At 34.3% G+C, this 57,671-nt stretch carries 55 protein-coding genes and 1 pseudogene (2 of these 56 cut by a window edge); 41 read left to right on the plus strand and 15 right to left on the minus strand.

Annotated features, from left to right (window positions below):
• The 3 genes in view from OS191_RS00560 to OS191_RS00570 are tightly spaced (at most 8 nt apart) and all read left to right on the plus strand, a layout consistent with a single transcriptional unit that may run on beyond the window.
• Nucleotides 1-676: the final stretch of a S8 family serine peptidase gene (locus OS191_RS00560; protein WP_267153759.1), read on the plus strand. Its footprint begins 926 nt before the window's first position; only the last 676 of its 1,602 coding nucleotides appear in the window; its start codon lies off the left edge, out of view; its stop codon occupies nucleotides 674-676.
• On the plus strand, nucleotides 676-1,617 hold the full coding sequence (locus OS191_RS00565) for an NAD(P)H-dependent flavin oxidoreductase (RefSeq protein ID WP_267153760.1): 942 nt from the start codon (nucleotides 676-678) through the stop codon (nucleotides 1,615-1,617). Before OS191_RS00560 ends, OS191_RS00565 begins: the two co-directional genes overlap by 1 nt.
• An 8-nt stretch (nucleotides 1,618-1,625) precedes the next feature.
• On the plus strand, nucleotides 1,626-2,387 hold the full coding sequence (locus OS191_RS00570) for a toxin-antitoxin system YwqK family antitoxin (RefSeq protein WP_267153761.1): 762 nt from the start codon (nucleotides 1,626-1,628) through the stop codon (nucleotides 2,385-2,387).
• Nucleotides 2,388-2,394: 7 nt separating this feature from the next.
• On the opposite strand, the gene OS191_RS00575 is transcribed toward OS191_RS00570, so the two are convergent.
• On the minus strand, nucleotides 2,395-3,336 hold the full coding sequence (locus tag OS191_RS00575; RefSeq protein ID WP_267153762.1) for a TolB-like translocation protein: 942 nt from the start codon (nucleotides 3,334-3,336) through the stop codon (nucleotides 2,395-2,397).
• 121 nt (nucleotides 3,337-3,457) lie between these two features.
• Between OS191_RS00575 and OS191_RS00580 the strand changes: the two genes are divergently transcribed.
• From OS191_RS00580 to OS191_RS00595, 4 genes and pseudogenes are all read left to right on the plus strand, one after another.
• Nucleotides 3,458-4,837, plus strand: a complete 1,380-nt coding sequence (locus OS191_RS00580; RefSeq protein ID WP_267153763.1) for an MATE family efflux transporter — start codon at nucleotides 3,458-3,460, stop codon at nucleotides 4,835-4,837.
• A 77-nt stretch (nucleotides 4,838-4,914) separates the two neighbouring features.
• Nucleotides 4,915-5,267, plus strand: a pseudogene (locus tag OS191_RS00585) (four helix bundle protein).
• A gap of 78 nt (nucleotides 5,268-5,345) precedes the next feature.
• Complete coding sequence (locus tag OS191_RS00590) at nucleotides 5,346-5,573, plus strand: DUF8828 family protein (protein WP_267153765.1); 228 nt, start codon at nucleotides 5,346-5,348, stop codon at nucleotides 5,571-5,573.
• 72 nt (nucleotides 5,574-5,645) lie between these two features.
• On the plus strand, nucleotides 5,646-6,218 hold the full coding sequence (locus OS191_RS00595; RefSeq protein ID WP_267153766.1) for a phosphatase PAP2 family protein: 573 nt from the start codon (nucleotides 5,646-5,648) through the stop codon (nucleotides 6,216-6,218).
• A 1-nt stretch (nucleotide 6,219) separates the two neighbouring features.
• On the opposite strand, the gene OS191_RS00600 is transcribed toward OS191_RS00595, so the two are convergent.
• From OS191_RS00600 to OS191_RS00610, 3 genes are read right to left on the minus strand one after another with little or no spacing between them, the layout of a single operon-like run.
• Nucleotides 6,220-7,857, minus strand: coding sequence for a glycosyltransferase family 39 protein (locus OS191_RS00600; protein ID WP_267153767.1), 1,638 nt, complete (start codon nucleotides 7,855-7,857; stop codon nucleotides 6,220-6,222).
• Entirely contained in the window at nucleotides 7,854-8,474 is a 621-nt protein-coding gene (locus tag OS191_RS00605; RefSeq protein ID WP_267153768.1) for a lipid-A-disaccharide synthase N-terminal domain-containing protein, read from the minus strand. Before OS191_RS00605 ends, OS191_RS00600 begins: the two co-directional genes overlap by 4 nt.
• Nucleotides 8,471-9,187 (minus strand): glycosyltransferase family 2 protein, encoded by a 717-nt coding sequence (locus OS191_RS00610; protein WP_267153769.1) that lies wholly within the window; start codon nucleotides 9,185-9,187, stop codon nucleotides 8,471-8,473. The genes OS191_RS00605 and OS191_RS00610 overlap by 4 nt, the downstream gene beginning before the upstream one ends.
• A gap of 155 nt (nucleotides 9,188-9,342) precedes the next feature.
• On the opposite strand from OS191_RS00610, the gene OS191_RS00615 reads away from it, so the two are divergent.
• A complete protein-coding gene (locus OS191_RS00615; RefSeq protein ID WP_267153770.1) occupies nucleotides 9,343-10,284 on the plus strand; it encodes an NAD-dependent epimerase/dehydratase family protein in 942 nt (313 codons plus the stop codon).
• A 141-nt stretch (nucleotides 10,285-10,425) separates the two neighbouring features.
• On the opposite strand, the gene meaB is transcribed toward OS191_RS00615, so the two are convergent.
• Both meaB and OS191_RS00625 read right to left on the minus strand, forming a co-directional pair.
• Entirely contained in the window at nucleotides 10,426-11,496 is a 1,071-nt protein-coding gene (gene meaB / locus OS191_RS00620) for a methylmalonyl Co-A mutase-associated GTPase MeaB (RefSeq protein ID WP_267153771.1), read from the minus strand.
• 193 nt (nucleotides 11,497-11,689) lie between these two features.
• Nucleotides 11,690-12,244, minus strand: coding sequence for a DUF2911 domain-containing protein (locus tag OS191_RS00625; protein ID WP_267153772.1), 555 nt, complete (start codon nucleotides 12,242-12,244; stop codon nucleotides 11,690-11,692).
• A gap of 267 nt (nucleotides 12,245-12,511) precedes the next feature.
• On the opposite strand from OS191_RS00625, the gene OS191_RS00630 reads away from it, so the two are divergent.
• Nucleotides 12,512-12,985 carry a hypothetical protein gene (locus tag OS191_RS00630; RefSeq protein WP_267153773.1) on the plus strand — a complete coding sequence of 158 codons (474 nt, stop codon included), beginning with the start codon at nucleotides 12,512-12,514 and terminating at the stop codon, nucleotides 12,983-12,985.
• Here OS191_RS00630 and secA read toward each other — a convergent pair.
• The 6 genes from secA to OS191_RS00660 form a co-directional block, all read right to left on the minus strand.
• Nucleotides 12,954-16,316 (minus strand): preprotein translocase subunit SecA, encoded by a 3,363-nt coding sequence (gene secA, locus OS191_RS00635; RefSeq protein WP_267153774.1) that lies wholly within the window; start codon nucleotides 16,314-16,316, stop codon nucleotides 12,954-12,956. The two genes, OS191_RS00630 and secA, sit on opposite strands and share 32 nt — an antisense overlap.
• 163 nt (nucleotides 16,317-16,479) lie before the next feature.
• Nucleotides 16,480-16,701: a DUF2795 domain-containing protein gene (locus tag OS191_RS00640; protein ID WP_007648604.1), complete on the minus strand. Its 222-nt coding sequence runs from the start codon at nucleotides 16,699-16,701 to the stop codon at nucleotides 16,480-16,482.
• A 269-nt stretch (nucleotides 16,702-16,970) separates the two neighbouring features.
• A complete protein-coding gene (locus OS191_RS00645; RefSeq protein WP_267153775.1) occupies nucleotides 16,971-17,543 on the minus strand; it encodes a cob(I)yrinic acid a,c-diamide adenosyltransferase in 573 nt (190 codons plus the stop codon).
• Between the two features lie 556 nt (nucleotides 17,544-18,099).
• Entirely contained in the window at nucleotides 18,100-18,858 is a 759-nt protein-coding gene (locus tag OS191_RS00650; protein WP_267153776.1) for an O-methyltransferase, read from the minus strand.
• Between the two features lie 293 nt (nucleotides 18,859-19,151).
• A complete protein-coding gene (locus tag OS191_RS00655; protein ID WP_267153777.1) occupies nucleotides 19,152-19,505 on the minus strand; it encodes a GIY-YIG nuclease family protein in 354 nt (117 codons plus the stop codon).
• Between the two features lie 423 nt (nucleotides 19,506-19,928).
• Entirely contained in the window at nucleotides 19,929-21,791 is a 1,863-nt protein-coding gene (locus tag OS191_RS00660; RefSeq protein ID WP_267153778.1) for an ABC-F family ATP-binding cassette domain-containing protein, read from the minus strand.
• A 155-nt stretch (nucleotides 21,792-21,946) separates the two neighbouring features.
• Between OS191_RS00660 and OS191_RS00665 the strand changes: the two genes are divergently transcribed.
• The 5 genes from OS191_RS00665 (at nucleotide 21,947) to OS191_RS00685 (ending at nucleotide 28,104) form a co-directional block, all read left to right on the plus strand.
• A complete protein-coding gene (locus OS191_RS00665) occupies nucleotides 21,947-22,693 on the plus strand; it encodes a polysaccharide biosynthesis/export family protein (protein ID WP_267153779.1) in 747 nt (248 codons plus the stop codon).
• Nucleotides 22,694-22,696: 3 nt separating this feature from the next.
• Nucleotides 22,697-25,168 (plus strand): GumC family protein, encoded by a 2,472-nt coding sequence (locus OS191_RS00670; protein ID WP_267153780.1) that lies wholly within the window; start codon nucleotides 22,697-22,699, stop codon nucleotides 25,166-25,168.
• 160 nt (nucleotides 25,169-25,328) lie between these two features.
• Entirely contained in the window at nucleotides 25,329-26,618 is a 1,290-nt protein-coding gene (locus OS191_RS00675) for a nucleotide sugar dehydrogenase (protein ID WP_267153781.1), read from the plus strand.
• Between the two features lie 76 nt (nucleotides 26,619-26,694).
• Entirely contained in the window at nucleotides 26,695-27,045 is a 351-nt protein-coding gene (locus OS191_RS00680) for a four helix bundle protein (RefSeq protein WP_267153782.1), read from the plus strand.
• Between the two features lie 96 nt (nucleotides 27,046-27,141).
• Nucleotides 27,142-28,104 (plus strand): SDR family oxidoreductase, encoded by a 963-nt coding sequence (locus OS191_RS00685; RefSeq protein WP_267153783.1) that lies wholly within the window; start codon nucleotides 27,142-27,144, stop codon nucleotides 28,102-28,104.
• 315 nt (nucleotides 28,105-28,419) lie between these two features.
• Here the strand turns inward: OS191_RS00685 and OS191_RS00690 are convergent, their stop codons facing one another.
• A complete protein-coding gene (locus tag OS191_RS00690; protein WP_267153784.1) occupies nucleotides 28,420-28,725 on the minus strand; it encodes a GIY-YIG nuclease family protein in 306 nt (101 codons plus the stop codon).
• A 274-nt stretch (nucleotides 28,726-28,999) separates the two neighbouring features.
• Nucleotides 29,000-29,749, minus strand: a complete 750-nt coding sequence (locus tag OS191_RS00695) for a hypothetical protein (protein ID WP_267153785.1) — start codon at nucleotides 29,747-29,749, stop codon at nucleotides 29,000-29,002.
• Nucleotides 29,750-30,348: 599 nt separating this feature from the next.
• Between OS191_RS00695 and OS191_RS00700 the strand changes: the two genes are divergently transcribed.
• The 22 genes from OS191_RS00700 to OS191_RS00805 all read left to right on the plus strand — a co-directional run bounded on the left by OS191_RS00700 (nucleotide 30,349) and on the right by OS191_RS00805 (nucleotide 51,891).
• Nucleotides 30,349-30,726, plus strand: coding sequence for a hypothetical protein (locus tag OS191_RS00700; RefSeq protein ID WP_267153786.1), 378 nt, complete (start codon nucleotides 30,349-30,351; stop codon nucleotides 30,724-30,726).
• A gap of 240 nt (nucleotides 30,727-30,966) precedes the next feature.
• Complete coding sequence (locus OS191_RS00705) at nucleotides 30,967-31,605, plus strand: hypothetical protein (protein WP_267153787.1); 639 nt, start codon at nucleotides 30,967-30,969, stop codon at nucleotides 31,603-31,605.
• Between the two features lie 247 nt (nucleotides 31,606-31,852).
• Nucleotides 31,853-32,698: an ABC transporter permease gene (locus OS191_RS00710; protein WP_267153788.1), complete on the plus strand. Its 846-nt coding sequence runs from the start codon at nucleotides 31,853-31,855 to the stop codon at nucleotides 32,696-32,698.
• Between the two features lie 58 nt (nucleotides 32,699-32,756).
• On the plus strand, nucleotides 32,757-33,104 hold the full coding sequence (locus OS191_RS00715; protein WP_267153789.1) for a four helix bundle protein: 348 nt from the start codon (nucleotides 32,757-32,759) through the stop codon (nucleotides 33,102-33,104).
• A gap of 93 nt (nucleotides 33,105-33,197) precedes the next feature.
• Nucleotides 33,198-34,430 carry an ABC transporter ATP-binding protein gene (locus OS191_RS00720; RefSeq protein WP_267153790.1) on the plus strand — a complete coding sequence of 411 codons (1,233 nt, stop codon included), beginning with the start codon at nucleotides 33,198-33,200 and terminating at the stop codon, nucleotides 34,428-34,430.
• A gap of 83 nt (nucleotides 34,431-34,513) precedes the next feature.
• A complete protein-coding gene (locus OS191_RS00725; RefSeq protein ID WP_267153791.1) occupies nucleotides 34,514-35,242 on the plus strand; it encodes an FkbM family methyltransferase in 729 nt (242 codons plus the stop codon).
• Entirely contained in the window at nucleotides 35,239-36,309 is a 1,071-nt protein-coding gene (locus OS191_RS00730; protein ID WP_267153792.1) for a DegT/DnrJ/EryC1/StrS family aminotransferase, read from the plus strand. Before OS191_RS00725 ends, OS191_RS00730 begins: the two co-directional genes overlap by 4 nt.
• Nucleotides 36,306-36,956, plus strand: coding sequence for a NeuD/PglB/VioB family sugar acetyltransferase (locus OS191_RS00735; RefSeq protein ID WP_267153793.1), 651 nt, complete (start codon nucleotides 36,306-36,308; stop codon nucleotides 36,954-36,956). Before OS191_RS00730 ends, OS191_RS00735 begins: the two co-directional genes overlap by 4 nt.
• Nucleotide 36,957: 1 nt before the next feature.
• Nucleotides 36,958-37,866, plus strand: coding sequence for a glycosyltransferase (locus tag OS191_RS00740; RefSeq protein WP_267153794.1), 909 nt, complete (start codon nucleotides 36,958-36,960; stop codon nucleotides 37,864-37,866).
• Nucleotides 37,863-39,005, plus strand: coding sequence for a glycosyltransferase family 4 protein (locus OS191_RS00745; RefSeq protein WP_267153795.1), 1,143 nt, complete (start codon nucleotides 37,863-37,865; stop codon nucleotides 39,003-39,005). Before OS191_RS00740 ends, OS191_RS00745 begins: the two co-directional genes overlap by 4 nt.
• Nucleotides 39,005-39,931 carry a glycosyltransferase family 2 protein gene (locus tag OS191_RS00750; RefSeq protein WP_267153796.1) on the plus strand — a complete coding sequence of 309 codons (927 nt, stop codon included), beginning with the start codon at nucleotides 39,005-39,007 and terminating at the stop codon, nucleotides 39,929-39,931. The genes OS191_RS00745 and OS191_RS00750 overlap by 1 nt, the downstream gene beginning before the upstream one ends.
• A gap of 8 nt (nucleotides 39,932-39,939) precedes the next feature.
• The gene (locus OS191_RS00755) at nucleotides 39,940-40,629 is read left to right on the plus strand and encodes an NAD-dependent epimerase/dehydratase family protein (protein ID WP_267153797.1); all 690 of its coding nucleotides are present in this window, start codon (nucleotides 39,940-39,942) and stop codon (nucleotides 40,627-40,629) included.
• A 2-nt stretch (nucleotides 40,630-40,631) separates the two neighbouring features.
• Entirely contained in the window at nucleotides 40,632-41,744 is a 1,113-nt protein-coding gene (locus OS191_RS00760) for a glycosyltransferase (protein WP_267153798.1), read from the plus strand.
• Between the two features lie 37 nt (nucleotides 41,745-41,781).
• Nucleotides 41,782-42,633, plus strand: a complete 852-nt coding sequence (locus OS191_RS00765; protein ID WP_267153799.1) for an FkbM family methyltransferase — start codon at nucleotides 41,782-41,784, stop codon at nucleotides 42,631-42,633.
• A 210-nt stretch (nucleotides 42,634-42,843) separates the two neighbouring features.
• Nucleotides 42,844-43,815 carry a glycosyltransferase family 2 protein gene (locus tag OS191_RS00770; RefSeq protein WP_267153800.1) on the plus strand — a complete coding sequence of 324 codons (972 nt, stop codon included), beginning with the start codon at nucleotides 42,844-42,846 and terminating at the stop codon, nucleotides 43,813-43,815.
• Nucleotides 43,816-43,879: 64 nt separating this feature from the next.
• Nucleotides 43,880-44,872, plus strand: coding sequence for a hypothetical protein (locus OS191_RS00775; protein WP_267153801.1), 993 nt, complete (start codon nucleotides 43,880-43,882; stop codon nucleotides 44,870-44,872).
• 43 nt (nucleotides 44,873-44,915) lie between these two features.
• Nucleotides 44,916-45,698, plus strand: coding sequence for a class I SAM-dependent methyltransferase (locus OS191_RS00780; RefSeq protein ID WP_267153802.1), 783 nt, complete (start codon nucleotides 44,916-44,918; stop codon nucleotides 45,696-45,698).
• 16 nt (nucleotides 45,699-45,714) lie between these two features.
• Entirely contained in the window at nucleotides 45,715-46,908 is a 1,194-nt protein-coding gene (locus OS191_RS00785) for a glycosyltransferase family 4 protein (protein WP_267153803.1), read from the plus strand.
• A gap of 285 nt (nucleotides 46,909-47,193) precedes the next feature.
• Complete coding sequence (locus OS191_RS00790; protein WP_267153804.1) at nucleotides 47,194-48,573, plus strand: asparagine synthase-related protein; 1,380 nt, start codon at nucleotides 47,194-47,196, stop codon at nucleotides 48,571-48,573.
• A 9-nt stretch (nucleotides 48,574-48,582) separates the two neighbouring features.
• The gene (locus OS191_RS00795) at nucleotides 48,583-49,599 is read left to right on the plus strand and encodes a glycosyltransferase family 2 protein (protein WP_267153805.1); all 1,017 of its coding nucleotides are present in this window, start codon (nucleotides 48,583-48,585) and stop codon (nucleotides 49,597-49,599) included.
• 54 nt (nucleotides 49,600-49,653) lie between these two features.
• A complete protein-coding gene (locus OS191_RS00800) occupies nucleotides 49,654-50,739 on the plus strand; it encodes a glycosyltransferase (protein WP_267153806.1) in 1,086 nt (361 codons plus the stop codon).
• Nucleotides 50,740-50,979: 240 nt separating this feature from the next.
• The gene (locus OS191_RS00805) at nucleotides 50,980-51,891 is read left to right on the plus strand and encodes a hypothetical protein (RefSeq protein ID WP_267153807.1); all 912 of its coding nucleotides are present in this window, start codon (nucleotides 50,980-50,982) and stop codon (nucleotides 51,889-51,891) included.
• Nucleotides 51,892-51,929: 38 nt separating this feature from the next.
• Here OS191_RS00805 and OS191_RS00810 read toward each other — a convergent pair whose 3' ends face one another.
• Nucleotides 51,930-53,000, minus strand: a complete 1,071-nt coding sequence (locus tag OS191_RS00810; RefSeq protein WP_267153808.1) for a hypothetical protein — start codon at nucleotides 52,998-53,000, stop codon at nucleotides 51,930-51,932.
• A 240-nt stretch (nucleotides 53,001-53,240) separates the two neighbouring features.
• Between OS191_RS00810 and OS191_RS00815 the strand changes: the two genes are divergently transcribed.
• The 5 genes from OS191_RS00815 to OS191_RS00835 form a co-directional block, all read left to right on the plus strand.
• On the plus strand, nucleotides 53,241-53,819 hold the full coding sequence (locus tag OS191_RS00815; protein WP_267153809.1) for a glycosyltransferase: 579 nt from the start codon (nucleotides 53,241-53,243) through the stop codon (nucleotides 53,817-53,819).
• Complete coding sequence (locus tag OS191_RS00820) at nucleotides 53,812-55,014, plus strand: glycosyltransferase family 4 protein (RefSeq protein ID WP_267153810.1); 1,203 nt, start codon at nucleotides 53,812-53,814, stop codon at nucleotides 55,012-55,014. Before OS191_RS00815 ends, OS191_RS00820 begins: the two co-directional genes overlap by 8 nt.
• Before the next feature lie 247 nt (nucleotides 55,015-55,261).
• Nucleotides 55,262-55,999, plus strand: coding sequence for a class I SAM-dependent methyltransferase (locus tag OS191_RS00825; protein ID WP_267153811.1), 738 nt, complete (start codon nucleotides 55,262-55,264; stop codon nucleotides 55,997-55,999).
• 3 nt (nucleotides 56,000-56,002) lie between these two features.
• Nucleotides 56,003-56,611: a sulfotransferase family protein gene (locus OS191_RS00830; protein WP_267153812.1), complete on the plus strand. Its 609-nt coding sequence runs from the start codon at nucleotides 56,003-56,005 to the stop codon at nucleotides 56,609-56,611.
• Nucleotides 56,612-56,622: 11 nt separating this feature from the next.
• Nucleotides 56,623-57,671: the 5' portion of a glycosyltransferase family 4 protein gene (locus tag OS191_RS00835; protein ID WP_267153813.1), read on the plus strand. It continues 10 nt past the right edge of the window; the window shows 1,049 of its 1,059 coding nt (coding positions 1-1,049); the start codon lies at nucleotides 56,623-56,625; its stop codon lies off the right edge, out of view.

The raw sequence follows: 57,671 nt of genomic DNA on the forward strand, positions 1-57,671 counted from the left end.
TTTCGAAAAAGGAATCTTAGTGGTGAATTCAGCTGGAAACTCTGGAGCTAATGGTCTTGGCGCTCCTGCAGATGCAGCTGGAGTTTTTACTATTGGAGCTGTGGATTCTAATGGTGATTATGCGACGTTTAGTTCCCAAGGGAGTGCCTTTCAGCCGACTCAAAAACCAGATGTTGTTACTCAAGGTCAAGCTAGTGCAATTATATGGTCTAATAATACTGTTGGGGCTGCTAACGGAACATCATTTAGTTCTCCAATTATGGCAGGCGCTATAGCTTGTTTGTGGCAAGCGCTACCAGATTTAAATAATGCTGAAATCATGCAACTGGTTCGAGAATCGGCCTCACAATACAGCAGTCCAGATCATCTTTTAGGTTATGGTATTCCTAATTTGACCATGGCTTTAAATAACGGTTTAAGTATCGATCAGGTTCATAACATTCAAAAGAACATTCAGGTGTATCCAAATCCGGTTATAAATGAGCTTCATTTGTCTTTGCCTGTAACTGAAAAACAAGTTCAGGTGGTTTTTTATAATATGATAGGAAAAAAGGTCTTAGAAGCAAACTTGGATAAATCGTCAATAATTAATGTCTCGTCTTTAGCAAAAGGTGTTTATTTGTTGAAAATGAAAACCCAAAATAAAACAATAACCAAAAAAATCATCAAAAAATAATGCAGAATAGAATTACGCAACTTTTCAATACAACATATCCAATCATCCAAGCAGGTATGATTTGGAATTCCGGATGGCGTTTAGCCTCAGCTGCCAGTAATGCTGGAGCTTTGGGTTTAATTGGAGCAGGATCTATGTATCCTGACGTGTTGAGAGAACACATCCAGAAATGTAAAAAAGCAACCGATAAACCTTTCGGGGTAAATGTACCCATGTTATATCCAAATATTCAGGAAATCATGGATATCATTGTAGAAGAAGGTGTAAAAATTGTGTTTACCTCTGCTGGAAATCCGAAAACTTGGACCAGCTGGTTGCAAGAAAAAGGGATTACGGTGGTTCATGTGGTTAGCAGTGTAAAATTTGCTCTAAAAGCTCAGGAAGCTGGTGTAGATGCTATTGTTGCAGAAGGGTTTGAAGCTGGGGGACATAATGGAAGAGACGAAACAACTACCTTAACTTTAATCCCAATGGTAAAGGAACAATTACAAATTCCATTGATTGCAGCTGGAGGGATTGCTACAGGAAAAGCCATGCTGGCTGCCATGGTTTTAGGCGCAGATGGAGTTCAAGTTGGTAGCCGATTTGTAGCTAGCGAAGAAAGTTCTGCACATCAAGCGTTTAAGCAAGTGGTAGTAGATGTCAAAGAAGGAGATACCCAATTAACTTTAAAAGAACTGGCACCTGTTAGACTGGTGAAAAACAAATTCTTTAACGAGATTCAAGACCTATATAAAACCTCTCCAACAAAAGAGCAGCTTATAGAGTTATTAGGAAGAGCCAGAGCCAAACGTGGCATGTTTGAAGGCGATTTAGAAGATGGCGAGTTGGAAATCGGACAAATTGCAGGCCTGATACACGACATCAAACCAGCTGCTCAAATTGTAGTAGATATGATGCAGGAATTTGAGGAGGCTAAGCAGTCTGTTTCTAATCTTTAAACTTATAGATGAATTTAAAACATCTAACAACTCTTTTCTGTCTGATATTCTGTGTGTTGCTTTCAACTGCCCAAAAGCCAAGAAAAGTAAAAAAGGTATCAGAAAAGTTGTCGTTTTCAACAGCCAAATATGAAGTGTTGAAATCTAATAAGAACAAGAAACATGGTTTTTATAAAGAATACGATGATTATTATAGAAGACTTATTGTTTCAGGACAATATGATTTAGGAAAAAAAGAAGGTTTATGGAAAGAGTGGTATCAATCTGAAGATCTAAAAAGTGAAGGAAATTATCTAAATGATGAAGAAGTTGGTGTATGGGTATTTTATGATGATACTGGAAATTTACTGCATAAATATGATTACGATTCAAAAACATTACTGTATTCTAAAGAATGTGGAAATGATAAGGAGTACGAAATCCTTATAAAAGAAGAATCTGTATGGAAAACACTCGATTGTCCTCCTTCTATTCTTGGAGGCATGAACTCTTTAACTGTAGATTCAGCATATATTTTCTCTAAAAGTAGATTTAATGTCAAAGAAGTTGGAGGAATTTATGCAAACATTTCCATACATATTAGAAAGGATGGTACTGTTGGTGAGATGAAAGCCAATAATTCTTTTTTAAATTCAGATTACATAGCAATTCTAGAAGATGCAATAAACAATAAGGAAGTAGTTTGGTTGCCAGCTGAACTCGATGGTGAAAAAGTGGATGCGTATGTAAATTTTAAATCTAGTATAACGAGTAGTAGGAGAACGGAATAAACTTTAATTACTCTTGTTTGCTTAACAAATCATCTATAGAAACCTGATACAAGCTACTAGAACCATTACCTGCTTTGTTTAATTCAGTAATAAATTCTTCAGTAGTTAAGGGTTTTTCTTGTAGTATGTTTGTCTGGTCTCGTTTGCTAGTAAAGTACAAGGTATTGGTTTTAGTATCCACAAAAGGACAGTAATCCATTTTATCAGAATTGATGGTATTGCCTAAATTTTTCGCAATAGTCCAACCTTCATCTGTTTTAAAACTAATATATAAATCACCACTCCCAAAACCATCTGTTCTATTATAACTCCCAAATAGTAAATAAGATTCATCAGGAGCTATAAAGGCATTGTATTCATAGCCTTCAGAATTTATGACATCGCCTAACTTTTTAGGAGTTTCGTACCTGTTGTTTATAAATGCACTCACATAGATATCATCTTTTGTTTTTAATTCTGTGTTATCTCTTGTAAAATAGAAGTTCCCATTATCAGCAATTGACGGATAAAACTCACCATGCTCCGTATTTATCGGAGATCCCATATTTTTAGGTTCAGACCAAGCATCCTTTAAAGTTGGCCGTTCTACATACCAAATATCAAAATCTTTAGGTTCTAAATCTGTTGGGTCTAAAGCTCTAGATGACACAAAATAGAGTGTCAAACCATCATGAGAATAAAACGGTTCTAAATCAAAAAACTGTCCAGAAAAAGAGACAACTTCTGCTTTTGTCCAGGTATTGTTTACTTTTTTTGAAGTAACAATTGCAGACAAATTGCCCATCACACTTTGTGCAGTAAACATAACTTCATGGCCATTAGGTGAGATAGCAACATCTCTAACATGAGGAAAACTGTTGGTAGCTTCTGCCAGAAATACTTTTGGAACTTCTTGAGAAAAACAAAAGAAAGAAGACATGAACATGAAAAAGGCAATATAAAATCTCATAGTTATATTTTTTATGACAAGATAATTCATGCCGTTTAATAGAATTCTTAAAAGCGTGTTAATATGTTATAAAAAGCATGCTTAGTTAGTATAACAAAAAGCGAAATACTACTTTTGCAAAATGGTTTTGAAGAACTACACTAAAGAATTTAAATACAACTGGAAACTGTCGGCTCCCGTCATGCTAGGCATGCTTGGGCATACCTTTGTTCAGTTTATAGACAACATCATGGTTGGGCAAATTGGTACGGCCGAATTGGCTGCTGTGTCTTTAGGAAACAGTTTTATGTTTGTTGCCATGTCTTTGGGGATTGGTTTTTCAACAGCTATTACTCCTTTAATTGCCGAAGCCGATGCGGCTAATAATTTCACTCGTGGAAAATCTGCTTTAAAGCATGGGTTGTTTTTATGTACATCTTTGGGGCTCGTGTTATTTGCCATGTTGCTTTTTGCAAAACCTCTAATGTATTTAATGAAACAGCCAATTGAGGTAGTAGAGCTAGCTATTCCGTATCTGGATTTAGTCGCGTTTTCATTAATTCCTTTAATCATTTTTCAGGCGTTTAAACAGTTTAGTGATGGGTTGTCTATGACCAGATATCCCATGTATGCTACTATTTTAGCAAATGTTCTCAATGTTATTTTTAATTACTTACTGATTTTTGGAAAATTTGGTTTTCCAGAACTAGGCATTGTTGGAGCTGCTTATGGAACTTTAATTTCTAGAGTTGTCATGGTAGCTTATATCTGGTGGTTGTTAAAAGGAAAGGAGAAATCGAAGGCTTATGTAACCAATATCAAAATTTTTGTATTGGATAAGTTCATGCTTAAAAAAATGTTGAATTTAGGATTTCCAAGCGCCATGCAAATGTTTTTTGAAGTAGGTATTTTTACTTCTGCCGTTTGGATTAGTGGGTTGCTCGGTAAAAATCCACAGGCAGCCAATCAAATAGCTTTAAATTTGTCGTCCATGACTTTTATGATTGCTACGGGCTTAAGTGTTACAGCAATGATTCGTGTTGGAAACCAAAAAGGGTTGAAGAATTTCTCGGAGTTGAGACGAATTGCATTTTCCATATTTTTATTAGGAACCATTTTTGCTGTGTTTTTTGCATTCATCTTTTTTATTTTTCACAAGCATCTCCCAAAAATATATGTCGATTTTAACGATTTAGAAAATTTAGTAGATAATACCGAAGTGGTTGCTATAGCTTCCAAACTATTAATTGCAGCAGCATTTTTCCAGATAAGTGATAGTATTCAGGTAGTCATGCTCGGTGCTTTAAGAGGTTTGCAGGATGTTAAAATTCCAACCATTATCACCTTTATATCTTATTGGATGATTGGCTTTCCTATTAGTTTTTTCTTAGGAAAAGAAGAACTATATGGCAGTTTTGGGATTTGGCTCGGACTTTTAGCTGGATTAACAACAGCAGCCATTTTATTGTATATCCGATTTAACTATCTTACGAAGAAATTAATTCTTAAGAGTGCTGCCTAAAGTAAAAAGTGCTTTAAGTGTGCTAAAGTACTTGGAGGGCTTTAAGGTTTCTGAATAGTGATGAAAACTGATTGGATATGACAAATAAGGAATTTGCCCAGCAATTGGAAAAAAGAACGCTTAGGTTTGCCATGGATGTGTTGATGTTTTCTAGGAGTTTACCTAACAGTCCTGAAGCTTTAGTATTAAGAAACCAGCTATCCAAATCAGGAACTAGTATTGGAGCTAATTATCGTGTAGCAAATAGATCTAGAAGTCCAAAAGACTTTAAAAATAAATTAAAATATGTGTTGGGGAAGCCAGTGAAACAGATTATTGCTTAGAAATTATTGAAACTCTCCATTGGAGTAAAAATGATAATTTTAAACCTTTAAAAGCTGAATCTAAAGAACTATTGGCTATTTTTACATCCGTAGCAAACAAACTATAAATAATTATAAACATAAAACTCTAGACAGTCTAGTGCACTTTAGACACTTAAAATTTTAGACACTAATAACTTTTAAACATGGACTTCCCAAAATTCTTACTAGGTGATAACACCGACTTTCCAACAGCAATTTTTGTAATACATACAGAGTTTCCAAGATTTATTATTAATTTAGAAAACGACGATGTAGAATGGCTCGAGGATTTCGATCAGCACGATCAAAAAGAACTTGAAACTGAAGCTGAAGGCCTAATCCAGCAAGCTACAGATTTCTATGATAGAGAAATTTCTCGCTATGAAGATTAATTTAAATAATTGAAACAACAAGCACTTTAGGCACTCATAACTTTAGACACTTATAACCGAGACACGTTAAACATGATAGAGCAATTAGTACAATTAGACACGGAACTTTTTTTATACCTGAATAATTTAGGAAGCACCACTTGGGATGCTTTTTGGATGTTTTACACCACAAAGTTTTATTGGATTCCGTTTTATGCTGTTTTATTGTATGTTATTTTTAGACAACATTCTCCTAGGATGTTTTTAATTATTTTAGTTACTGTGGCCCTTATGGTAACCTTTACAGACCAAATAACGAATTTGTTTAAAGATGGCTTCCAACGTTTAAGACCTTGTCATCAGGAAGGTGTCAAAGATGTCATGAGAATTGTAAAGAAAGGCTGTGGTGGACAATATGGCTATTTTTCTGGTCATGCTTCAAACTCTATGGCTGTAGCAGTTTTTGTAGGTTTATTGTTAAGGCAAAAATACCAATATCTTATATTTGGTTTACTTTTTTGGTCTGCTGCAATGGGTTACAGTAGAATTTATATTGGAGTTCATTATCCCTTAGATGTATTGTGTGGGTTTATTTTTGGGGCACTTTCTGGGTTCATGTTTTATAAACTAAGTCAGTATTTAAAACATAAATTCAAACTACACTAGCTTACTTTTTCTCGAAAATATAATACACATTTAATAACCTATCGTTATACTGTTTGGAGGCTTTAGAAACACGATTTAAGTTGTAAGTTGTAATCTTTTCAATTTGGAAATTTTCTTCTAGCTTGTTGAGCGTTACCTTATCAATAGGGTCTTTGGTCAATAAACCAAATGTCTTTTCCTTAGGAAATGACTCTAAACCTTCATGCAATGATATAAATGGAATTTTCCCTCCATAATACCACAACATTTCTGGAGAAATATAATTGGTTCCATACATCTTAATGCCTTCACTTTTTACTTCGTCCTTAAGAGTTGAAATAGGGTGGTATGTCTCACTAGTAAATCCTTCCGAAAGAGGTAAAGCGGTTACAATAATACTGGCAAAAAACAGCACGGTCAGTCTAAAAACCATCGTCATATTTTTTCGTTTTAAATATAGAAGGATAAAAACACCAATGGTAACTAATACTATGGAAGCTAAGATATATGAAAACCAATGACTGGAAATGTTCTCCTGTAAAAACACGTATGCCAATACTGGAAAAGCAAGTCCAATACATGCAATGAATCCGAAATTAAAATATACAGGAATCGTTTCACGTGCATCAGTCATGATTTTAAAACGTCTGATGAGGTAATCTATATAAAATCCAATATTGATTGCCAGAGGAATTAAGACAGGCATTAAATACCTCGATTTCTTTTCAGGAATAACCGATAATAATACCACAGCAAAAAGCGTCCAAAGCAAGCTAAATCGATAGGCTTTTAAATGATTGACTCTAGATTTTAAATAGGGATATAATAAGCTTATAAACGCAGGAATGGTCCACAAGCCACTCTGGACAAAAAAGCTCCAGTAATAATAAAATGGCCTGATATTATAGCTGGACCAGTTAGAGGTTTCTTTTTCAGTAATAGCAGTAAAGGTTGCAGGATCTTGAAACCTGACATATACATACCACCAACCTCCAACCACAAGGGCTAAAATAAGAACGCTTAGATAGGAAAAGGCTTTGGCTTTTAGGTGTTTAAATTTATAAGTAAACCCGTAAGCCAATAAAAATGGAAGCATTAACGCATACATGGAGATAGGACCTTTACTTAAAAACGACAAGCCAATAAAGCAGCCGGCTATTAAGGTGTGTTTCCAATACTTTTTATCTTTTTCAAACAATAGAAATAGCTGATAGATGGCAAAGCACATAAAGCCATGAGTAAAAATATCCCAGGGTGCTTCAATAGTAATTCCAATAATATAGAAAGATGTTATGGCTATTCCTGCATGTTGTAAACTTTGTGTTTTGTCTTTTACTAGCAACATGGAGATTTTAAATACAGATACAGCTAACAGCATGATAAACAAAATAGCTGGAAGACGTAAGCCAAAAACACTTTTTAAGCCAAAAACCATTCCGGAAACAGCCGTGAGCCAAGTAGGTAAAGGGGGTTTTTCATAACGTGCTTCACCGTTCATGGTGGTTAATAACCAATTGCCATCCTGTACCATTTCCCGGGCAGTAATAAAATTCCTGGCTTCCATAATGGACACGTTTATCACATCTAGATTTGGTAACAACATGATAGCTGTAAACAAACAAATACTTAAAACAGGCTGCTTTTTAATAATTTTTATCATGTTGATTTATATAATAAAACAAGATTTCTAACGTAAATAACGGTCCCTAAAATATGACCTACAAAAAGCACAGGGTCTTCTCTAAAAATGGCATAAGTTAATATCAAGACCGAGCCAACCAAGCTTAAAACCCAAAAGCCTAAAGGGAGAGTAGATTCTTTGCGTCTTTCAGAATACATCCACTGATACACAAATCTCAATGTAAATATAACTTGAGACACAATGCCTAAAACCAATAACCATAAAGGAATAGCTTCATTTTTAAACAATAACTCCACATCTATGGCATTGTTATTATAATAAAATATCACAATTAAAACAGGCATTAAAAATAAAAACACTTGAACAAGTTTGGGTAAACGCTGCCATTGATTTTGTAACTGTAAATTTCTAATATATATAAAATAGGTGAGAGCTTGCCCTAACATTATGGCAAAATCGTTTCTTAAATATCCATAGATAAACAATAAAAAAGAAGCTATTAAACTCAATGACCAAAACAAGGTTGGCGTAGTAACTTTTTTTTGTTTTTCAGAAGTTAGCCATTGAACAAGGAGTCTGGAAGAGAATAAAATTTGAGCTAAAAACCCAATACTATATATAAGCCAACTACTCATGAGCTCTTTTTAGCGACTGAATAATTAATGTATTTTTTCTTCATCCATAAATAGGCAAAGCAATCCATTAATGGGCCAAATAACCTATTCCATAATCCAAATTTGGCTGTTCCAGCAATTCTTGGAAAATGTTGTACTGGTATTTGAATCACTTTTCCTTCCTGCAATAAAATCATAGCGGGTAAAAACCTGTGTAACCCTTTAAACATGGGAATGCGTTTGGCGTAATCTGTTTTAATAACTTTTAACGGACAGCCAGTATCATCCATGCCATCATGTGTAAAAGCACGACGAATCCCGTTGGCTATAGTAGACGACATGTTTTTTACAAAACTATCTTTTCTATTGGCTCGAACGCCGGTCACCAAATCGTAGGCTCCAATATGCTCTAAAAGTAAATTAAAATCTTCGGGAGCCGTTTGTAAATCCGAATCAATATAACCAACCAATTCGGTGTCAGCATAATCAAATCCAGCTTTTATAGCGGCACTTAAACCTCTGTTTTCTTTAAAACTGATATAGGTAAAATCAGGCTGTCTGTTGCAAATAGCTTCAATAAGTTCCTGACTTTTATCTTTAGACCCATCATTAACAAACAAAATCTTTGTTTTTCTGCTTGCTATTTTGGTGTAGTCCAGTAAGGCCTGCTCAACTCGAATTAAATTATCTTCTTCATTATATACCGGAACTATAATGCTAAATTGGTAACTCATAAATAGATTCTTAGTTCTACAAATGTATTCTTTTTTAAAGAATTCTAATCTTACAGAAAAAAAATGTTTCTTTGTAATAGTTTAAATGCTTCCCAAGTTAAAGTCTAACTGCGATTTTAATTTTTTCTGAAGTACATTAAAATAGTGAAACAAATATGAAAATTTTAGTAACTGGAGCTGTCGGATTTATAGGGTCTCATACAGCAGAGCGTTTACAAAGCTTAGGACATGAGGTTATAGGGATAGATAATTTCTCTCCTTATTATAGCGAGTCTCTTAAAAAGTTAAATGAAAAAGCGCTTTTAGAGAAAGGTGTTACTGTGATTAAAAAAGATTTGCGGGATCAGGATTTGGCCACTTCATTGCCTCAGGATATTGATTATATCTTTCATTTTGCTGCCCAACCTGGAATTTCTAAAACATCAACCTTCGAAGATTATTTTTATAATAATTTAATAGCGACTAAAAACCTGATAGATTATGCTTTGCAGTTACCAGATTTAAAGATGTTTGTGAATATTGGAACCTCTTCTATTTACGGCTTGGAAGCCACTTTCCCTGAAAGTATGGCACCAAAACCAGCGTCGCATTATGGTGTTACCAAATTAGCTGCCGAACAATTGGTGCTTCAAAAATCCAGAGAAAAGCTGATGAAAAGCTGCTCTTTAAGATTGTATTCTGTCATTGGGCCACGCGAAAGACCCGAGAAAATGTACACCAAATTGATTGCTTGTGCATTTAACCATGAGGCCTTTCCTTTGTATCAAGGAAGTGCGACTCATTTACGAAGCTTTACCTATGTTGGAGATATTGTGGATGGGGTAGTAAGTGTTATTGGGAAAGAAGATGTCGTGGATGGTGAAATCATCAATCTAGGCACAGAAGTAGAGCATACCACTCAGGAGGGTATTGAAGCTGTTGAAACCATTATAGGGAAATCTATAACCATTAAGCATGTGGACGCGAGAGCTGGAGACCAGCTACGTACCAAAGCCAATATTGATAAAGCGAGAAAGTTGCTCAATTACAATCCACAAACCACTTTATTGGAAGGCGTTAAACAACAGGTGGCATGGTATCAAGCTCATTTTTTATAGTTGTTAAAAAAAATATATAAAAAAGGGTTTTTAAAAAGAAAGAATATATAATTTCACTCACGTCTCACGTCTCACGTCTCACGTCTCACGTCTCACGTCTCACGTCTCACGTCTCACGTCTCACAACTCACAACTCACAACTCACAACCCCAACAAATAATCAGCTGCAGCAAAGGGCGTTGTTTTATTTTCTTCAATCAACTTAAGTTGCTCTTCTAAGGCGATTTTTATCTCTTTATTATTGAAAAAATGGGACTTTAGATGGTCTTCTATGGTTTGAATCAGCCAGAACTTATTTTGTTCTTGACGCTTTTTATCAAAATAAGTGTTTTTTGAAGTGATGCCCACATAGGTTTGTATCTGTTCCCAAATAGCTTCAATTCCTTCGTTATTCAAGGCACTGCACAGCATGACTTTTGGTTGCCATTCCGAAGTCTTTTTAGGATATAAATGCAAGGCTCTGTTAAATTCTACCTTGGCTATTTTAGCCGATTTTAAATTATCACCATCGGCTTTATTAATAGCAATAAGATCTGCCATTTCAATAATGCCTCGTTTTATACCTTGTAGCTCGTCGCCAGCTCCAGCCAATTTAAGTAATAGGAAAAAATCGACCATACTATGAACAGCAGTTTCACTTTGTCCCACGCCCACCGTTTCAATAATTATGGAATCAAACCCAGCAGCTTCACATAGAATAATAGATTCTCTGGTTTTTCTGGCAACTCCTCCAAGGGAATCTCCAGAAGCCGAAGGTCTGATAAAGGCATTTTTTTCTTTTACCAGGGCTTCCATTCGGGTTTTATCTCCAAGAATACTTCCCTTGGTTAAAGAACTACTTGGGTCCACAGCTAAGACAGCCACTTTCTTTCTTAAACTGGTTAAATGGGTTCCAAAAGCTTCTATAAAGGTGCTTTTCCCAACTCCAGGAACACCGGTTATTCCAATCCTTACCGATTTGTTGGCATGTGGTAAACAGCCTGTAATAATGGTATGGGCTTTGTCAAAATGTAAGGGGTTCTTACTTTCAATAATAGTAATAGCACGACTTAAAGCGGTCATGTCGCCCTTTAAAATTCCAGCAATTAAGTCCTCGGCAGAAGGTTGTTTTTGTCGCCTAGACCTCATTTTTTCTATATAAGAGGTATTGATAGTTGGAGGTTGAATCACCCCATCTTTTTCTTCTAATGCCGATGTTTTTTCTTTAGCCACGACGTCCTGTTTATTCAAAGTTTTAGGTTCAAAATCTGAGAGAACCAATAAAAGATAAAGATATCATTTATTGTTTTGATGAAAAAACAAATTGAAAGTCAAATTCCATATGGAACTTTAAATCTCAAACTTTGAATTTGAAACTTTGAATCTTAAATCGTCCACTACCCACTACCTACTACCCACTACCCACTTATTTCAAAGGCACCACCACCTTCGTGTCATCCCATGCCATAGTTAAAGACAGGTTATCTGTAGAATTGTCAAAACCTATCGTAAACTGTTCTACAGTGGTATCTATTTTTTGAGCAGGAACCTCCACATCTATCACATCAAACTCTGGCTCTCGTAAGGGTTTCATTTCCATATCGACACCCCAAGGATATTGTTTTTTGTTAAACATGACGTGCCAGGTTGAATCACTTGGAATGGTCCATAAGGTATATTTCCCGGCAGGAAGAGAATCAGTCCCAACCTTTAAAGCTTTATTGGTTTCAAAGGTAGTGGCTTCGTTGGCTCCCGTTCGCCAAACTTGATTGAATGGAACCAAGGCTCCAAAAACGTCACGATTGCGTTTGGAGGGTCTGTTATAGAATACTTTTAATTCAATATCGTCTACTTTAAAGCTGACAATTTTTTTCGGACTTAAAGGTTTTTTCAATAAGCCATCGTTTAAAACAGAGTATGTGAAAACACCAATAGCAACAAGTACTAAAAGCCCAATGATCCATTTTAAAAATCTATTCATAACTACTTGTTTTTTTGAGGGATAAAGATACTTCAAAACTTATATTAAGTAAAATTGAAACGCTCATTTCTTTTGAAATATTTTATCCCATTATAATTTATATGAATTTAGTTGAAGATGATCAATTTCATAATTTTTACCAACTACCAACTACCAACTACCAACTACCAACTACCAACTACCAACTACTCCAAAAAAAATCCCAAAGCATAACACCTTGGGACTCATTATATGTATTATAGTAAAACAGGTATGTGTCGTTCAAATATGGCTATAGGTTATTTAAGCACTAATCAAAAATCAAAAATCTCCAATCAAAAATCAACAATCCCCAATCTCCAATCAACAATCCCCAATCTCCAATCAACAATCCCCAATCAGCAATCCTCAATCTCCAATCTCCAATCCCCAATCAACAATCAAAAATCCCCAATCCCCAATCAGCAATCAGCAATCAACAATCTCCAATCAACAATCAAAAATCCCCAATCAAAAATCAACAATCCCCAATCAACAATCCCCAATCAACAATCCCCAATCCCCAATCAGCAATCAGCAATCAACAATCTCCAATCAACAATCAAAAATCCCCAATCTCCAATCAACAATCCCCAATCAACAATCAAAAATCCCCAATCTCCAATCAAAAATCCCCAATCAAAAATCAACAATCAGCAATCTCCAATCAACAATCATCAATCTCCAATCGTTAATCCTCAACCAACACCCAGTCTCCTTTAGCAATTAAAGGCTCGGCTTGTTTGTATTTTAAAGATTTGTTTTCTCCACTCATCACATGTTTGATAGTCACTTTATCGTTTCTTCCAATTTTCGGTCTGTCTCTAACAATAGTTTCCACAACATCTTGTTGTCTTTGTGTGTTTCCGGCAGCCCTACTTTGTGCTGAACGTTCATCCAGATTTGGAATCTCGTCTTTTTGTGTCTGCAGATTTTCCTTTTTTCTGGTTTGTTTGGCTTCTTGAATAGCTGAATTTGCAGAATCTTCCGAAGGAAGTTCTCCTTTAAATAAGAAAGATATCACGTCTTTATTCACTAAGTCAATCATTTCCTTAAACAATTCAAAGGCTTCAAACTTGTAAATTAATAAAGGGTCTTTTTGTTCGTGTACGGCCAATTGCACAGATTGCTTCAACTCATCCATTTTACGTAAATGGGTTTTCCAGGCATCATCAATAATTGCAAGAGCAATGTTTTTTTCGAAATCTGTAATTAGTTGTTTTCCTTCAGTTTCATAAGCTTTTTCAAGATCTGTAACTACTTGTAAGGTTTTTACACCATCGGTAAATGGCACGACAATACGTTTAAATTTATCACGTTGGTTTTCGTATACATTTTTAATCACAGGAAAGGCCATTTCAGCATTTCTTGTCATTTTTTCTTTATAATAATTAAAAGAGGCTTTATATACTTTAGCTGTAATCTCTTGTACAGATAGCTTTCCAAAGTCGGCTTCAGTTATTGGCGAACTCATTGAGAAGAAACGAATCAATTCAAACTCAAAGTTCTTAAAGTCGTTTGCTGCTTTATTCGTTTCTGTAATCCCTTCAGCGGTATCGTAAAGCATGTTGGCAAGATCCACACGCAAACGCTCTCCAAATAAGGCGTGGTGACGACGTTTGTAAACAACTTCACGCTGCGAGTTCATCACATCATCATATTCTAATAGACGTTTTCTAACTCCAAATTGGTTTTCTTCTACTTTTTTCTGTGCGCGTTCAATAGATTTTGAAATCATGGAATGCTGAATCACTTCTCCTTCCTTTAATCCCATCTTATCCATCATTTTGGCAATTCGTTCACTACCAAATAAACGCATCAGATTATCTTCTAAAGACACATAAAACTGCGAGCTTCCTGGATCTCCCTGACGTCCGGCACGACCACGTAACTGTCTGTCTACACGACGCGAATCGTGACGTTCGGTACCTATAATAGCTAAACCTCCGGCATTCTTAACGGTGTCAGATAATTTAATATCCGTACCACGTCCAGCCATATTGGTGGCAATGGTTACCTGTCCAGCATTCCCTGCTTCGGCAACAATTTCAGCTTCTTTTTTATGTTGTTTTGCGTTTAAGACATTATGAGATATTTTTCGAATACTCAACATCTTTCCTAAAAGCTCACTTATTTCTACCGATGTGGTACCAATCAAAACAGGTCGTCCTGCTTCTGAAAGTCTGGTCACTTCATCAATAACGGCATTGTATTTTTCACGTTTGGTTTTATATACCAAATCTTCTCTATCGTCTCTGGCAATAGGTCTGTTGGTTGGAATTTCAACCACATCCAATTTATAGATTTCCCAAAACTCTCCAGCTTCTGTAACAGCCGTTCCCGTCATCCCAGACAGTTTGTTGTACATTCTAAAGTAATTTTGAAGGGTTACGGTGGCAAAGGTTTGGGTGGCCGCTTCAATTTTTACATTTTCTTTGGCTTCAATAGCTTGGTGTAAACCATCGCTATAACGACGCCCATCCATAATACGCCCTGTTTGTTCATCAACAATCATCACCTTATTATCCATCACTACATACTGAATGTCTTTCTCGAATAAGGCATAAGCTTTCAGTAATTGGTTTAGGGTATGGATGCGTTCCGATTTGATTCCGAAATCTCTAAATAAATCTTCTTTTCTCTCAGCTTCTTCCTCTTTCGTCGCACTTTCAGCTTCAATCTTAGCAATTTCGATACCTATTTCTGGCATCACAAAGAAATCTGGATTATCTGGACCAGAAAGATATTCAATACCTTTATCAGACAATTCTATCTGATTGTTCTTTTCTTCAATCACATAGTACAACTCAGCATCCACCTTTGGCATCTCTCTGTTGTTGTCTGCCATGTATTGGTTCTCCGTTTTTTGAAGCAGTTGTTTGATTCCTTCTTCACTTAAAAACTTAATAAGTGCTTTGTTTTTAGGGATTCCTCTATAAACACGTAATAATTTAAAACCGCCTTCTTTGGTATCTCCTTCAGCAATTAATTTCTTAGCTTCAGCTAAAACACCTGTTAAGTATTTGCGTTGTACGGCTACAATATCATCCACTTTAGGTTTTAAAGCATCAAACTCTTGAATATCTCCTTTCGGAATAGGTCCGGAAATAATTAAAGGGGTTCGTGCATCATCCACTAATACGGAATCGACCTCATCCACGATGGCGAAATGATGTGGACGTTGTACCAGATCGTCTGGAGAATGTGCCATATTATCACGTAGGTAGTCAAAACCAAATTCGTTATTTGTTCCGTAGGTAATATCTGCTAAATATGCCTTTTTTCTGGCAGCAGAGTTTGGCTGGTGGTAATCGATACAATCCACAGTTAAGCCATGAAATTGAAATATAGGAGCCATCCACGCGCTATCACGTTTGGCCAGGTAGTCGTTTACTGTCACCAGGTGCACGCCTTTGCCTGCAAGGGCATTTAAGTACATAGGCAGGGTAGCCACTAAGGTTTTACCTTCTCCGGTTTGCATCTCGGCAATTTTACCTTGGTGCATAGCAATACCACCAATAAGTTGCACATCGTAATGCACCATATCCCAGGTGATGTCTTTTCCGGCAGCATCCCAGGAATTAGCCCAAATGGCCTTGTCATTATCTAAGGTGACATAGTCTTTGTCTCCAGAAAGCTCTCTGTCGTAGGTGCTGGCAGTAACGGTAATTTCAGGATTATTTACAAATCGTTTGGCTGTTTCTTTTACTACCGCAAAGGCTTCTGGTAAAATATCATTTAAAACATCTTCGGTAATGGTGTAGATGGTCTCTTTAATACCATCAATTTCCTGATAGATGTCCTCTCTTTTATCAATATCTTCTGTAGCTTCGGCATCAATCATGAGTTTCTCGATGCTGTCGTTATATGGTTTCCTGGCTTCATTAATTTTTTCTTTGAACTCAGCAGTTTTAGCACGAAGTTGGTCGTGAGACAATGCTTCTAAACTGGCCTCAAAGGTTTTAATTTTTTCTACTAAAGGCTTAATAGCCTTCACATCTTGTTTCGACTTATCGCCGACAAATATTTTTAGTACAGAATCTAAAAGGGTCATTTGTTTGTTATTTTTAGTTGTATCAGCTTAAAACTGATAAAATTTTGTTGTGTACTATTAAGGATTATACAACCCTCAAAGGTACGATTTGTAATTAATTTTCCCGAAAAATAAGGCACAAAAAAAGTCTCTTAACGAGACTTTTAATAAAATAGTTTAATTATTAATATTCATCCTCATTCCAGAGGTAATCTTCGTCAGTTGGATAATCAGGCCAAATCTCTTGGATTGATTCATATTGGTCTCCTTCGTCTTCAATAGACTGAAGATTTTCAACTACTTCCAATGGGGCACCTGTTCTAATTGAATAATCAATTAATTCATCTTTAGTTGCTGGCCAAGGCGCATCGCTTAAATAAGATGCTAATTCTAATGTCCAATACATGTTATAATTGTTTTAAATTTTTGCAAAAATAAATTTTTAGTTCATATAAACAAGAAAAAAAACAATTAATTACTCATTATTAAAAAGAACGTATAATCTCTGTGATGCTTACTGAAATTAAAATGGTTTTAACTAGTCATAGGATTCTCTATTTACAGTTTAAAACCTTGGTTGTTACATGAGGTGATGGCAGTAGTGCTTCTAATGTCTTCAATCATTTTCGCTACTTGAAAGATGTTATCATTCAATCAAATCAGCTCATCATCAAATCAATACTTCTCAGGCAGCCATTTAATTTCGTCTGCTTCTAAGTCTGAGGACAACTTTCGTGCCAAGACAAAAAGGTAGTCAGATAGACGGTTTAAATACATCAGGGTATTGGGCTCCACAGGTTCCAAATCGTTTAAAGCAGTTGCTAAACGTTCTGCTCTACGACAGACACAGCGTGCTATGTGACAGAATGACACGGTTTGATGCCCTCCCGGAAGAATGAAGTTTGTCATAGGAGGCAGGCTATCATTCATCTGGTCCATTTCTTTTTCTAAACGGGTGATATTCTCGTCTGAAATCTTTGGAATGTTCAAGCGTTCTTTTCCGCTTTTAAGAATGGCCTTCTCTGGATCTGTCGCTAAAACGGCGCCCACAGTAAAAAGACGGTCTTGAATATGCGATAACACATCTTTGTAATGTTGGTCTATCTTCTGGTCTTTTAGTAAGCCAATATGGGCGTTGAGCTCATCGACGGTGCCATAACTTTCAATACGAATATGGTGCTTGGGAACGCGTGTACCTCCAAAAAGGGCTGTGGTGCCTTTATCTCCTGTTTTTGTGTATATTTTCATGGGTTTCAATTCAAAGTTTGAAATTCAAAGTTAATGGATAAGGGGGATAAGGCAAAAGATTTGCTTTTATATTTTTAGGAGAAATAAGTTACAGATTATTCACGCATTAATATTTAAAACAATGGAGTTCATGGATGTATTAGTCGTGTCGTTCCTAAGTCTCTGCCTGTCTGCCGGTCCACCTGCCGTAGGCATGGCAGGCAGGGGTTTGTTTTAAAATTGTAGATTTATATTCTTCAAACGCCCCTTTCTTTACCTCCGTTGCCCTTCGGTAAATTCATTCCCCTCTTCATCTGAAGAGGGGAGCCTTGCGCAGTTAGTGTTTATTAGTACTTGTAATATAATTAATAATATTTTTTTTAAGTAAACTTGAAAACAAGATTTGTTCTAAATATTTGAAATAAATAATAACAATCTAGGCTCCTCCCTTCAGTTGAAGGGAGGTGGCTAATCCGACCTTGGAGGATTAGACGGAGGGTTTGTTTAGTCCATTTCCCAACATATCTGGTAAGTCTATATTAAGAAGTTTCTGGGAATTTGTTCTCAACTTCCTATTTCACAATCGAATCCTAAAATGCTCCTTCACCTGTTCTTTTCTAAAAAACACCAAGCCCCAAAAAAAGGTATCCACAGTCACTTTTACTTCGGGGTGGTTTTTAATGGTTTCCCAGGCGGCTGTCATGCCTTCAGACCAATAGATATCATCAAAAATAAAAAGAGTGTCGTTATGGGCTTTTGGGAGTAGCTTTTCAAAGTATCTCAACGTGGCTTCCTGACTGTGATTCCCATCAAAAAACACCAAATCAAAGGAATCTTGCTCAAGCTGATCGATATGCCTGTCGAAGTCGCCAATTAAAAGTTGGAGGTTTTTGATGTCTCCCAAATGGGCTTTGGCTGTGTTGGAAATATTGGGACAGCCTTCTATGGAAGTCATCATCGCATCCGGATTCCCAAGATGTAAAGCCTGAGTCGCAATCCCTACAGAAGTGCCTAGTTCTAAGATGTTTTTAGCCTGAAAATATCTAGTCAGCCTAAATAATAGTTTCGATCTTTTAAAACTGCTTCCAGAATGTTTGGCTAGAGAGGAAACCGCTCTTGTTTTGTTAGCCGATACTTTAGACCCGGCTCCTAAATCGCTAATCTCCAATACCTGCTTATTGGCGACTAAGGTTTTCCTATAAGCCTTTAGCTGTTTGTATTCTGGATAGTTTTTAGAGTCGTAAAAACATTGGGTCACCAAATCATACACAAAAGGGGAGTGCACCCCGTGTTGGTTGGTGGATTTTAAGAGGAACTTGATGTACTGTTTTACCATTATTAGAACTTCGGTTTTGTTAGCACTTTGATGTTAAGATATCACTTTGATGTTTCAATCTTCCAATGTCAGTCTGAGCTTGTCGAAGACCCTTCCAAGTGAGACAACAAGTTTCCAATGTCAGTCTGAGCCTGTCGAAGACCTTTACTAAATTAATGTTTTTTTTGAAAGCACTTCGACAAGCTCAGTGTGACAACAATCTTCCAATGTCAGTCTGAGCCTGTCGAAGACCCTTCCAAGTGAGACAACAGGCTTCCAATGTCAGTCTGAGCCTGTCGAAGACCTTTACTAAATTAATGTTTTTTTTGAAAGCACTTCGACCCTTCCGAAGACCCTTCCAAATCTCCGTATTTACCAAACTGAGTATAATTTTTAGAGTATTCAATCAATTTGTCCCAATCTTCATTTATGAGAGCTATCTTTTTTCTTCTACTCCATCCTTTTAATTGTTTTTCTATAGTTATCGCTTCTTCTGGACTTGTAAACATTTCTAGCCATTTAAGAGTTACTGGTCTTCTGGAATAAGTATATGAATTTTTATCTAAACCACTATTGTGTTGATATAATCGCTTTTCAATGTTAGAACTTACACCAATATAAAATGATGCGTCAGAACATTCTAATATGTAAACGTAGTAGAATTTCATTATTAATTTATTTGTTCATGTCAGTCTGAGCCTGTCGAAGACCTTTACTAAATTAATATTTTTTTGATAGCACTTCGACAAGCTCAGTGTGACAACAGGCCTCCAATGTCAGTCTGAGCCTGTCGAAGACCTATACTAAATTAATATTTTTTTTGAAAGCACTTCGATACTTCACTTCGTCAAGATCAGTGTAGCACTTCGATAGGCTCAGTGTGACAAAAAAAAGCTAAGCTAACAGTAACAAGAATTCAATGCTTCGACTACTCAACAGCAACCAACTCCACAACAAAACAGACAGATAGGTTAACAGTTTTCGGTTTTTAAAAAAGAAACTTTTTATTATCAATAAATAATTTTTAAATGTCACTCACAACTCACAACTCACAACTCACAACTCACAACTCACAACTCACAACTCACAACTCACTCCTCCAGCTTCGCACTCAACTCAAACCACCTCATTTCCTTCTCATCAATCTCGTCCATAATGCTTTGTAGTTTTTGCGAGAGGTCTTGAATCTGCTCCGGGCTTAGACTTTCGTCATGAAACTTGGCTTCCAAGGCTTTTTTATCGTAATCAAGAGCACTTAATTTGCTTTCAATATTTTTATATTCTTTCTGCTCATTATAAGACAGCTTGGTATTGCTGTCCTTTTTCCATTCTTTTTTGTCTTTCTTCAATTCGCTGTTGCTAGGCTCTTGTGGCTGACTGTCTTCGTAGGTTCTAAAATCGGAATAATTTCCAGGGAAATCTTCAACAACCCCTTCGCCTCTAAACACAAATAGATGATCAATCACCTTATCCATAAAATACCGGTCGTGAGACACAACAATCAAGCAGCCAGGAAAATCCAGTAAGAAACTCTCCAGGACGTTTAGGGTGACAATATCTAAATCGTTGGTAGGTTCATCCAGAATTAAAAAGTTTGGGTTCTGAATTAAAACCGTACATAAATACAGACGCTTGCGTTCGCCACCACTTAGTTTTTCAACAAAATCATATTGCTTTTTACGGTCAAATAAAAAGCGCTCTAACAGTTGCTGTGCACTAATTTGTCGGCCTTTTTTTAAAGGAATATAATCGCCAAATTCTTTAATCACATCAATGACCTTTTGCTCTGGTTTTACTTGAATCCCGGCTTGAGTATAATACCCAAATTTCACGGTTTCTCCGGCCACTATTTTTCCGGAGTCGGGTTGCTGGGTTTGGGTAAGCAGGTTGAGAAAGGTCGATTTCCCAGTGCCGTTTTTTCCAATAATCCCCAGGCGTTCACCTCTTTGAAAGGTATAATCAAAACCGTCTAAGATGATTTTATCTTTATATGCTTTAGATACTTTATGGAGTTCCAGAATCTTGCTACCCAAACGTTCCATGTTCAATTCCAGTTCCATGGTATGGTCGTTTCGGCGTTGTTGGGCTTTGTGTTTGATGTCGTGAAAATCGTCTATTCGCGACTTAGATTTGGTGGTTCTCGCTTTGGGTTGTTTACGCATCCAATCCAGTTCTTTTTTAAAGAGTTGCTTGGTTTTGCCTAGTTCTACCGCTTCATTTTCTATGCGCGCTTCCTTTTTTTCTAAGTAATACGAATAATTCCCTTTATAGGTATACAGTTGTCCTTGATCGAGTTCGATAATTTCATTGCACACACGTTCTAGAAAATACCGGTCGTGCGTTACCATAAACAAGGTCATTTGCTCCTTGGCAAAAAAGTCTTCCAGCCATTCAATCATTTCCAAATCCAAGTGGTTGGTAGGTTCATCTAATATCAGAAGGTCTGGTTTTTGAAGCAGGGCAATGGCTAAAGCCAGTCTTTTTTTCTGTCCTCCAGACAGGGTGCTCACTTTTTGGTTGAGGTCTTCCAGCTTCAATTGAAACAAAATCTGTTTGTATTGGGTTTCAAAATCCCAGGCCTGATGACTGTCCATTTGCTCAAAGGCTTTCTGGTAAGCTTCAGCATCTTCAGGTGTTTCTAAGGCCTTTTCATAGGCTTTAATCACATCTAAAATGGGATTCTTGGTATCGAAGATGGCGGCTTCCACCGTTAAGGTATTATTGAGATCCGGTTCCTGAGATAAAAAGGCGACTTGGATGTCTTTTCTGTAAATGATGTTCCCGGAATCTGGACTGTCTTTCCCAGCAAGCATGTTTAAAATGGAGGTTTTTCCCGTCCCGTTTTTAGCCACAAAGGCTATTTTCTGATTCTTATGGATGCTAAAAGAAAGATCCTGGAAGAGGCTTAGCTCTCCGTAGGATTTCGAAATATTTTCAACTGTAAGATAATTCAAAAGAGCTATGTTTTATGCAAATAAACGACTAAAAACCAAAATTAACTACATTAGTTTTGATATTCCTATCGAAAAGTTATATTTGTGAATAAACTATAAAATACCTCATGAAGAAGCCCTTCGTTCTTGTCTGCCTAATTCTTAGTATGGCATTCATGTCCTGCATTCCAAATAAAGATTTGGTGTATCTACAAAATCTGGAAACGGCTACGGATAGTACCCAGGTCATTACAGAAAAGCAGACACCTTATCGGGTTCAGATTAACGATATTTTAAACATTCGTGTCAAGGCCTTAGATCAGGATAATGTACAGATATTTAACCCGGTTGGCGAAGAAAATTTAAATGCCGATGGTGAAGAACGTGCGTATTTCGATGGTTTTACGGTGGACTTACATGGAAATATTCGGATTCCTGTGCTGGGAGACATCAATGTCTTAGGCTACACTACGGAAGAGATTGAACAGCTTTTAGAAAAAAAATTATTAGAGGAAGAGTTTAAAGAAACTGCCAATATTTTTGTCTCTGTAAAATTAACAGGGATTCGCTTTACCGTGAATGGGGAAGTAGGAGGTACAGGAACCCAAGTCTTATACCAGGCTCGGGTGAATATTTTTGAGGCCATAGCCAATGCTGGAGATATAAAAATGACTGGCAATAGAAAAGATGTGCTCATTATCAGGCAGTATCCCCAGGGCCAGCAAATTCATCATGTCAATTTATTGGATGCTCAGGTCATGCAGTCGCCTTATTATTATATCCAACCCAACGACATCATTTATGTGAAGCCTTTAAAACAAAAATCTTGGGGGACCGGAACCACCACCATGCAAACAGTGGGAACCGTTATTACGGCTTTGTCTTTGGTCACCACCACCCTTTTATTAATCGATAGAATTTAAGTCATGGCAGAATACGAATATGAAGATATAGACCATGAAAGCGGCAGTATCAACTTCGACTTTAAAGGCTATTTATTTAAAGTCTTAAACCTCTGGAAGTTTGTGTTGGTTTGCATTGGGGTGGCACTTATTATTGCTTATTTTATCAATGTTAGAAAACAAAATGTCTATAAATTAGATTCTTTAATTTCGGTAGAGAACGACCAAAACCCGTTTTTTACAGCCAATACCAGTATTTCCTTTAACTGGGGCGGGGTCTCTGGAAAGATGGGGAAAACCATTACCACCTTACAAACCCGGACCCATAACGAAAAAGTGGTGGACTCTCTTAAGTCTTATATGAATTACTTTCGGGAAGGCAAGTATCATAAAATAGATATCTATACCGATGCTCCTTTTGTCTTTGAACTGGATAAATCCAAGCCTCAGGTATTGGGCCATTTTATAGGGATTCGTTTTTTAACCAATAGCACTTTTGAAGTTTTTACAGCCTTTGAATCTGAAAGAGGCTCGGGGCAGTTATACGATTCTAAGGACCGCATTCCAGTAGCATTACCTGTGGGAGCTTTTACAAAGGAATTTCAAATAGGAGCCCCTATCAACCTCCCATTTTTACATGGCATGCTTAATTTGCGTACGGCGCGTACCATCAAGCCTGGGGCCGAATTCTTTCTACAGTTTAGCAATTTTGATGGGGTGGTACATGGCTACAAAAACGGGATTGGGGTCAGGCCTTATAGCAACTCTTCGGCGTCTGTTCTGGTTCTGTCCTTAGCTGGAAATAATAAAGATAAAATTGTAGATTATTTAAATACCACAGCGGTTATTTTAAGTGAAACGGAGCTGGAACGCAAAAATCTCTATGCCACCAATACTATTAAGTTTATTGACAGCAGCTTGGCGGCCGTGAATGCCAATCTAAAAGATTTTGGAGAGGAGATGAACAGCTTTAGAAAAGAAAATAAGGTCTTCGATGTCTCTACAGAAATGGCAGATGTGTCCAATAAGTTAAAAGAATTCGAATCCCTCAAGGAAGCCGAACAAACCAAACTGAATTATTTAGAGGCCTTAGACACGTATTTACGTACTAAAACAGATTATACCCGCATTGCAGCGCCTAGTTCGGTAGGGATCCAGGAAAGTAATATCCAGACTTCGGTGTCCAAAATTACAGCCTTATCTATAGAACGCCAAAGCATGGAGTATTCTATGAGAGAGGATTCAGATATTTTTAAGGATATTGACCGACGCATTGATGCAGAAAAAAATGTCCTGTTAGAGACTATCGATGCCACCAAAAGTACCATTCGTGTATTAATGAACTCTTTACAGCGTCAAATGGCTGCTTTGGAAGCCAAACTAAGTGGCTTGCCAGAAAACCAGCAGGAGTTTTTAAAAATTCAGAGAAAACTGGATATCAGTCAGGAGGCCTATAATGTCTATATGGATAAGCGTAGTGAGGCTGCCATTGTCAAAGCGGCCAATATTTCAGATATTTCTATCATAGACGAAGCCAAGGATATTGGGGGAGGTTTAATCGGTCCTAATAAGTCTCTGAATTATATGATGGGCTTGATGCTGGGCTTCTTTATTCCCATGTTTCTCATCTTTGTTATTTTCCTTCTGGATCATACCATTCATGGGTCGGATGAGGTAGAGCGTTTATCTAAAATTCCTATCATTGGTTTGATTGGAAAATACCGATACCATAACAATCTGGTGGTTTTCGAAAAACCAAAGTCGGCTGTAGCTGAGTCCTTTCGTTCCATCCGTTCCTCCTTGCAGTTTACCTTAAACAAGAACCCCAAAGAAGGGGGTAGAACCATCATGATAACCTCCTCCGTTTCGGGAGAAGGAAAAACCTTTTGTTCTATTAATATTGCTACGGTTTACGCTTTAAGTGGAAAGAAAACCATCTTATTAGGACTGGATTTACGAAAGCCTAAAATATTTGATGATTTTAATCTAAGTAACGACAATGGGATGGTTAATTATCTGATTGGTGAAAAGCCTTTTGATGAGGTGAAATATCAAACCCATATAGACAATTTAGATGTGGCTGCTGCAGGGCCTATTCCTCCAAACCCTTCCGAGCTATTAATGAGTCCGAAATTGAAGGAACTGATTGCAGAGCTTCGGGAGACCTACGATATCATTATTTTAGATACCCCGCCCTTAGGTTTGGTGACAGATGCCTTTGAGTTGGTGAAATATGCAGACACCTCGTTGTTTATGGTACGTTTGGATTATACCAAAAAAGGCATGTTACAATTAATCAATGCCAAGTATCGGGCTGGAGAAATTAAGAACATTCATTTTATCCTGAATTTCTATAAGCATAAAACCAATCATAATTACGGGTATGGCTATGGCTACGGTTATGGCTATGGCTATGGTGTATATGGGAATGCCTATCATGAATCGGATAATAAGGGAATCTTTGGGAAGATGAAGGCTTTTTTGAAGCGGATTTAAGCACAGATGTCAGTCTGAGCATGTCGAAGACGCTTTTTAAGAAGTAATAGGCCCAATTTAACAAATGCTTGAGTCATGGAAATATAAGACATAAGGACATAGAGTTATTAACTCATTAACTCATTGAAAAAACGAAGCTATTAATTAATTATATATAAGTATGAATACAGATAAAATTGCCATCATTGGTTTAGGCTACGTAGGTTTGCCCTTAGCGGTGGAGTTTGCCAAAAAATATCCCGTGTTGGGTTTTGATATCAATACCAGACGGGTGACAGAATTACAAGGAGGAACAGATAGAACCTTAGAAGTGGAAGATGCTCAGTTAAAAGCCGTATTACGTCCCGATTTTACCGATAAAACCGGCCTTCATGTCACCAATCAACTAGAGGTTCTGGAAGACGCAAATATATACATCATCACCGTTCCTACGCCTACCGATGCCCTAAACAAACCTGTTTTTACACCTTTAATTAAAGCCAGTGAAACGGTGGGCAAGGTCTTAAAAAAAGGAGATATTGTTATTTATGAATCTACGGTTTATCCCGGAGCCACCGAAGATATTTGTATCCCAATTTTAGAACAGGTTTCAGGACTTCACTTTAACAGCGATTTTTATGCCGGCTATTCCCCAGAGCGAATCAATCCAGGGGATAAAAAACACACCGTAACTAAAATATTAAAGGTGACCTCTGGTTCCACACCCGAAGTGGCTAAAGTAGTAGATGATTTGTATAAATCCATCATCACTGCTGGGACGCATATGGCACCTTCTATTAAAGTGGCCGAAGCGGCCAAAGTGATTGAAAATTCCCAACGGGATATCAACATTGCTTTTGTCAATGAGCTGTCTAAAATCTTTAGACTGTTGGATATCGATACCAAAGCTGTTTTAGAAGCAGCTGGTACCAAATGGAATTTCATCAATTTTACGCCAGGATTGGTAGGAGGACATTGTATTGGGGTCGATCCGTATTACCTGGCACAGAAAGCCATTGAATCTGGGTATAACCCGGAGATTATTTTGGCTGGAAGAAAGATGAACGATAGTATGGGATCCTACGTCGCTACCGAAACGGTGAAAATGATGATTAAAAAAGGAGCCACCATCAAAGGTGCGAAAGTGCTCGTGCTGGGCATCACCTTTAAGGAAAACTGTCCGGATATTAGAAACTCTCGGGTGATTGATATTATAAGAGAGTTTGAAAGCTATGAGATACAAGTAGATGTCTTTGATCCCTGGGCCTCCTCGGAAGAAGTGAAGGAAGAATATGGTTTCGATTTGTTATGCGATAAGAAAGACGTCAATCATAATTATGATGCCATTATTTTAGCTGTCAGTCATAATGAATTTGTTAAAATCGATATTGAAAGATTAAAATCTCCTATAGGTGTTATTTTTGATGTAAAGTCTTTATTGCCTAAGGGGATGGTTGATGGGAGGTTGTAAATGCGTGAGACGTGAGATGTGAGACGTGAGGTGTGAAAAGTGAAACGTGAGGCTTGAAACGTGAAATTTTAATGATATGGATCATAAAGAATTAGATGTTTGGAAAACTGCTATGGATTTGGTTGAGGAGATTTATAGCTTGACCTCAAATTTTCCAAGTGAAGAGCGCTTCGGTTTAACTGCTCAAATACGAAGAGCAGCAGTTTCAATACCATCAAATATTGCTGAAGGGGCTGGAAGAAAAGGAGATAAAGAACTTGTACAGTTTGTTAGCATTGCTATTGGTTCACTAGCAGAACTCGAAACACAATATTTAATAGCTGTACGACTTAGTTATATAAAAAAGAATGAAGAAACCTTAGATTTAATTTTAAAGCAAAAGCAACTACTTTTAGGTTTTAGAAATTATTTATTAAGTAAAAAATGAGATACTAACAGGGAATTGTAAGTTATTTAACGAATATGCATTTGAAAACTTACGTTTCACGTTTCACATCTCACGTTTCACAAACAAAAAATAAAGATGGAAAATAAAATTAAAGACTACAAATATTTAATAACCGGAGGAGCTGGATTTATTGGTTCTAATTTAGTAGAATACCTCCTAAAACACGGTGCCAAAAAAGTTCGTGTATTAGACGATTTCTCTAATGGCTATCGCGAAAACCTCACCGAATTTGAATCGAATCCGGCTTTTGAATTACTGGAAGGCGATATTAGAGACTTAGCAACCTGTAAGCAGGCTATGGAAGGCATCGATTATGTGTCACATCAGGCAGCTTTAGGTTCGGTACCACGATCTATAAACGATCCTGCCACCACCAATGGGGTTAACATTTCTGGCTTTTTAAACATGATGATTGCTTTAAAAGAAAGCAAAACCGTAAAACGTATGGTCTATGCAGCTTCTAGTTCTACCTATGGAGATAGTAAAAGCCTGCCTAAAGTAGAGGCTCATATAGGCAAACCTTTATCCCCTTATGCGGTAACAAAATATGTGAATGAGCTCTATGCGGATGTCTTTGGAAAAACATACAATACAGATGTTATTGGTCTGCGTTATTTTAATGTCTTTGGTCCCAAGCAAAGTCCCAATGGAGCTTATGCAGCCGTAATTCCCTTGTTTATGCAGGCGCTTAAAGACCAAAAGTCACCTACCATCAATGGGGATGGCGAGCAAACTCGGGATTTTACCTTTGTGGATAATGCGGTACAAGCCAACGTCAAAGGCTTTTTTGCTTCAAAAGAAGCTTCCAATGAAGTGTTTAATGTGGCCTGTGGCGAACGTATTTCGGTCAATTATTTATGGGAGGCTTTACAACAGGCAGCAGATTCAGATTTAAAAGCGCATCACGGCCCAGACCGTCAGGGTGATGTCCGAGATTCTTTGGCAGATATTTCTAAAGCAGAACGCTTATTGGGGTATCAACCAGAGTATTCTGTGAGGGAAGGCTTGAAGGTGACTTGGGATTATTTTAATAAGTAATTGTCATTGACTCCGTTGAATTCTGTCATTCAGAAGGAGCTCCTCTATCATTCAGAAGGAGCTTTACTGTCATTCAGAGGGAGGAACGACCGAAGAATCTCTAGTGTAGACAGTCAGAGATGCTTCGCTTTGCTCTGCATGACAAAGCCCATGTCATTAAAAAGGAGCTCCTCTGTCATTCAGAAGGAGCTTTTTAGCGACTGAAGAATCTCTAGAAAAAGAAGCAGAGATTCTTCGCTTCACTGCGTTACACTCTGAATGACATTGGGCTCTGAATGACATGAGATACGACGTAGTCTAAGAGGGTGTTTTGAATTAGATAAAATCATTTAAAAACTTACGAGTTGGATTAAACGCATTAATTAAAGTTTCTTTTTTTGCTCTGCTGTAGCCTTTAATTTGTTTTTCTCTTTTGATTGCATCGTTTACTTCTAGAAAGTGTTCATAATATATCAGGTAAAAGCAATTGTATTTTGTAGTAAAAGCTTTAGAAAAAGGTAAAGGATTATTATGATAATATAGGCGTTCTTTTAGGTTGTTAGTAACACCTGTATAAAGTACCGTTTTTGTTTTGTTGGTTACAATGTAAACATAGTAATTATGAGTCCCTATTGTTTTCATCAAATTAAGATAGTGAAAAAGAATGAGAGTTAGAGTAAGAGATTCTTCGCTACGCTCTGAATGACAAGGTTGTGTCATTCAGAAGGAGCTTTTTAGCGACTGAAGAATCTCTAGAAAAAGAGCAGAGATTCTTCGTTTCACTGCGTTACACTCTGAATGACATGAGATTAGCTACGCTGAACCTTGCGGTTTCTTCGCTTTACTGTGTTTGCTCTGAATGACAATAAAAAAGCGAACAGGTTCCTGTTCGCTTTTAACTACGACACCCTTTGGGTTATAAGACCTCAATTAATTGAAGCGCATTGTAGGCTCCATTATTAAGAGGGTATTGCACGGCATTGACTTCCTGGAAAAAGGCTACTTTTAGAAAGAAGAGCTCATTTCCAGTTCCTGCAGGTACTCCAGCTGGTGTTAATATGATGTTTGATGTTGTAGCATTAATCATCATATTTTGCACAGGACTTAATTGTAAGTCCTTGTCGCCAGTAACAAAATCTAAATTTAAAAACCCAGAGATAAAGCTTACATGTGTTGCTCCACCTGGAATTCCTAAATTATGATTTGGAGTAAAATCTGAAATGGTGATTTCTCCTGTTGCTGGATTTAAACTGAAATCGCTTAGCAAGACAGCACTTAAAAGGGCATTGCTATTAAAGTCAAAACCTTTTAATACGTCACGACCCGGATTGGTTGTCAAACCGACTGGAACTTGTCTTTGCCCACGAGCAGATGTCAGATCTTGGTTTTTAACTAAAGTCATCACTTTTGTTAAACGCGAGGTTACTCGCCCATCTTTAGCATCTGATAATAGGTTTAGAATGGCTCGTCTTAGTATTTTACCACTGGTTGCGCAATGTCCAAACTCCGTACCGTTTTCACGAGTTCTTGCAAATGCTGGATCGTTTTTAATTCGATTGGCACTTACACCACTTTTCGTTTTCACTAAAAACCCATCTTTGCCCTTATAAAAGGTCAGATCGTCTAGGGTTCCTTCGATCTTTATTAAGCTTTTTAATTTTGCCATCTTATTATGGTATTAAAATGTTAAACAATAATTTTAACAGATGGTCATTTTGATCTCCTTACGTCACGGGCTCCTAAGTGTTGTTTGGATGCTAGCAAATGATTTTCTGATAGGATAAAATTATAGAAGTGTTTCGTGTCAATTTTTCCAGATTTCCGTTTAGGTATATAGCAAACCATCTTTTCCGTTTATGTCCTAAATTTTTTTGTCAGACCTGTTTTAAGACGTGTTTTGATATTTTGTTTTCATACACTCCTCATACATTAGCTATACTTGAGCCATACATGAGCTATACTTAAGCTGTTGGGAAGCTATTTTTGACAGCACCAAAAGTGAATGTTCCCTATTTTAAAAAGTCAAGATCTATTGGTGGGTTATTTTCGTATTGTAGTCTGATTCTTGATTAATTTACCGTTTATCGATCTTCAAATCGTTTAAAAGTCAATTTATTCCGACAAATTAGATATTATGTAAAATAAAGACTACACTTTTTATGTATTTTATCGAAAATATAAGAATTTTGTATTATGCCATAGTTTATCTTACTTATCTTGTATTCAATTAGTTATTAGTTTTTTAATCCTTTAAATAGTAGTATTATGAGTAAGAAAAAATTATTTTTAAGTTCTACAGACATCCATCAGATGACGGGTTTATGTATGCGTTCCGCCAGAAACATGATGGCTTATATACGCGATGAAAGACAGTTGGGAAAACAACAGGTCATTAGTATTTATGATTTTTGTAGTTGTTTTCACTTTCCGATTCATGTGGTGTTTATTTATATTAACACCGATTTATTTGACAAAAATCCATTAGATGAAGATCAAATACGTCGCGAGTATCAAAAGTACGTTTTGGAAACAGGGGATATGAGTTATTTGTATCACAAAGATTTTGATATCTTCATGACTCCAAAGGATTTAAAATTACGACGTGATTTGGAAGATCTTGACGGAGAAGAGTTGATAGCTTAATTGTTAGTGTTTGTTGTTAAGTTGTTTGCAGGCTGTAAATTACAGGTTTAAAAAAGTATTTATGCCTGCCTGACCGAAAGAGGGAACACCTATTTTTAAAAATACTAATGCATGAGTAATCTGTTTAAAACAATCACATGTTCCATTGATGAGATTGCCACGTCTCACCTACGTCGTTCCTCGCAATGACAGCGTAATATAGTGGGCACAAAGATAAGCTTGCAAAAAAACTTTTATATTATGGCATCTTTAAACGCTTTTTGGGAATGGTTTTATGAGTATCATGAAGCCTTCTACTATTTGAAAGAATTTAGCCTAGAGGAACAAGCCTATTATCTCAATGAGCTTAACGCGAGATTAAGCAGCTACCACCCAGACTTGACCTATGTGATTGGCTTTCCAAAAAAGGATCAGAAAGCCACCTTAACACTTACGGCCAATGGACGTAAAGATGCCATGTTATTTGTAACACAGTTGGCGGGTTTAGCACCTAAAATTCCAAAATGGAAGGTAACTAAATTTTTGCAAGCTAGGTTGGATATTAAGGCTATAAGCAAGGGCAAGGATGCCTCTTATGAATTCGAAGAATTCCCCATAAAACCAAGCGATTTAAGATGGATTCCTATGGATAGAGAGGGCAAACAGGGATCTTTTGATTTGATATTTCATCTCACTAACTTTCCACAGATCAATCCACCCATGGATGAAGATAAATTATTAGTGTACATTCATTACATTCTATTGGATTTATTGGGGGAACTTGTAGTAAGTAAAGCCATTGGCGATGGTTTTTATATGGAAACCTTAGAGCCAGATAACGAATGGTTTCACTTAGATTTTTTACCTGTGTTCTTGCAAGCTGAAGGTTTTGATGTTTAGATTATTCTTGGATGACATTTCGACCTTTAGATTCATTTCGTCTAGGTTCAATGACTATCATTATCCGTTTGACAAAATCAAAAATTGGAATTTGGAATTTACCAATAGCCTTATCCCTAATTTATTTTCTCTTTAGACTCTAAAACATTTTTCAATTCTTAATTCCTAATGTTTCATTATTTACAAGGCTTTGTTTATATTAGCCCTAACCAAAAAAGATATCTTCTTTAATACTTAGAAACCCATCATGGCTTTAGAAACCCGAGTTTATCAAAAAGAACGTACTATAAAATTTGGAGCACTTTTAAAAGCGAGTTTAAAGGATATGTATCAGTCTCGATTTTTAGCGCGACAATTGGCGGAACGAGATATTAAAGCCTTATATAGGCAGTCTTATTTAGGGATTATATGGGCTTTTGTTACCCCTTTAGCTACAGCTTTTGTGTGGATTATCTTAAATAGCAGTGGTACTGTAAAATTATCAGATACTGGTGTCCCTTATCCGGTTTATGCTTTTACAGGTACGCTTATTTGGTCTATTATTGTGGCTTCTATCAATTCACCCATGCAAAGCACACAAGCTGCAAAGGGCATTCTAACTAAAATTAATTTTCCTAAAGAAGCTTTATTGCTTTCAGGAATTTATAAATTACTATTTGATAGCTCCATAAAAGTTATTCTATTATTGCTCTTTGTGTTTTTTTATGGTGTAGGATACCATTGGAGTTTGCTATTATTTCCTGTTGCAATAATGGGGGCCATTCTTTTTGGAACCACCTTAGGCTTGTTTGTGACACCTATTGGACTCCTTTATAAAGATATTGGAAAAATTATAGCATTCGGCATGCAGTTTATAATGTATGTCACGCCGGTGGTTTACGCAATACCAGAGACTGGACTTATGAAAACCATTATGACCTGGAATCCCATTACGCCCATTGTTTTAACCGCTCGTGATTTGGTAGTTGGTTTTAGTCCAGACTATTTGCCATTTTTTTTTGGTGTGGTTGCGGTCTGTATTCCATTGTTATTTTTAGGACTTATTGTGTATCGGATTGCAATTCCTATTATTGTAGAACGTTTGAGTGCTTAGTGGCGAATGGTGAGTAGTGATACGTGAGTGGTGATTAGTGAATTGTTAGTAGTTAGTTATGGATCATAAAGATTTGGATGTTTGGAAATATGCTATGGATTTAGTTGAAGTGATTTATGCATGGACACATAATTTGCCTGATAGCGAAAAATTTGGTCTGATGTCTCAAATGAGAAGGGCAGCAATTTCTATACCTTCAAATATTGCAGAAGGTAGCGCAAGAAAGAGTGATAAAGAATTGTTACAATTTATAAGCATTGCTTTAGGGTCGCTGGCAGAATTGGAGACGCAGGTTATTATAGCAGAACGGCTACAATTATTAAATAAAAATGATAAGATTAACACCTATTTAATAAAAGTTAAGAAACTCTTATTAGGGTATCGTAACTATATTAAAAAGAAGTGACATGATAAGTGGAGATTAATTAATGAGATATAGTGAGAGATGAAACGATTCACGATTTCCGATTCACGAATTACAAATCCGTTTCACAAAAAAATGACAGAAAATAAAGACATACAAATAGATTCTAAGGAAGTCCTTGTAAAAGTAGAAGGCTTGAGCAAAAAGTTTTGCAAGGACCTAAAAACAAGTCTTTGGTATGGGGTGAAGGATTTGATAAGTGGGGTGCGTGGTTCTAATCTTGAACGGGTCTTGCGTCCGAAAGAATTTTGGGCAGTCAACGACATAAATTTCGAGCTTCGTCGAGGAGAGTGTTTAGGATTAATAGGGCATAATGGGGCTGGAAAATCTACCTTGCTTAAAATACTTAACGGACTTATTAATCCAGATGCAGGAAAAGTAACCATAAAAGGAAGAGTTGGAGCGCTAATAGAGCTTGGAGCTGGGTTTAACCCCATTCTTAGCGGACGTGAAAATATATATAATAATGGAGCTATTTTAGGCTTTAGCCGTAAAGAAATAGACACCAAGCTAGAAGATATTATTGCTTTTTCCGAGTTAGAAGAGTTTATTGATATGCCGGTACAGCATTATAGTTCTGGTATGAAAGTGCGTCTTGGTTTTGCAGTCGCGGCTCAAATGGAACCGGATGTCTTGATTATAGATGAGGTGTTGGCTGTAGGAGATTTGGGTTTTATTCTAAAGTGTTTTAAAACTATAGATACTATTTTACCACATACAGCTATTATTTTTGTATCTCATAACATGCCCATGATAAGCCGAATCTGTAACCAAGTAATATTAATGGAGAAAGGAGAGGTTAAATTTCAAGGAGAGAATGTGTCTAAAGGAATCGATTATTATTATAATAAATTTATGACTGGTGAAGATTCTAGTGAAGTTTACTCTGATAGTAGTTTGAAGCTAGAGACATCATCCATTGAAGGCTTGGTGCCAATCGACAATGTTTATCATGTACAATGGGGAGATACGATACAGTTAAATTTTAAAATTAAAAATATATCATTAACAAAAACACCTTATATCTCATTGGTGCTTTATGATAAAGAACAAAGAGGTGTTGCTGAAATATACCCAAAAGGTCAAAAATTAAATGCAATTGAAAATTCAGAATACATCCATTTTTCAGTTTTATTAAAAAACATCTATTTATCAAAAGGAATCTACAATATTACATTTACTGCTTCAGAAACAGAATCTTTAAATATATATTATAAAGTTCATAAAACAATTACCATACAAATAGTACATGATAAACAAATGTGGACCCCTTTTTTATTAGATTCAGAGTTAATTAGTATAAATTAAATATCGTGTTATAAGTGACTATATTAAAAAAAATAGTGCCTAAAGCTTTAAAGAAAAAGCTTAAAAGTCCAATAGATTCGTTAATGAATAAACTAGGATATAGTAAAGCAGAAACTCAAAGTTTAAATTCGCATAAAGTTAGTTTATTGGAGACATTGTTTGTTAATGTAAAAAAAATGGGTTTTTCTCCCAAACACATTATAGATGTTGGTGCTAATCATGGAGTATGGACAAGAGAAACTTTAAAACACTTTCCTGATGCTTATTATTCCTTATTAGAACCCCAAGAGTGGTTGCAAGCTTCTTTTCAAGATTTACTGAATTCTAATTCTAAAATAAAAGTACATGCAGTAGGAGCTGGTGCAAAAACAGGAAATTTTTTATTTACAGTAACCAACCGAGATGATAGTAGCTCGTTTAGATATACAAAAGAAGAAGCCGAAACTGAAGGTTTTAAGCAAATAGAAATACCGGTTATTACCTTAAATGAATTAGTTAAAAAAACACCAAATTTACCACTTCCAGATTTAATTAAAATTGATGCAGAAGGTCTGGATATAGACGTATTAAAAGGAGCAGATTCTCTATTTGGAAAAACAGAAATTTTTATGGTAGAAGCAAGTGTTAACTGTAAAATGTTTGAAAATAGTGTCTTGAATATGATTAATTTTATGGACGAAAGTGGGTATACACTTTTTGATATTACAGATTTAAATAGACCTTTTCATCCTAATGTTCTATGGTTGGTTGAATTAGCTTTTATAAAAAAAGGAGGTGTCTTGGACTACTATAAGATGAAAATTAAAATATGATTACGGTTACCAAAACATTTTTACCACCTCAAGAGGAATATCAGGCTATTTTAAAAAAAGCATGGGAAACTGGGTGGATGACCAATCGAGGCGTTTTGGTACAAGAGTTGGAGTCTAAATTGAAAACGTATTTAGATGTGCCAAATGTGTTAGCCATGACTAATGGTACGTTGCCCTTACAAATAGCAATTAAAGCATTAGACTTAAAAGGCGAAATCATTACCACCCCATTTAGCTATATAGCAACTACCTCCGGTATTGTTTGGGAGGGTTGCACGCCTGTTTTTGTGGATATTCATCCAGAATATTTAACCATAGATGAAACCAAAATTGAAGCTGCTATTACATCAAAAACTTCAGCTATCTTAGCAACTCATGTCTTTGGAAATCCATGTGAGATAGAAGCTATTGAAGTTATTGCAAAAAAACATGGTTTAAAAGTTATTTATGATGCCGCACATAGTTTTGGTGTGACATATATAGGTAAAAGTATTTTTGAGTATGGCGATGTAAGTACCTGTAGCTTTCATGCTACCAAATTATTTCATACCGGAGAAGGAGGGGCTTTGTTTTGTAAACAAGATTATTTTGACACCATGTTTCATCATCATAATTTTGGGCATGATGGCCCAGAAAATTTTCATGGTTTAGGCATTAATGCAAAAATGAGTGAGCCGCAAGCAGCCATGGGGTTAGCGGTATTTCCATATTTGGAAACTATAATAGCACAACGTAAAGTAATTGTAGATCAATACTATCATGCTTTAAAAAACACCAATTTAAAGTTTTTAAAATTACGAGAAGATTTACAATGGAATTATATTTATTTTCCAGTTATTTTTAAATCTGAAGAGCAACTTTTAAGAGTAAAGAAAGTTTTAGAGAATAACCACATTTTTCCAAGACGGTATTTTTATCCCTCTTTAAATACTATTAAATATGTTAAAGGAAATACAATGCCTATTTCAGAAAGTATTGCTGCTCGTATTTTATGTCTGCCTTTATATATGGGTTTAACATCTGCTGAGATTGATAAAATAATTGAGATTATAAAAGAGAATTTATGATAATAGTTGGAGCAAAAGGTTTTGCAAAAGAAGTTTTAGAAATAATTTATCAACAGGAACAGGATGAAACCCAACAACTTGTATTTTATGATGATGTAACCGTTAATGGACCTACATTATTATACGATTCTTATACTATATTAAATAATGTTGAAGCGGCTAAAACTTATTTAAATAAGGAAGACAAACGTTTTGTTCTAGGAATAGGTAATCCATATATACGGTTTAAACTATCAAATAAATTTAAAGAAATGGGAGGCAGGCTTGTTTCTACAATAAGTAACCGTGCTTCCATTGGTAAACATGAGGTTTGTATTGATCCTGGCTGTAATATCTTTGAACATACAGTTATTTCAAATGATGTCACTATTGGAGAAGGCGTTATTGTTTATTATAATTCACTTGTAACACATGATGTTACAATTGGAAATTATGTAGAACTTTCTCCTGGTGCCGTACTTCTTGGTAGATGTCAAATTGGAGACTTTACACATATTGGAAGTGGTGCAACCATATTGCAGGATATTAAAGTAGGGAAGGGTGTAGTAGTTGCTGCTGGTGCTGTTGTAACAAAAGATGTTCCGGACTTTTGTATGGTTGCCGGTGTTCCAGCAACTATAAAAAAAAAGTATAAGCCTTTTGAATAATATGATAAAAAAGCCTCATACAAGTATTTGCTTAATTACCTACAATCAAGAAGTATATATAAAACAAACTATTGAAAGTATTTTAATGCAAACAACTAGTTTTAGTATAGAACTTATTATATCTAATGATTGTTCAACAGATGGAACTCATGAAATCATACAATCTGTTATAGATACACATGCTAAAGGGCATTTAATAACGTATTTCAATCAAGAGCATAATTTGGGTATGATGCCCAATTTTATTTTTGCATTAGAAAAATGTCATGGAACATATATTGCTATTTGTGAAGGAGATGATAATTGGACAGACCCTTTAAAACTGGAAAAACAAGTGGCGTTTTTAGAAAACAACCCAGAATATGGTATTTGTTTTCATAATACAGAACAACAAAATTTATTAACACAAACGGCTCATACAGGTATTCCGGGTGTTATAAAAGATACAGATTATACCATTCAGGATTATATTCTTGCAAATAGAACTGCTACCTGCTCAATAGTTTATAAACGTGCTCTATTTGATAAGGTGCCAGATTGGTTTGTTACGGTGCCCTTTGGTGATTTAGCTTTGATATTAAGTGTACTTTATAATTCAAAAAATAAAAAAGGAAGAATCTTAAAAGATACTATGGCTGTTTATAGAATACATCATGCCGGCGTACATGGAAGTTTGCATACCAATAATAAAAGTTTAATTTTAGCCTATAAACAACATATAGAGTTTACTAAAATTATAGAAAAAGAATTATTAATAGAATCTATTTATAAAGTAACCTTACGTAACAAGAAAATAAATACCTATGCCATATTAGCTAGCTTAGCTAAACGCGGTCAGGATATATTGGCATACGCTAAATATAAACTATACGAATACTTTAATAGAATAAGTTTAAAACTACATCTTTGAAAAATCTCTTATTTATTTCTCATGATACTACTCGCACAGGTGCTCCTATGGTGTTATTGTATTTATTACGTTGGATACAAGTACACCAGCCCCAAGTTAAAGCAGATGTTATAGCAATAAGAGGTGGTAATATGGAAGGAGATTTTAAAAACGTTTGCCATAATTTTTATAATTATCAGGAGTGTATAAAAACACAACCATTAACTATTACACAGCGTATATTAAAAAAACTAAAATTGTTTAAACTTAAGGATAAAAAAGCAGTTTTTATTAACCTGATGGCAGCCAACAATTATGAAGTTATTTATACCAATACAGTATTATCAGTCCCTTTAGGCGTTGAAATAAGCAAAAACAGTTCTAATAGCAAGTTAATCGCTCATATACATGAGTTACAGGTTATAATAAAGACTTTACTACCTAATCTTTCAAATTATTTGCCAAACATTGATATTCTTATTGTCCCTTCTAAATTGGTGAAGCAAAATTTAATTGCACGTTGGAATATTCAAAAGGAAAAAGTAAAAGTTGTTTATGAATGTGCTAAAGTATCAGAAAAGGACACCGTGTTTAATACACAAAAAAATAAAAAAAAATTTGTGGTAGGTGCTTCTGGAATGGTACATTGGAGAAAAGGATATGATATCTTTTTGTTAGTAGCTAATCATATAAATAAGCATTATCCTAAAGCAGATATTACATTTCAATGGATTGGGAAATTACCTAAATCTATTGCACCTATAATAGACGAAGATATTAGAAAATTACAACTAGAAAATAATGTTACTTTTGTTGGTGAAGTAAACAATACAGCACCTTATTTTAATGCTTTTGATGTGTTTTTAATGACCTCAAGAGAAGACCCATTCCCATTAGTGTGTATTGAAGTTGGATTAATAGGTAAGCCTATCATAAGTTTCGATCAAGCTGTAGGTACTAATGAAATCTTAAAAGAAGGAGGTGGTTTTATAGTGCCTTATCTAGATATTGTGGCTATGGCAGAACATGTTATGGTTTATTATAATGAAAGTGAAATAAAAGATTCTCATGGAGCACAAAATAAAAAATCTTTTTCAAAATTTACTCCAGAACTTATTTGCCCTCAATTATATGAAATAATTGAAAAACATTTAAAATAATGAAGCCTGTAGTTTCCGTTATTATACCTAACTATAATCATAAGTCTTATTTAAAGCAGAGACTGGATTCTGTGTTTAATCAAACGTTTCAAGATTACGAAGTTATTTTATTAGACGATGCTTCAACCGATGGGAGTATAGAACTATTAAAATCCTATCAAAATCACCCTAAAGTGAGCCATGTTGTATTAAATGAAGCCAATTATGGCAGTCCTTTTAAGCAATGGCAAAAAGGTATTGCTTTGGCAAAAGGTGCGTTTATATGGATTGCTGAAAGCGATGACTACTGCGAAACTGACTTTTTAGAAATACTTATAAATAGTATGGATAAGAATTGTGGTTTGTGTTACGCACAAAGTATTGATGTAGATTATAAAGGGACAGTAATTTCTAATAGAATTAATTATACAAATAACTTTATACCTAATATTTGGAAAGATAATTTTACAATGAAAGGTGCTGACTTTATAGAAAATTACCTTATGGTTAAAAATGTCATACCCAACGCAAGCGCTGTAGTTTTTAAAAAAGAATTAGTAGACCCCAATTATTTTAATCAGTCGTTGTTAGAAATGAAAATGTGTGGCGATTGGTTTTTTTGGTTGCAGTTTTTAGAGCATACAAAGGTTAGGTTTGTTAATCTTAATTTAAACAATTTTCGCAATCATAATTTAACCAGTAGAAACCATAATAATACTACTAAAAAAAAAGAACGACTTTTAGAAGAAAAAATAATAAGAAGCCATATGTTTACACAAATGGGCTTAGATAATGCAGTTGCTGAAAAAAAAATGATGCAGGAATGGTTTAAACTGCATAGTATTAAAGAGATTTTTAGAATCTCATTTTATAAGATAAAGTGCTCTAAATTTAGCTATTTTAGCTTTCTTAAAAATTATTTTAACTCTAAACTGCAAATCAATTAATTTTAATTATGGTTATAGGCAATGGTTTAATGGCTCAGGCTTTTAAAGAGTATTATTTAAATGATGAGGTTGTTATTTTTGCCTCTGGTGTATCAAACTCAACCGAGACTAATGAAAAAGCATTTATACGTGAATTAAACTTATTAGAAAAAATCATTTTAGATTATCCAAAATCTAAATTGGTGTATTTTAGTACCTGTAGTATAGAAGATGAATCTGTTAAAAAAAATCTATATGTAAAACATAAAATTAAAGTTGAAGAATACATTGCTGAAAACTGTGATAGTTATATTATTTTTAGAGTATCAAATGTTGTTGGGAAACGTGGCAATGCAAATACCTTAATAAATTATTTAGTTCAAGCTATACAAGAGAATAAAGAAATAACACTTTGGCAAAAAGCAGAACGTAATATTATAGATATTGAAGATGTTATTTTTATAGCAAACTATGTTTTAAATAATGATTTTAATAATGAAACGATTAATATTGCTTTTAGGAAAAGTTTTTTGGTTACAGACATTGTAAAATTGATAGAACAATTCTTGTCTAAGAAAGCTACAATAAATTTAATAGATAAAGGAAATAGGTTAAGAATAGATACCTCAAAAATAGCACCTGCCTTAGATACTATTGAAACAGAGAAGCGTGCTAATTTGCAATATATTAGTAGTCTTCTAAAAAAATACTACGCTTAAAGATGAAAATAGCAATTTTAACACCTAATAAATCTACAGCAACTGAGACTTTTATTAAAAATCATATAGACTTTTTGCCTTTTGAAAAGATTGTTGTTTTTGGTGACAAACTACCATATTTAACACATAAAGATAAACCATCTTTAATTTCACGATTATATATAAAATACGTTAATGTTTTAAGAAAAATCTTAGGTAAAAAACCAAAATCTTTAAAAGCCTTTCAATTAAAAAAGCTTTTAAAAAGTCATGAAGTAGATTTGGTATTTGCAGAGTATTTAATAACAGGAGCTGAGGTGTTAGATGTGTGTAAAGACTTGAAAATGCCTATAATACCTATTGCTTTAGGCTATGACATCTCCTTATATTCAGTTTTAGAAAAATATCAAGAAAAGTATAAGCAGTTATTTCAATATGCAAGTTCTGTTATTGTTGTTTCAAAGCATATGAAAACTAATTTATTAGCATTAAACTGTCCAGAATCTAAAATTATCTATTCTCCTGCAGGACCGGATAGTTCTTTCTTCGAGCTCCAGCCTAAATTAGAATCAAAACAAGTATTAGCCGTAGGACGCTTCGTTGAGAAGAAAGCACCACATCTTACCATCCTTGCCTTTAAAGAAGTCCTTAATAAATTTCCAGACGCAACTTTAGTTATGGCTGGTGACGGTGTATTATTAAATGTTTGTAAAGACTTAGTAAGAGCTCTTAAAATAAACAATTCGGTAAGGTTTTTAGGCGTTATTAATCAAGAACAACAAAGGGAATTGTTAGAAGAGTCTCTAATCTTCGTACAACATTCAGTAATAGCAAAAAACGGAGATAGTGAAGGCACTCCTGTTGCAATTTTAGAAGCCATGGCAACAGGTATACCAGTTGTGTCTACAGAACATGCAGGTATCCCAGACATAATTGAACATGATAAAACAGGATTATTAGTTCCAGAACATAATATTCAATTAATGGCCGAGATGATAAGTAGTTTATTAAGCAATAATATAAGAGCTAAAGAATTAGGTATGCATGCTCGTTTGCATGTTAAACAGCACTTTACATTAAAAACACATATAGATACCATTGCAAAAGTTGTTAATAAGAGTGCGAAAGCTAAATAAGCTTTTAATCCTTAATCGATAATCTTTGTTTATAATTATGAAAAAACTAATTAAAAAAATAGTACGACGTATAGGGGTTTGGGATCCTGTTCAAAAATGGTATTCTAAAGGCCTCTTTTTACCTTATGCCAAACGCCAGACATGGGCGTTGCATATTTCAGGAACCCATGTCGTATATGATACCTCAGACGCTTATTCCAGGCATTGGTTTTATCCGCGGTATGGCGGGAAACGTTTGCACGAACCCATAGCCACTAAAATTTTTACGGATTATATTCAACCGCAAGATGTGGTTTTGGATATTGGCGCGCATTTAGGGTATTTTACATGTTTAGCCGCTGCATTAGCACCACATGGCCAAGTCTATGCTTTTGATACCGATTTAAAATCGTGCCAGCTCATTGAAAAAAATGCTAAAAAAAACGCCCTCCAAAATATACACATTTGTCATGCTGCTGTTTCCGACCAAGCTGGTGTTATAAAAATTAAAAACTTAAAAGATCCTAATCCCGGTTTGGTTATTAATTCTGGTGTACATGCCAATAGTATTGAAGTACCGTGTATGCGCATTGATGATTTTATAGACGCAGAGCAACTCAAACCCAATTTTATTAAAATTGATATTGAAGGCGCTGAAGCTTTAGCGCTTTCTGGGATGGAAAAGACGCTCCAAATAGAAAATTTGACGCTCTTGGTTGAAATACATGTAAATCATTTAAAAAAATATTTTAATACAGATTATAAAGAGATTATAGAATTATTGTTGAAAAATAATTTTAAAATAGAAAATATAGATCATCGTTTGCAAGGCAGTACGTTTGAAACGGTTCATGCCAATACCCTTTTAGTAGGTAATACCATGTTGTTATGTACAAAAAACGCTCCTTAAATTTCTTTTAAACATATAGAATTTATTTATGCTTTTTAACTCGTTAGACTTTATTTAAAACCTTATAAACTTGGATGGACGACTTTAAAATTGATTTGAATTCGTAATTTGATTGAGAAATAGTTGAATCTATTTTGTTTTGAGAGACTTGTGTGGATATTCTAAATTAAAGTTTAAATATTTTCTTACTATTGTAACCAATAACCTAATTTGAGCTTGATACAACCACATATTTCCATTATAATTCCTACCTATAACCGGGCGCATTGTATAGGCGTGGCCTTACAATCTGTATTGGACCAAAGCTATGTGCATTGGGAATGTTTGATTGTAGATGATGGCTCAACAGATGCTAGTAAAGCTGTTATAAACAGTTGGGTGAATAAAGATTCTAGGTTTCAGTATCACACTAGAACGCGTTTGCCCAAAGGTGCGCCTACCTGTAGAAATATAGGGTTAGCGATGGCACAAGGTAGCTATGTTATTTTTTTAGATTCTGATGATTATTTGTTACCCCATTGTTTAGAGCAACGGGTAGCCGAAATAGAAAAAAATCCCGGTTATGATTTTTTGGTGTTTCCTATGGCTATTGTTAGAACCGGTGTTATCCGTAAGCAAGAGATTCCGGTATGTGAAGATTATTTAATTCCGTTTTTATCAGCAAACCTACTTTGGCAAACTATGTGTCCTATTTGGAAAACGTCTTTCTTAAAGACTTTAAACGGATTTACGGAGGGCTATCCTAGATTTAATGATCCTGAATTAATGATTAGAGCATTACTGACAGTTGTTAATTCCGATTTTAAAGTATTTGCTGATTTTGAGTATGATACCGTTCATATTCGAGAGACTAACTTGGATGTAAAATTTATAAATAAAGTGTACAACAGTTTATTATTGTTTATTCCCGATATAACTATGGCTTTGAAGCAAAGCCATAAAATAAATTACAAGAAATATCTGGCAGGCTATTTACACCTCTGGTTTAGATATATTTTTACGCCTACAAAAAGTAAAAACCCGAAACAATCTGTTCAACTTTTAGTCTTATTTTATAGGCAAGATATTATTTCATTTCGTAAAATGTTCAATCTGATGCTGCGATTATTTATTTATGTTAGTACGAGTTTGCTTATGAAACAACCCATTAATAAATTGAATTATAAATACTTATATTTATGATTTTGCAATTCGATTTCAATGTTTTAATGCAGATTGCAGAAAGACTAAATTTAAAACCTTTTAAATGATTAACTGTAAATTATTTTATATTAAAAGTCCTCATTTATCTCAAATTTATGACGGGTTTGAAAAACTACAAAGAAAGGGACTCATAAATTTAGTTTATGAAAATAGTAAAGGGGATGTTGGCTACCCTTTACTTAAAGTTCTAATTAATGAAAAAACGACTCTTGTATACGACTTATTGGACACTAATAAAATTGATGAAGCTTATTTAAAAAGTTTAAAAACTGATTATTACTTTAAAAGAAGCTTTCCGTTAAATATGATAGGTGGTACCGAGTACGAAGGCGCTAAAATTTTTCCATTAGGCTTTAACTACCCTATCTCAAAAGAAGGCAAATATAAGTATGTAAAACAAGTTCTAAATGACTTTGGTTTAGTTAAAGGAGAAATTAGAAAAAACACCTATCCAAGTGAAATTTTTGAAGCATTTCCCACTAGGAATAAGGTGAATAAAGTATTGTTTTATTGTAATTTATGGAATCCATATATTGATATTAGTGATAAAAGTAAAATGGATCGACAGGAAATTAATGAAAACAGAATAGCAATTATTCAGACTTTAAAAAAGGAATTTGGAACTTTTTTTAAGGGAGGGTTAATTTCAACAAAATTCTCTTTAAAAACCTGTAAGGAATTAGTAGTTCCAAGGAGTTTAACGAATAAAAATAACTATTTAAAAGAAATTAAATCTTCTAATATTTGTATTAGTACAACAGGCTTGCATGGTTCTGTAGGGTGGAATTTTGGTGAGTATATGGCTGCTTCAAGAGCTATCATAACGATGCCTTTAAATTCTAAATTTCCAGGAAACCTAGTTGAAAATGGAAATTATTTGGTTTTTAATAATCAAGATGAGCTTGTCCAAAAGGTAGAGTTTTTATTAAATAATAGCGATGCTCAACAATCTATGATGATTAAAAACTTTAGATATTATAATAATTATTTGAAACCAGAAAATCTGGTGCTTAATACGCTTTTGGAAGTCTTATAACAAATTAAATTTAATTTGACATTTTTATCAAAATTTAAACTCAATGAAAACCAAATATAAACATACAGAAGTTATTCATAATCTGGAATCACCTAAAGAGATAGTTCCTATTGTAATGGATTTAATTAAACCTAAAAGTGTAGTAGATATTGGCTGTGGTTTAGGAACTTTTTTATACTGTTTTAAACTAGAGGGTGTTAAAAAAGTATTGGGAATTGATGGGCCATGGATAAATAAGGAATTATTAAATAAGTATTTGTCTGATAATGAGTTCCAGATTAAAGATTTAGAAAAAAGTTTTACTTTAGAAGATAAATATGATTTAGTAATAAGTTTAGAAGTTGCTGAACATATATCAGAAGAAGCGTCAGAGATTTTTGTTATGAATTTAATATCGTCAGGAAAAACGATACTTTTTAGTGCAGCAACTCCATTTCAAGGCGGGCAAAATCATATAAACGAACAATGGCCTACTTATTGGGAAAAGAAGTTTCTCAAACATGGTTATATTATGCATGACATCATTAGGCCATTAATTTGGGATAATACTAAAATATTTACATGGTACAAGCAAAATACTTTTATAATAACCCCAGAAAATCATCAATTTAATTTTAATCAACCAGTTAATTCGATTAAGAATATTGTTCATTATGATTTATTTATTGATAGACATAATATGCTAAATCGTACTATACTTGAAAAAAATGAAAGATTAAAAATGATTGAAAGTGGTCAGTTAAAAAGTATTTCTTATTTAAAATACTTTTTAAAATCTATCATAGGTCAAAATAAAATTAATTATATAAAAGGTTGTCTTAAATAATACCTATTATTATTCAATGAAACCAATCCAAATCTGCTATTTCACAAGAGAATACGCTCATAAACGCATGGGTAGTACGGGGGGTATTGGTGTATTTGTAAAACAGCTAACCACCGAATTGAAAACACATGATTTTCAAATTACTGTATTTTCTTTTGGGAATGAGGCTGTTAGCTTTGATGATGGCGGTGTGCGCGTTGTAAAAATAAAAGACTTGAGTCATTTTAATGCACAGGTTAGAAGGGTTTTACAAAAGTACCAGGTACCGGGTTACCATAAACTGAAATTGTTTTTGGCCTTTTTAAACCGGGTGTATATTTCTTTATATTTATCGGTTTTTGTTTTTAAACATAGGTTTGATATGGTGGAGTTTCATGACTATGGTGGTGATGCACCTTATTTTTTGGGGCGCTTAAAAAAAGTTATTCGCTGTCATGGAAGTGCAGTTGCTTTACATCAATTCATGGGTTATGGTAAACGCCAGACCGATACGGTTTTTGAATACCAAATGTTTAAGCGTTTTAAAAAACATGTAATTGCCGTTTCTGATTATTCGGCCCAGATGGCGCAAGAAGCGTTTCAGCTTAAAGTCCGACCGCAAACTATTTATAATGGGGTGGTTTTGGATCGCTCTGTAATTCAGTCGTCGTATTTACATGCCCCAACCATCCCTTTTTCTGTTTTTTATTTTGGCTCTTTGCGAGAGCGCAAAGGAATTGATATAGCTTGTGAAACTTTTAATAAGGTGGTTATTGATTTTCCAAATGCCCAATTTCATATTATGGGTGCTAATAATAATGATTATTGGAATAATAAAGTGGTGCATGTATTATCAGAGGTAGCATTAGCGCAAACCAGGTATCATGGCATGGTGCCAAACGCGGAAATTGTGCCCTATTTACAGCAGGCACATGTGGTTTTATTTCCGTCTTATGGTGAAAATTTTTCAGTAGCACTATTGGAAGTTATGGCGTTGAAGAAATTGGTTATTTGTTCTGACATTCCCGCCTTTGCAGAGATTATTAAGCATGGTGAAAATGGCTTAATAGCTAATTCTAATTTAGATTATCCCAATCTGATAAAAAGCATTTTTGAAAATGATATAGATATAGAAAAAATATCTAGTAATGCTGTTGATACAATAAAAAATAACTTTGAGATGCAGATCATTATAAATCAGAATATAAATTATTATAAATCTTTATTATAATCTAACTAGCCTAATAGACTTACTACTTGATATTGCTTGATGTCATTTATATTCATGAATTATAAAAATAATTTTTTTTATACCATCTAATCTTATTTAATAATTTTCATCCTCACTTTTATTATAGAATTTGTGCTTTACATCTATAAAAGAGAAACTTAAATTCTCTTATATAAATGTCATTTATTTCCTAAATGTATTCGTATTAAAAGGATTAAAGTAAAAAGATTTTTTTGCATTCTTAATCACTCACTCTTTTTGTTATATTAGCTGATAATTATCATTATGACTATAACAACACCTATTATACCAAGCAAACTAACATTTGCTAAAAAAACTAATAAACCCCATGAGCTAGATTTAGAAGCTATTTGCGTGTTTGTTGCTACTGGTTTTTTTATGGGAGACGATACCTATTGGAAAGATCAGGTTTGTTTAAAGCCTGGCCATACGCATAACCTTAACGAAGCAGGTGAACTCATAAAAAGCACCCCTTATTTTACTTGGCACTATACACCTAAAGACATTTCTTTTGAAGGGGCTTTAAAGGAATATATACATTTACTAAAGACTATTACTAAAGAGCAAGTGGGCGATAAGCCAGTTATCTTGGCGCTTTCTGGGGGTCTAGACAGTAGAAGTCAGGCCCTTATTTTAAAAGATTTTGATAATCCGGTACATGGCTACAGTTATGCTTTTGATGGTGGGTATCCAGAGCATAAAATTAGTGAACAAATTGCAAAAGTTTGTCATTTTACCTTTGATGGTTTTAAAATCCCGGAGGGCTATTTATGGAATTGTATCGATGAGTTAGCCGATATTAATGGTTGTTATTCGGAATTTACCCACCCAAGACAAATGGCTATTTTACCAGAATTAAAAGCCATGGAAGGGGTTTTTTCTCTAGGACATTGGGGCGATGTGCTGTTTGATAGAGGTGCACCTGAAGGAACTACAGAAAAAGATATCATTCCCTTGCTTTTTAAAAAGATGGTGAAGCCGAAAGGTGTGGAGCTTGCCGAAAAATTATGGCAGCACTGGAATTTGGAAGACGACTTTAAAAGTTATTTAATAACCCGCATTGAAACAGATTTAGCTGAAATAAAAATTGGCAATATTAGTGCCAAAGTACGTGCCTACAAAACGAGTCAATGGGCACACCGTTGGACCACCACAAACTTGTCTGTGTTTGAGGAAGCGCATCCTATAACACTACCGTTTTATGACAATAGAATGTGTGAGTTTATCTGCAGCATACCAGAAGCCTATTTAGCAGATAGACGTTTGCAACTTGCCCATTTAAAACAACATAAAAAGTTAGCAAATATTACTTGGCATGCCCAAAGACCTTATACTATTAATAATTACCAATATAATAAAGCACCATATAATCTTCCTTTTCGTATTATGAATAAACTGCAAAGAGAAGCAAAGACGCTACTAGGAAAAAAATATGTGCAACGTAATTGGGAATTACAGTTTATAGGTACTGCAAATGAAGAAGCATTAAAAAGCAGGATTTTTAATGCAGACTTTAATAGTTTTATACCTAAATACATGGTAGAAGATATATATAATCAGTTTAAAACAAACGACCCTATTAATTATGCACATGCTGTAAGTATGCTCTTAACCTTGTCTTTATGGCACCAAAAATATCATTAAAACTTAGACATGAAATTATCTATTCTTATTCCCGTTTTTAATGGAGAACCTTTTATAAGAAAGTCCTATCAATCTATTTTAAATCAAAACCTACAAGCTATAGATTATGAGATTGTTTATATTAATAATAACTCTACAGACCAAACGGTTGCTATAATTAAAGAATTAATGACCCAAGACCCAAGGGTTAAAATATATCACCAAACTAATCAGGGGGAGGCTTATGCAAGAAATATGGGTATTGAGAAAGCAATGGGTACATATATATACCAATTAGATGTAGACGATGAAATATACTCTGGTGCACTTAAACGCCTCATATATGTGTTAGATACCCATCCTGAAATTGAAGCCGTTTTTGGGAAAACACTGAAGTCTAATCATACGATTGCCAATACCGTAAAACCAACAGATGAAACGCATGAGGTTCTTTTAAAAAAACCGCCATATTGGGGTATTCATTGGCTTAAAAGTTTGAGTAAAGTTGCAGGGGTGCCTTGTTTTCTTTATAGAAAAGAAGTTTTTAAAAAAGTAGGTAAATACCACGAAGAATTGAAAGTTGGAACCGATACAGGCTTTGATGTTCGTTTAGGGATGACCTGCAACTTAGCATTTATTGATACCTATATTTTTTTATATTATATTCACCCCAACTCTGTCATGAGTCAAGTGAAGAAAAAGAACGAAATGATATTTCATACCTGGAAACGTTTTGTTAAAGATCATTTAGTTTTTTATTTAAGTCATGAGGTGCCTTTTGAATTTAAAAAAAGATTATTCAGACAATTATTTGCCATGATGGGGAAGCAAATTGTCTATTCGGAAGATTTTAATACTAGGAAAGCTATAAAGAAACAGCTAATTCAAGAAATAAAACCTGTTAGGGTTCCTTGGTTTTTAAAAACATATCTTACTATCTTAGTTTACCTGCCGTTTAAACCATTTTTAAAATTTTATGTTTATTATTTATCGCGTTGGTATGTAGATAGAAATTTAAATACTGGTTTTATATATAACAACATATAAAATAATTTGATTCATTGTATTTAGGATCTTCGATTATAAAAACATTAAAAATTTATGAATAAAGAACGTATAAAGGTTTTATATACTATATCTAATTTTAATACAGCAGGAAGTGGTAAAGTGGTTTACGATTTAGTGCGTGGTCTTGACACATCAAAGTTTGATGTAGAGATAGCTTGTGAGGATAACAAGGGGGCTTTTTTTAAAACAGTAGAGGCATTAGGCCGGCCTATCCATATATTTACAACTAAAACACCTTATAAACCCTATTATAATTTATTATTTCGAGTTTGGAAAACCTCTAAATTTTATAAAAAAAACAAGTATGATGTTATTCATTCTTGGCAATGGAGCAGCGATTGGACCGAAGCTTTAGCGGCACGGTTAGTTGGTGTGAAATGGTTATACACTAAAAAGGCTATGGGTTTTCATAATAAACACTGGCATATAAAAAGCTATTTAGCCCATTTTATAATTACCATTAATGACCAAATGAAAGATTATTTTCCAAATAAAAAACAACAAGCTTTAATTCCTTTGGGTGTAGATACTAATTATTATAATCCTGAAAATTTTAAAAATAGTAGACAGGTAGATAGCTTGGACTTTAATATAATTACAGTTGCTAATTTGGCACCTGTAAAAGAAATTCAACTTTTAATAAAGGCTATACATCAACTAAATAATTCAACAATAAAACTGACTATTGTCGGTGATTGTAATAATGAATATGGACGAGAAATGATAAGTTTAAAAGAGGAGTTAGCTCTTGATAATCAAGTTTGTTTTTTAGGTAAACATTTAGATGTTAGACCTTATATAGCAAAGTCTGATTTATTTGTGATAACCAGTAAGCAAGAGGGGATGCCTATGGCGCTAGTGGAAGCTATGAGTATGGGTATTCCCGTTATTGGTTCAAACGTACCAGGTGTAAATTACGTATTAAAAGATTTTAAAAACCTGTTATTTAAAGCAGGAGAGGTGGATGCTATAGCTACAAAAATTAAAGAAGTAAGAGCTTTAGAGGAAAAAACACGTATAAAGTTGGGTGAAGATTTACGTCAATATTGTGTGGATTATTTTGGCATGGATACTTTTATTAAAGCCCATGAAAATCTTTATACAGATTTAGTAAAGTAGTTCTATTATAGGGCTATTGAGCAGCTTAAAGGGAGAATACATGTAACCTTAGGCATATTAATTTTTTTATTTGGTTGCATGATGAGCATCCAACTCTTAATCTCTATTCTAAAAGTTCCATTGTTGATAAACAAAAAACTAAACTTATATTTACCTCGGAAGACATAGATTGAATTGATATTATATTGAATATTTTTGATACACAACTATTTTTAAGAACCTATACAAAGGCAAGGACTTATGATTCATTTTATATATAACTACTTTTTAACAAGACAACCCACAAAAAAAAGTAATAAATTAAACCTTTGGATACAGTGGCAGGTTTATAAATTCTTAAAGGTAAATTTGATTAGGTTTTATAAAAATGTATCCAAAGATTCGTTAGGTATTGATGATACTAGCAATATTATTGTGAGCTTAACCTCTTTTCCTGCAAGAATAGATGTGATTTATTTGTCTATAAGAAGCGTGTTAAATCAAACCCAAAGACCAAAAAAAATAGTGCTATGGTTGGGAGAAGAACAGTTTCCGCTAGGTGAAGAAGGTTTACCAAATACCTTATTAGAATTAAAGCCTTTAGGTTTAGAAATTGCCTTTTGTGAAGATATTAAAGCGCACAAAAAGTACTTTTTTGCTTTTCAAAAATATCCAGAGAATTTAATTGTTACTGTTGATGATGATGTGATATACCCTAGAAGTCTTCTGTCTACATTATGGGAAACTCATCTTAAACATCCTAATAGTGTTGTTGCCAATCGCGTTCGCCTTATGGAAACGGAAAACGACCATTTTAAACCGTATAGAGGATGGAAAATTAATGAGGTTGGAGCTATGAATCCGTCTAAAAAAATATTTTCTACTGGGGTTGGAGGCGTGCTATATCAACCTAGCCTTTTTCCTGAAGCCATGTTTGATATAGAAGGAATTCAAAAAGTAAACTGCATGAATGATGACATTTGGTTAAAAGCCAGTCAAATAACAAACAACATACCTGTGGCGTTTACAAATTATTATTTGAAACAATTTATTGAAATACCAGATTCTCAAAAGGAAAGTTTATACGCATTGAATGTTTTTGAAAACGATAATGACAGACAAATTAAAGAAGTATTTGATTACTTTGGAATTACCAAAAAATATTTTGACTGATTCAAACCAAATATCTCACTTTAAATATTAAATGAGATTTACCTTAACCTGGATTTTATTCTTTGAATTATTGAGGGCGTTTTTTTGGTGTTGACATTTTTGTTATTACGTTTAATCATGGTAAAAATGAAATCATTTTGAATGGCAATTAAATTCTTTAGTTGTTCAATCTCAATTTCAAAAATTTCTTTATCCGATTTTATTTTGTATTTATTTTTATCAAACAATAAATTAAAATCATAGTTAGGGAAATAGGTGTTGTGAATTTCTATGTTATCTTTTTCATAAAAACTCATTATTTCATTTGAATAAGAATAAAAAATAACTGGCTTTTCTTTAGAGTAAATTATGTCAGATGAATTAGTTATATTTTTATTTATGAGTTTTTTAATTTCATTGTCTACAGGGCTTTCAAAGACTTTGGAAGTTCGTCTTAAAATATCACTATACCCTGCATGTATACCTTTATTAGCGTCGGACACCAGACTAAAGTCCTTATCTTCGAACCCTAATTTGCTTATGAAATCGGATAATAGATTTTCATTAAATAATGTAATTTTATTTATAAAACCAACTTTTAACGCGTGCTCTCCAAAAATACTTTTAAAACCTTCAATACTTAACTTATAATCAGGTTCTTTTAGCCTATATGAATCTATCATGTATTCTTGAAACGATTTGCCTTGTTTTATTCCCCATTGTTGCCAAGCGGATAAACAATATTCATCTTGCCTCCTAATATAGTATATAACTTCTATATTATTAAAAACAGAACTTATATCTTCAAGTAAATTTTTATCATTATTAAAGCATGAACGACTAGACAATCTTTCATCTGACAAGATGATTGAATTAAGATTTTTTATTTCAGCTTCTTCTTTTAATAGAATTAAATCACGCTTTATATCAATTTTATTTTCTGTAAAAAGGATTTTATGAAAATACATACCAGGTTGAACCCAGTTCTTATCATCCGAATCACTTATTTTCATGAACTGGTTTACAATACCGATTCTTTGATTATTAAACTTGCTTATGTTTGCTTTTAAAAAACTTTGTATTGTACTTGAACCACATTTATTGTGACCTACATGTAAAATCAACTTCATTTGTAAATCATGTTTGAGCTTTTAGGAAGTGAAGATAGTTGAAAACTATTATTTTACAAATTAAGATTTTGTTTAAATTTGATTTATTTAATAATAATATCCAGAATAAATTTTTTAGCATTGATTAATTTTAATAGGATATAATTTATATTATAATTTTAAGCGAGGATATTTTAGTGTAAACTTATTATAGGTACTTTGTGAAAGATTATTACATTTATATTTTTAAACTATAATTTATTGAAAAAATCTCTAATCAAGAAAGGGAATAATGGCTTTCAAATTATTTCTATAGGACAACAACACTGGAAAAAAGGTTATACTTATGCTCTAGATGCTTGTAGGACTCTTAAAGACCAAGATTTTGACTTTCATTACACCCTAATTGGAGGCACCAAGGATATTGAATTGGATTATCATATACATGATTTGCAGCTTACAGATTTGGTAACACTTTTAGAATATCCGCCTAATACACAAGTGCAGACACTTTTACAGAACGCGGACTTACTGCTGTTATCCAGTGTGGCAGACGAAATAACACCTGTTGTTCCTAATGCTATGCTGAAAAACATATTGGTATTAAGTACCGATTGGGTTGGGGTGCAAGATGTGATTTTAGATGGTGAAACTGGTTTTATTGTACCTAAACGAAACTCGGAACGTTTGGCTGAAAAAGTCAAAGAAATTGCTAATTTACCAGAGGCTGAAAAAGACAAGATTCGTAACAAGGCTTTACAAATCGTAAGTAATGCCTATAGTGACACACAAATAGCTGCTGACCTGTTTGATTTTTGCCAAGGTTTAAAAAATGATTAAAGCGCAAACACATACCGTAACTGTTGGATTGGTGCTTTCTACGGTGCCCGGATATTCCGAGACTTTTTTCAGAAATAAAATAAAAGGCCTTCAGAATGCTGGATTTGAGGTGGTGCTGTTTGTTGATTATACTCAAAAAACGGATGTCGATTTTCCTTGCCGCATTGTTGCCAGTCCCCAATTTGTCGGGCCTAGGATAAATAAAGTGTTTACGGTTTTAGGGGTGCTTTTTAAAGCCCTTTTTTTACAGCCTAAACGCAGCTTTGCCTTATATCAGTTGGATAAAAAAGACGGAATTATTTTTAAAAACAGATTTAGAAATATTATTCTTAATCAATTTTTGTTGGGAGAAACTTTGGATTGGTTGCATTTTGGTTACGGTAAGTTAGCACATGGTCGCGAAAATGTAGCTGAAGCTATTGGTGCAAAAATGGCTGTTAGTTTTAGAGGTTTTGATTTGTATTTATCTCCTTTAAAGCATCCAGGATGCTACGATTTATTATTTAAAAAAGAGGTGCGTTACCACGTATTGTCACATGGCATGAAGCAAAGGCTAAAAGATAATCTAATTTCAGATCAAAAAATTCATGTAATTACACCTGCTATAAATACAGCTTTTTTTAGCCATCAAAAACCTATTGCCACAATGGACGATAATGTTATTAATATTGTTACCATTGCTCGTTTACATTGGATCAAGGGATTAGAGTATACTTTAGAAGCCTTGGCTAAAGTGAAACAAAAACAAATCAAATTTAAATATACCATCATTGGGGATGGAGAAGAAAAGGAGCGTTTGGTTTATGCAACCCATGAATTAGGAATTGCTGAAGACGTATTTTTTCCTGGGAAATTATCACACAATAAGGTGAAAGAGATATTAAAAACGACTAGTATTTATTTGCAATATAGTATTCAAGAGGGATTTTGTAACGCTGTTTTGGAGGCCCAAGCTATGGGTTTACTTTGTATAGTATCTGACGCCGAAGGTTTAAAAGAAAATGTTTTAGATACGCAAACAGGTTGGGTGGTTCCTAAAAGACAACCAGAAGTTTTGGCTAGAAAAATAATCGAAGTATCTAAGATGTCGAAAAGTGAACAACAGGAGATAACAACGCAGGCCGTTTCTCGAGTAAATAAATTATTTAATTTGGAGCGCCAAAACCTATTGTTTAGAGAGTTTTATGAATGTTAAGTAGGGTTTAACAGTGGTAACTTTTTTCAAAACTTAAGAAATATGTGACAGTCTTCTGTTTTATAGTCAATTTTAATATTTAAGCAACTACTTAGGTTTTTTATAATTTTGATTGCAAATGTATATTTTTGAGATTCCTATAGACTTAATTGCTATTTAAGTTTTATAATTGTAATATGATTAGTTACGGCACGTGTTAAGGGCATGGACTTGTAACCCGAACAGTTAAGAATTTTATTTTAAATATATGACGCATTACGAGTGGTTTCGATGGATTACTTTTCCTATAATGCCAGCACATTTGCAAACCGTACGACGAGATATTAGAAAGCTCATTAATACCAGAGGGAAAAAAGAAGGTGTTTTATCCATTTTGGACGTAGGTGGAAGGAAGTCTCCTTACACAATAGGACTTAAAACTGACATTACTCTTTTAGATGTACCACAAGAAGAAGGAACTCGGGAAGCTTTAAATCTAGGGTTTACAAAGGATATTTTATCAACTATTCAACAAAAGCGTTCCAACATAAAAGATTTAATAATTCAAGACATGACTAATTCCACCTTGAATGATAACTCTTATGATGCTGTGGTTTGTATTGAAGTTATAGAGCATGTGTTTGAAGATGCACTATTTGTTGAGAATATTTCTAAGGTTATCAATAAAGGTGGCTGGGCCTATTTTACAACACCCAATGGAGACTATATAAAAAATGAAGGAGCCGATAAAAATCCTGACCATATTAGACACTATACAAAAGTGCAGTTACAAACATTATTAGAAAAGTATTTTGATAGAGTAGATGTGCATTATGGTGTAAAGACTGGAAAATATAGAGTACAAGGTTTAAAAAGTTATAGCCTTAAAAACCCAATACGAACTTTACTATCTATTTTTTCAAATATTATCAACAATTTTCAGTCAAAAGGAGTCGAAAATAATTCTCAAAAAACAGCACATTTAATTGCGATTGGGTATAAATAAAAAATGAAACAAAAAGTATTTATTTTAGGTTTTCAAAAAACAGGAACCACCTCTTTAGAACACGCTTTGCAAAATTTAGGCTATCGTGTTTATGGTGGAGACAAGAATTTAATGAAGTTTACTAATAGTGAAGACTTAAAAGCGTATATTAAAGAAACTTTAGTCAATTGGGATGCCGTACAAGATATGCCCTGGCCTTTATTCTATAGAGAGTTATTTGAGTTGTACCCAGACGCTAAATATATTTTAACTATTAGAGATACGGATAAATGGATACGAAGTGTGGTGACTTATTTTGCGAGTATTAGAATACCATTACATAAAAAAATATATGGAGTACCTTGTGCCGAAGGGTTTGAAAATAGATATATAGAATTGTATGAACAAAGCAATAAAGAAATTTTAGATTTTTTTAAAAATAAGCCAAACTTTTTAGTTATGGAGATGGGTAAGAATTTTAATTTTAAAACTCTTTGTGAGTTTTTAGAAATTTTAGAAGTGCCAGATGAAGATTTTCCTCATGCTAGAAATAACAAAAAACGAAAATTACCTAATTATAAACTATATCGAGATTTAAGATCGATGTACTGGAATTTAAAAAAGAAATATTAAACACGAAACGTTTGAAAATCCTCTTATTTCACACCTATAATCAAGGGTATCTTTCTAGTTTCTTTCATGAAATGGCTATAAGGCTAAATCAAGAAGGACATGAGGTTGTGACTTTTTCGTGGAAAGCATCAGTAAGTGAACAAAAAATAGATAATATAAAAATAATTATTAAAAAGAAACAAGGCTATATAACTAATTATCTTAATGTATTTAAGGTAATTAAAAAAGAAAAACCAGATGTCATTCTATCTAACTTTAGTTATGTAAATCCTGCTTTACTATTTGGTAAACTATTTCATGTTCAAAAAAATATTGTTTGGTTTCACTCTCTAAATGAACAAACAGGGGCTACTCCAGCTAATATTTTTACTAAACATCTTTTTTTAAAGATGGCAGATGTCATTATAGCTAATTCGCATCATACAAAAAATGAATTACATTCCGTGTTCCAAGTATTAGAATCTAAGATTAAAACCATCCCATTTTGGTCTCATATTTATAATCAAGAAGATAAACTGAAAAAAACGGGTAATCAATCTCATTTACTTAAAATAGGATGTCCTGGAAGATTGGTAAAGCACAAGAATCAAATAGTTGTTTTAGAGGCTTTAGCTCATTTTGAAAACAAAAATTTTCAATTGCATATCGCTGGTAATGGTCCGGATAAAGAAAATCTTCAGCAACAAGCAAAACAGTTAGGCATTGTTAATCAGATTCTGTTTCGAGGACATTTATCTGCTAAAGAGATGATGCAGTTCTACAAAGATATGGATGTTGTTGTTTTACCAAGTTTGGCAGAGGCTTTTGGCTTGGTCTTTATAGAAGCAATATCCATGGGGACTCCCGTGATTGTGTCGTCTAAATTTGGTGCCTTAACATTTATTGATAATAAAGAATTGTTAGAAGAAATAACATTTGATCCACTTTCTATGGAATCCTTAATTGAGCGACTAAAACCCTATTTCGATACGAATGACTTACCTTCATCTTATTTTAAAAATTTATATTTAGAAAACTTTGACAAAGATTTAATTTATGAACGCTTGAAAAACATCATTCT

Source organism: Xanthomarina sp. F2636L (assembly GCF_026410195.1).
GTDB lineage: Bacteria > Bacteroidota > Bacteroidia > Flavobacteriales > Flavobacteriaceae > Xanthomarina.

What these genes read in the sequence shown, in the direction of transcription:
- OS191_RS00800 (WP_267153806.1), top strand. Translation starts at nt 49,654, where the DNA reads ATGAATAAAGAACGTATAAAGGTTTTATATACTATATCTAATTTTAAT.
- OS191_RS00825 (WP_267153811.1), top strand. Translation starts at nt 55,262, where the DNA reads ATGACGCATTACGAGTGGTTTCGATGGATTACTTTTCCTATAATGCCA.
- OS191_RS00720 (WP_267153790.1), top strand. Translation starts at nt 33,198, where the DNA reads ATGACAGAAAATAAAGACATACAAATAGATTCTAAGGAAGTCCTTGTA.
- OS191_RS00685 (WP_267153783.1), top strand. Translation starts at nt 27,142, where the DNA reads ATGGAAAATAAAATTAAAGACTACAAATATTTAATAACCGGAGGAGCT.
- OS191_RS00605 (WP_267153768.1), bottom strand. Translation starts at nt 8,474, where the DNA reads ATGAGTAGTTGGCTTATATATAGTATTGGGTTTTTAGCTCAAATTTTA.
- OS191_RS00565 (WP_267153760.1), top strand. Translation starts at nt 676, where the DNA reads ATGCAGAATAGAATTACGCAACTTTTCAATACAACATATCCAATCATC.
- OS191_RS00670 (WP_267153780.1), top strand. Translation starts at nt 22,697, where the DNA reads ATGGCAGAATACGAATATGAAGATATAGACCATGAAAGCGGCAGTATC.
- OS191_RS00695 (WP_267153785.1), bottom strand. Translation starts at nt 29,749, where the DNA reads ATGGCAAAATTAAAAAGCTTAATAAAGATCGAAGGAACCCTAGACGAT.
- OS191_RS00645 (WP_267153775.1), bottom strand. Translation starts at nt 17,543, where the DNA reads ATGAAAATATACACAAAAACAGGAGATAAAGGCACCACAGCCCTTTTT.
- OS191_RS00775 (WP_267153801.1), top strand. Translation starts at nt 43,880, where the DNA reads ATGATTAACTGTAAATTATTTTATATTAAAAGTCCTCATTTATCTCAA.
- OS191_RS00615 (WP_267153770.1), top strand. Translation starts at nt 9,343, where the DNA reads ATGAAAATTTTAGTAACTGGAGCTGTCGGATTTATAGGGTCTCATACA.
- OS191_RS00725 (WP_267153791.1), top strand. Translation starts at nt 34,514, where the DNA reads ATGAATAAACTAGGATATAGTAAAGCAGAAACTCAAAGTTTAAATTCG.
- OS191_RS00580 (WP_267153763.1), top strand. Translation starts at nt 3,458, where the DNA reads ATGGTTTTGAAGAACTACACTAAAGAATTTAAATACAACTGGAAACTG.
- OS191_RS00785 (WP_267153803.1), top strand. Translation starts at nt 45,715, where the DNA reads ATGAAACCAATCCAAATCTGCTATTTCACAAGAGAATACGCTCATAAA.
- OS191_RS00625 (WP_267153772.1), bottom strand. Translation starts at nt 12,244, where the DNA reads ATGAATAGATTTTTAAAATGGATCATTGGGCTTTTAGTACTTGTTGCT.
- OS191_RS00830 (WP_267153812.1), top strand. Translation starts at nt 56,003, where the DNA reads ATGAAACAAAAAGTATTTATTTTAGGTTTTCAAAAAACAGGAACCACC.
- OS191_RS00675 (WP_267153781.1), top strand. Translation starts at nt 25,329, where the DNA reads ATGAATACAGATAAAATTGCCATCATTGGTTTAGGCTACGTAGGTTTG.
- OS191_RS00665 (WP_267153779.1), top strand. Translation starts at nt 21,947, where the DNA reads ATGTCCTGCATTCCAAATAAAGATTTGGTGTATCTACAAAATCTGGAA.
- OS191_RS00735 (WP_267153793.1), top strand. Translation starts at nt 36,306, where the DNA reads ATGATAATAGTTGGAGCAAAAGGTTTTGCAAAAGAAGTTTTAGAAATA.
- OS191_RS00640 (WP_007648604.1), bottom strand. Translation starts at nt 16,701, where the DNA reads ATGTATTGGACATTAGAATTAGCATCTTATTTAAGCGATGCGCCTTGG.
- OS191_RS00715 (WP_267153789.1), top strand. Translation starts at nt 32,757, where the DNA reads ATGGATCATAAAGATTTGGATGTTTGGAAATATGCTATGGATTTAGTT.
- OS191_RS00575 (WP_267153762.1), bottom strand. Translation starts at nt 3,336, where the DNA reads ATGAGATTTTATATTGCCTTTTTCATGTTCATGTCTTCTTTCTTTTGT.
- OS191_RS00730 (WP_267153792.1), top strand. Translation starts at nt 35,239, where the DNA reads ATGATTACGGTTACCAAAACATTTTTACCACCTCAAGAGGAATATCAG.
- OS191_RS00805 (WP_267153807.1), top strand. Translation starts at nt 50,980, where the DNA reads ATGATTCATTTTATATATAACTACTTTTTAACAAGACAACCCACAAAA.
- OS191_RS00680 (WP_267153782.1), top strand. Translation starts at nt 26,695, where the DNA reads ATGGATCATAAAGAATTAGATGTTTGGAAAACTGCTATGGATTTGGTT.
- OS191_RS00700 (WP_267153786.1), top strand. Translation starts at nt 30,349, where the DNA reads ATGAGTAAGAAAAAATTATTTTTAAGTTCTACAGACATCCATCAGATG.
- OS191_RS00630 (WP_267153773.1), top strand. Translation starts at nt 12,512, where the DNA reads ATGGCTATAGGTTATTTAAGCACTAATCAAAAATCAAAAATCTCCAAT.
- OS191_RS00650 (WP_267153776.1), bottom strand. Translation starts at nt 18,858, where the DNA reads ATGGTAAAACAGTACATCAAGTTCCTCTTAAAATCCACCAACCAACAC.
- OS191_RS00790 (WP_267153804.1), top strand. Translation starts at nt 47,194, where the DNA reads ATGACTATAACAACACCTATTATACCAAGCAAACTAACATTTGCTAAA.
- OS191_RS00780 (WP_267153802.1), top strand. Translation starts at nt 44,916, where the DNA reads ATGAAAACCAAATATAAACATACAGAAGTTATTCATAATCTGGAATCA.
- secA (WP_267153774.1), bottom strand. Translation starts at nt 16,316, where the DNA reads ATGACCCTTTTAGATTCTGTACTAAAAATATTTGTCGGCGATAAGTCG.
- OS191_RS00740 (WP_267153794.1), top strand. Translation starts at nt 36,958, where the DNA reads ATGATAAAAAAGCCTCATACAAGTATTTGCTTAATTACCTACAATCAA.
- OS191_RS00760 (WP_267153798.1), top strand. Translation starts at nt 40,632, where the DNA reads ATGAAAATAGCAATTTTAACACCTAATAAATCTACAGCAACTGAGACT.
- OS191_RS00705 (WP_267153787.1), top strand. Translation starts at nt 30,967, where the DNA reads ATGGCATCTTTAAACGCTTTTTGGGAATGGTTTTATGAGTATCATGAA.
- OS191_RS00595 (WP_267153766.1), top strand. Translation starts at nt 5,646, where the DNA reads ATGATAGAGCAATTAGTACAATTAGACACGGAACTTTTTTTATACCTG.
- OS191_RS00710 (WP_267153788.1), top strand. Translation starts at nt 31,853, where the DNA reads ATGGCTTTAGAAACCCGAGTTTATCAAAAAGAACGTACTATAAAATTT.
- OS191_RS00690 (WP_267153784.1), bottom strand. Translation starts at nt 28,725, where the DNA reads ATGAAAACAATAGGGACTCATAATTACTATGTTTACATTGTAACCAAC.
- OS191_RS00610 (WP_267153769.1), bottom strand. Translation starts at nt 9,187, where the DNA reads ATGAGTTACCAATTTAGCATTATAGTTCCGGTATATAATGAAGAAGAT.
- OS191_RS00570 (WP_267153761.1), top strand. Translation starts at nt 1,626, where the DNA reads ATGAATTTAAAACATCTAACAACTCTTTTCTGTCTGATATTCTGTGTG.
- OS191_RS00820 (WP_267153810.1), top strand. Translation starts at nt 53,812, where the DNA reads ATGATTAAAGCGCAAACACATACCGTAACTGTTGGATTGGTGCTTTCT.
- OS191_RS00590 (WP_267153765.1), top strand. Translation starts at nt 5,346, where the DNA reads ATGGACTTCCCAAAATTCTTACTAGGTGATAACACCGACTTTCCAACA.
- OS191_RS00655 (WP_267153777.1), bottom strand. Translation starts at nt 19,505, where the DNA reads ATGAAATTCTACTACGTTTACATATTAGAATGTTCTGACGCATCATTT.
- OS191_RS00600 (WP_267153767.1), bottom strand. Translation starts at nt 7,857, where the DNA reads ATGATAAAAATTATTAAAAAGCAGCCTGTTTTAAGTATTTGTTTGTTT.
- OS191_RS00750 (WP_267153796.1), top strand. Translation starts at nt 39,005, where the DNA reads ATGAAGCCTGTAGTTTCCGTTATTATACCTAACTATAATCATAAGTCT.
- OS191_RS00755 (WP_267153797.1), top strand. Translation starts at nt 39,940, where the DNA reads ATGGTTATAGGCAATGGTTTAATGGCTCAGGCTTTTAAAGAGTATTAT.
- OS191_RS00795 (WP_267153805.1), top strand. Translation starts at nt 48,583, where the DNA reads ATGAAATTATCTATTCTTATTCCCGTTTTTAATGGAGAACCTTTTATA.
- OS191_RS00810 (WP_267153808.1), bottom strand. Translation starts at nt 53,000, where the DNA reads ATGAAGTTGATTTTACATGTAGGTCACAATAAATGTGGTTCAAGTACA.
- OS191_RS00765 (WP_267153799.1), top strand. Translation starts at nt 41,782, where the DNA reads ATGAAAAAACTAATTAAAAAAATAGTACGACGTATAGGGGTTTGGGAT.